At 70.2% G+C, this 55,646-nt stretch carries 52 protein-coding genes (2 of these 52 cut by a window edge); 28 read left to right on the plus strand and 24 right to left on the minus strand.

The annotated features are described in order from the left end of the window. On the minus strand, nucleotides 1-1,744 hold the 5' portion of the coding sequence (locus ABVN73_RS12385; protein ID WP_353858243.1) for an ATP-binding protein. 788 nt of this gene lie to the left of the window's left edge; only the first 1,744 of its 2,532 coding nucleotides appear in the window; the start codon lies at nucleotides 1,742-1,744; the stop codon falls past the left edge of the window. A 206-nt stretch (nucleotides 1,745-1,950) separates the two neighbouring features. Between ABVN73_RS12385 and murJ the strand changes: the two genes are divergently transcribed. From murJ to ABVN73_RS12400, 3 genes are all read left to right on the plus strand, one after another. Next, entirely contained in the window at nucleotides 1,951-3,525 is a 1,575-nt protein-coding gene (gene murJ / locus ABVN73_RS12390) for a murein biosynthesis integral membrane protein MurJ (RefSeq protein WP_353858244.1), read from the plus strand. Between the two features lie 61 nt (nucleotides 3,526-3,586). Then, on the plus strand, nucleotides 3,587-4,585 hold the full coding sequence (trpS, locus tag ABVN73_RS12395) for a tryptophan--tRNA ligase (protein WP_353858245.1): 999 nt from the start codon (nucleotides 3,587-3,589) through the stop codon (nucleotides 4,583-4,585). A 25-nt stretch (nucleotides 4,586-4,610) separates the two neighbouring features. Beyond that, nucleotides 4,611-5,228 (plus strand): pyrrolidone-carboxylate peptidase, encoded by a 618-nt coding sequence (locus ABVN73_RS12400; RefSeq protein ID WP_353858246.1) that lies wholly within the window; start codon nucleotides 4,611-4,613, stop codon nucleotides 5,226-5,228. Between the two features lie 137 nt (nucleotides 5,229-5,365). On the opposite strand, the gene ABVN73_RS12405 is transcribed toward ABVN73_RS12400, so the two are convergent. From ABVN73_RS12405 to ABVN73_RS12420, 4 genes are all read right to left on the minus strand, one after another. Further along, nucleotides 5,366-6,127 carry a YkgJ family cysteine cluster protein gene (locus tag ABVN73_RS12405; protein ID WP_353858247.1) on the minus strand — a complete coding sequence of 254 codons (762 nt, stop codon included), beginning with the start codon at nucleotides 6,125-6,127 and terminating at the stop codon, nucleotides 5,366-5,368. Between the two features lie 15 nt (nucleotides 6,128-6,142). Beyond that, complete coding sequence (locus ABVN73_RS12410) at nucleotides 6,143-6,622, minus strand: YchJ family metal-binding protein (protein ID WP_353858248.1); 480 nt, start codon at nucleotides 6,620-6,622, stop codon at nucleotides 6,143-6,145. A gap of 97 nt (nucleotides 6,623-6,719) precedes the next feature. Further along, nucleotides 6,720-7,121 carry a MarR family transcriptional regulator gene (locus tag ABVN73_RS12415; RefSeq protein WP_353858249.1) on the minus strand — a complete coding sequence of 134 codons (402 nt, stop codon included), beginning with the start codon at nucleotides 7,119-7,121 and terminating at the stop codon, nucleotides 6,720-6,722. A gap of 394 nt (nucleotides 7,122-7,515) precedes the next feature. Next, nucleotides 7,516-7,716, minus strand: a complete 201-nt coding sequence (locus ABVN73_RS12420; protein ID WP_137139539.1) for a hypothetical protein — start codon at nucleotides 7,714-7,716, stop codon at nucleotides 7,516-7,518. A 306-nt stretch (nucleotides 7,717-8,022) separates the two neighbouring features. On the opposite strand from ABVN73_RS12420, the gene catB reads away from it, so the two are divergent. Beyond that, nucleotides 8,023-8,658 carry a type B chloramphenicol O-acetyltransferase gene (gene catB / locus ABVN73_RS12425; protein WP_353858250.1) on the plus strand — a complete coding sequence of 212 codons (636 nt, stop codon included), beginning with the start codon at nucleotides 8,023-8,025 and terminating at the stop codon, nucleotides 8,656-8,658. Nucleotides 8,659-8,737: 79 nt separating this feature from the next. Here catB and ABVN73_RS12430 read toward each other — a convergent pair whose 3' ends face one another. Continuing rightward, a complete protein-coding gene (locus ABVN73_RS12430; protein ID WP_353858251.1) occupies nucleotides 8,738-9,415 on the minus strand; it encodes a TetR/AcrR family transcriptional regulator in 678 nt (225 codons plus the stop codon). Nucleotides 9,416-9,563: 148 nt separating this feature from the next. On the opposite strand from ABVN73_RS12430, the gene ABVN73_RS12435 reads away from it, so the two are divergent. The 3 genes from ABVN73_RS12435 (at nucleotide 9,564) to ABVN73_RS12445 (ending at nucleotide 13,425) form a co-directional block, all read left to right on the plus strand. Further along, nucleotides 9,564-10,316, plus strand: coding sequence for an SDR family oxidoreductase (locus ABVN73_RS12435; protein ID WP_353858252.1), 753 nt, complete (start codon nucleotides 9,564-9,566; stop codon nucleotides 10,314-10,316). 213 nt (nucleotides 10,317-10,529) lie between these two features. Next, complete coding sequence (gene opgC, locus ABVN73_RS12440; protein ID WP_353858253.1) at nucleotides 10,530-11,735, plus strand: OpgC domain-containing protein; 1,206 nt, start codon at nucleotides 10,530-10,532, stop codon at nucleotides 11,733-11,735. Between the two features lie 172 nt (nucleotides 11,736-11,907). Then, nucleotides 11,908-13,425 carry an alpha/beta hydrolase gene (locus ABVN73_RS12445; RefSeq protein WP_353858254.1) on the plus strand — a complete coding sequence of 506 codons (1,518 nt, stop codon included), beginning with the start codon at nucleotides 11,908-11,910 and terminating at the stop codon, nucleotides 13,423-13,425. Between the two features lie 168 nt (nucleotides 13,426-13,593). Here ABVN73_RS12445 and speE read toward each other — a convergent pair whose 3' ends face one another. After that, on the minus strand, nucleotides 13,594-14,454 hold the full coding sequence (speE, locus tag ABVN73_RS12450; protein ID WP_353858255.1) for a polyamine aminopropyltransferase: 861 nt from the start codon (nucleotides 14,452-14,454) through the stop codon (nucleotides 13,594-13,596). Beyond that, nucleotides 14,451-14,960, minus strand: a complete 510-nt coding sequence (gene speD, locus ABVN73_RS12455) for an adenosylmethionine decarboxylase (RefSeq protein ID WP_353858256.1) — start codon at nucleotides 14,958-14,960, stop codon at nucleotides 14,451-14,453. Before speD ends, speE begins: the two co-directional genes overlap by 4 nt. Nucleotides 14,961-15,171: 211 nt before the next feature. On the opposite strand from speD, the gene ABVN73_RS12460 reads away from it, so the two are divergent. Then, a complete protein-coding gene (locus ABVN73_RS12460; RefSeq protein WP_353858257.1) occupies nucleotides 15,172-15,933 on the plus strand; it encodes a gamma-glutamyl-gamma-aminobutyrate hydrolase family protein in 762 nt (253 codons plus the stop codon). An 88-nt stretch (nucleotides 15,934-16,021) separates the two neighbouring features. Here the strand turns inward: ABVN73_RS12460 and ABVN73_RS12465 are convergent, their stop codons facing one another. After that, on the minus strand, nucleotides 16,022-16,516 hold the full coding sequence (locus ABVN73_RS12465) for a MarR family transcriptional regulator (protein WP_014238979.1): 495 nt from the start codon (nucleotides 16,514-16,516) through the stop codon (nucleotides 16,022-16,024). Between the two features lie 397 nt (nucleotides 16,517-16,913). Between ABVN73_RS12465 and ABVN73_RS12470 the strand changes: the two genes are divergently transcribed. Together ABVN73_RS12470 and xth are read left to right on the plus strand one after the other, a co-directional pair. Then, the gene (locus ABVN73_RS12470) at nucleotides 16,914-17,597 is read left to right on the plus strand and encodes a fumarylacetoacetate hydrolase family protein (protein WP_137139546.1); all 684 of its coding nucleotides are present in this window, start codon (nucleotides 16,914-16,916) and stop codon (nucleotides 17,595-17,597) included. 25 nt (nucleotides 17,598-17,622) lie between these two features. Beyond that, a complete protein-coding gene (xth, locus tag ABVN73_RS12475; RefSeq protein WP_353858258.1) occupies nucleotides 17,623-18,417 on the plus strand; it encodes an exodeoxyribonuclease III in 795 nt (264 codons plus the stop codon). Between the two features lie 4 nt (nucleotides 18,418-18,421). Here xth and ABVN73_RS12480 read toward each other — a convergent pair whose 3' ends face one another. From ABVN73_RS12480 to ABVN73_RS12500, 5 genes are read right to left on the minus strand one after another with little or no spacing between them, the layout of a single operon-like run. Next, nucleotides 18,422-19,009, minus strand: a complete 588-nt coding sequence (locus ABVN73_RS12480; RefSeq protein WP_353858259.1) for a histidine phosphatase family protein — start codon at nucleotides 19,007-19,009, stop codon at nucleotides 18,422-18,424. Continuing rightward, complete coding sequence (locus ABVN73_RS12485; RefSeq protein WP_353858260.1) at nucleotides 19,006-20,226, minus strand: glycosyltransferase family 4 protein; 1,221 nt, start codon at nucleotides 20,224-20,226, stop codon at nucleotides 19,006-19,008. Before ABVN73_RS12485 ends, ABVN73_RS12480 begins: the two co-directional genes overlap by 4 nt. A gap of 31 nt (nucleotides 20,227-20,257) precedes the next feature. Next, nucleotides 20,258-21,238 (minus strand): sensor domain-containing diguanylate cyclase, encoded by a 981-nt coding sequence (locus ABVN73_RS12490; RefSeq protein WP_353858261.1) that lies wholly within the window; start codon nucleotides 21,236-21,238, stop codon nucleotides 20,258-20,260. 41 nt (nucleotides 21,239-21,279) lie between these two features. Next, entirely contained in the window at nucleotides 21,280-22,554 is a 1,275-nt protein-coding gene (locus tag ABVN73_RS12495) for a glycosyltransferase family 4 protein (RefSeq protein ID WP_353858262.1), read from the minus strand. Continuing rightward, nucleotides 22,551-23,783, minus strand: a complete 1,233-nt coding sequence (locus ABVN73_RS12500; protein ID WP_353858263.1) for a hypothetical protein — start codon at nucleotides 23,781-23,783, stop codon at nucleotides 22,551-22,553. Before ABVN73_RS12500 ends, ABVN73_RS12495 begins: the two co-directional genes overlap by 4 nt. Nucleotides 23,784-23,976: 193 nt before the next feature. On the opposite strand from ABVN73_RS12500, the gene ABVN73_RS12505 reads away from it, so the two are divergent. The 9 genes from ABVN73_RS12505 to ABVN73_RS12545 all read left to right on the plus strand — a co-directional run bounded on the left by ABVN73_RS12505 (nucleotide 23,977) and on the right by ABVN73_RS12545 (nucleotide 35,843). Next, the gene (locus tag ABVN73_RS12505; RefSeq protein WP_353858264.1) at nucleotides 23,977-26,616 is read left to right on the plus strand and encodes an ABC transporter ATP-binding protein; all 2,640 of its coding nucleotides are present in this window, start codon (nucleotides 23,977-23,979) and stop codon (nucleotides 26,614-26,616) included. Nucleotides 26,617-26,644: 28 nt separating this feature from the next. After that, on the plus strand, nucleotides 26,645-27,100 hold the full coding sequence (locus tag ABVN73_RS12510; RefSeq protein ID WP_353858265.1) for a cyclic nucleotide-binding domain-containing protein: 456 nt from the start codon (nucleotides 26,645-26,647) through the stop codon (nucleotides 27,098-27,100). Between the two features lie 20 nt (nucleotides 27,101-27,120). After that, nucleotides 27,121-28,290 (plus strand): glycosyltransferase, encoded by a 1,170-nt coding sequence (locus ABVN73_RS12515; RefSeq protein WP_353858266.1) that lies wholly within the window; start codon nucleotides 27,121-27,123, stop codon nucleotides 28,288-28,290. A gap of 202 nt (nucleotides 28,291-28,492) precedes the next feature. Further along, on the plus strand, nucleotides 28,493-29,299 hold the full coding sequence (locus ABVN73_RS12520; protein WP_353858267.1) for a polysaccharide deacetylase family protein: 807 nt from the start codon (nucleotides 28,493-28,495) through the stop codon (nucleotides 29,297-29,299). 3 nt (nucleotides 29,300-29,302) lie between these two features. After that, entirely contained in the window at nucleotides 29,303-29,860 is a 558-nt protein-coding gene (locus ABVN73_RS12525; RefSeq protein ID WP_353858268.1) for a hypothetical protein, read from the plus strand. Then, on the plus strand, nucleotides 29,857-31,767 hold the full coding sequence (locus tag ABVN73_RS12530; protein ID WP_353858269.1) for an ABC transporter ATP-binding protein: 1,911 nt from the start codon (nucleotides 29,857-29,859) through the stop codon (nucleotides 31,765-31,767). The genes ABVN73_RS12525 and ABVN73_RS12530 overlap by 4 nt, the downstream gene beginning before the upstream one ends. Continuing rightward, on the plus strand, nucleotides 31,767-33,659 hold the full coding sequence (locus tag ABVN73_RS12535; RefSeq protein WP_353858270.1) for an ABC transporter substrate-binding protein: 1,893 nt from the start codon (nucleotides 31,767-31,769) through the stop codon (nucleotides 33,657-33,659). The genes ABVN73_RS12530 and ABVN73_RS12535 overlap by 1 nt, the downstream gene beginning before the upstream one ends. A gap of 4 nt (nucleotides 33,660-33,663) precedes the next feature. Beyond that, entirely contained in the window at nucleotides 33,664-34,662 is a 999-nt protein-coding gene (locus ABVN73_RS12540; RefSeq protein ID WP_137139558.1) for an ABC transporter permease, read from the plus strand. Then, the gene (locus ABVN73_RS12545) at nucleotides 34,659-35,843 is read left to right on the plus strand and encodes an ABC transporter permease (RefSeq protein WP_353858271.1); all 1,185 of its coding nucleotides are present in this window, start codon (nucleotides 34,659-34,661) and stop codon (nucleotides 35,841-35,843) included. The genes ABVN73_RS12540 and ABVN73_RS12545 overlap by 4 nt, the downstream gene beginning before the upstream one ends. Nucleotides 35,844-35,846: 3 nt before the next feature. Here the strand turns inward: ABVN73_RS12545 and ABVN73_RS12550 are convergent, their stop codons facing one another. Together ABVN73_RS12550 and ABVN73_RS12555 are read right to left on the minus strand one after the other, a co-directional pair. Further along, entirely contained in the window at nucleotides 35,847-36,653 is an 807-nt protein-coding gene (locus tag ABVN73_RS12550) for a DUF882 domain-containing protein (protein ID WP_353858272.1), read from the minus strand. A gap of 160 nt (nucleotides 36,654-36,813) precedes the next feature. Next, nucleotides 36,814-37,689, minus strand: coding sequence for an MBL fold metallo-hydrolase (locus ABVN73_RS12555; protein WP_353858273.1), 876 nt, complete (start codon nucleotides 37,687-37,689; stop codon nucleotides 36,814-36,816). A 258-nt stretch (nucleotides 37,690-37,947) separates the two neighbouring features. Here ABVN73_RS12555 and ABVN73_RS12560 point away from each other — a divergent pair, with 258 nt between their 5' ends. After that, complete coding sequence (locus tag ABVN73_RS12560) at nucleotides 37,948-38,679, plus strand: hypothetical protein (protein ID WP_353858274.1); 732 nt, start codon at nucleotides 37,948-37,950, stop codon at nucleotides 38,677-38,679. A gap of 14 nt (nucleotides 38,680-38,693) precedes the next feature. Here ABVN73_RS12560 and ABVN73_RS12565 read toward each other — a convergent pair whose 3' ends face one another. From ABVN73_RS12565 to ABVN73_RS12580, 4 genes are all read right to left on the minus strand, one after another. Further along, nucleotides 38,694-40,055, minus strand: a complete 1,362-nt coding sequence (locus ABVN73_RS12565; protein WP_353858275.1) for a sorbosone dehydrogenase family protein — start codon at nucleotides 40,053-40,055, stop codon at nucleotides 38,694-38,696. Beyond that, on the minus strand, nucleotides 40,052-40,507 hold the full coding sequence (locus tag ABVN73_RS12570; RefSeq protein ID WP_353858276.1) for a DUF2231 domain-containing protein: 456 nt from the start codon (nucleotides 40,505-40,507) through the stop codon (nucleotides 40,052-40,054). Before ABVN73_RS12570 ends, ABVN73_RS12565 begins: the two co-directional genes overlap by 4 nt. Before the next feature lie 105 nt (nucleotides 40,508-40,612). Beyond that, on the minus strand, nucleotides 40,613-41,302 hold the full coding sequence (locus tag ABVN73_RS12575; protein WP_014238955.1) for a response regulator transcription factor: 690 nt from the start codon (nucleotides 41,300-41,302) through the stop codon (nucleotides 40,613-40,615). A 102-nt stretch (nucleotides 41,303-41,404) separates the two neighbouring features. Next, nucleotides 41,405-41,908, minus strand: a complete 504-nt coding sequence (locus ABVN73_RS12580) for a glycosyl transferase (protein ID WP_353858277.1) — start codon at nucleotides 41,906-41,908, stop codon at nucleotides 41,405-41,407. 228 nt (nucleotides 41,909-42,136) lie between these two features. On the opposite strand from ABVN73_RS12580, the gene ribA reads away from it, so the two are divergent. From ribA to ABVN73_RS12595, 3 genes are all read left to right on the plus strand, one after another. Further along, entirely contained in the window at nucleotides 42,137-43,309 is a 1,173-nt protein-coding gene (gene ribA, locus ABVN73_RS12585; protein ID WP_353858278.1) for a GTP cyclohydrolase II, read from the plus strand. Between the two features lie 164 nt (nucleotides 43,310-43,473). Then, the gene (locus ABVN73_RS12590) at nucleotides 43,474-44,448 is read left to right on the plus strand and encodes a hypothetical protein (protein ID WP_353858279.1); all 975 of its coding nucleotides are present in this window, start codon (nucleotides 43,474-43,476) and stop codon (nucleotides 44,446-44,448) included. Between the two features lie 36 nt (nucleotides 44,449-44,484). Then, nucleotides 44,485-45,006 (plus strand): L,D-transpeptidase family protein, encoded by a 522-nt coding sequence (locus ABVN73_RS12595; protein ID WP_353858280.1) that lies wholly within the window; start codon nucleotides 44,485-44,487, stop codon nucleotides 45,004-45,006. Nucleotides 45,007-45,012: 6 nt separating this feature from the next. On the opposite strand, the gene ABVN73_RS12600 is transcribed toward ABVN73_RS12595, so the two are convergent. Then, on the minus strand, nucleotides 45,013-45,720 hold the full coding sequence (locus ABVN73_RS12600; protein WP_353858281.1) for a YggS family pyridoxal phosphate-dependent enzyme: 708 nt from the start codon (nucleotides 45,718-45,720) through the stop codon (nucleotides 45,013-45,015). A gap of 113 nt (nucleotides 45,721-45,833) precedes the next feature. Here ABVN73_RS12600 and ABVN73_RS12605 point away from each other — a divergent pair, with 113 nt between their 5' ends. Further along, on the plus strand, nucleotides 45,834-46,382 hold the full coding sequence (locus ABVN73_RS12605; protein ID WP_353858282.1) for a hypothetical protein: 549 nt from the start codon (nucleotides 45,834-45,836) through the stop codon (nucleotides 46,380-46,382). 75 nt (nucleotides 46,383-46,457) lie between these two features. On the opposite strand, the gene ABVN73_RS12610 is transcribed toward ABVN73_RS12605, so the two are convergent. Continuing rightward, nucleotides 46,458-47,585, minus strand: coding sequence for a porin (locus tag ABVN73_RS12610; protein ID WP_353858283.1), 1,128 nt, complete (start codon nucleotides 47,583-47,585; stop codon nucleotides 46,458-46,460). Nucleotides 47,586-48,032: 447 nt separating this feature from the next. After that, complete coding sequence (locus tag ABVN73_RS12615) at nucleotides 48,033-49,205, minus strand: porin (protein ID WP_353858284.1); 1,173 nt, start codon at nucleotides 49,203-49,205, stop codon at nucleotides 48,033-48,035. Between the two features lie 344 nt (nucleotides 49,206-49,549). Between ABVN73_RS12615 and ABVN73_RS12620 the strand changes: the two genes are divergently transcribed. From ABVN73_RS12620 to holA, 4 genes are all read left to right on the plus strand, one after another. Continuing rightward, entirely contained in the window at nucleotides 49,550-50,089 is a 540-nt protein-coding gene (locus ABVN73_RS12620; RefSeq protein ID WP_014238944.1) for a DUF3576 domain-containing protein, read from the plus strand. Between the two features lie 124 nt (nucleotides 50,090-50,213). Continuing rightward, nucleotides 50,214-52,784, plus strand: a complete 2,571-nt coding sequence (leuS, locus tag ABVN73_RS12625; protein ID WP_353858285.1) for a leucine--tRNA ligase — start codon at nucleotides 50,214-50,216, stop codon at nucleotides 52,782-52,784. Further along, a complete protein-coding gene (lptE, locus tag ABVN73_RS12630; protein ID WP_353858286.1) occupies nucleotides 52,771-53,349 on the plus strand; it encodes an LPS assembly lipoprotein LptE in 579 nt (192 codons plus the stop codon). Before leuS ends, lptE begins: the two co-directional genes overlap by 14 nt. Nucleotides 53,350-53,397: 48 nt before the next feature. Further along, entirely contained in the window at nucleotides 53,398-54,420 is a 1,023-nt protein-coding gene (holA, locus tag ABVN73_RS12635; RefSeq protein ID WP_353858287.1) for a DNA polymerase III subunit delta, read from the plus strand. A gap of 24 nt (nucleotides 54,421-54,444) precedes the next feature. Here holA and ABVN73_RS12640 read toward each other — a convergent pair whose 3' ends face one another. Next, a protein-coding gene (locus ABVN73_RS12640) for an esterase-like activity of phytase family protein (RefSeq protein WP_353858288.1) crosses the window boundary here: on the minus strand, nucleotides 54,445-55,646 show its 3' portion. Its footprint extends 178 nt past the window's final position; the window shows 1,202 of its 1,380 coding nt (coding positions 179-1,380); the start codon falls outside the window, past its right edge; it ends in the stop codon at nucleotides 54,445-54,447.

The following is a 55,646-nucleotide window of genomic DNA, read 5'->3' on the forward strand; positions in this document are numbered from 1 at the left end:
CGAGCAGCATCGGGTCGCTGTCCACATGGGCGCTGCAGGGCATAATGTGCAGCAGCAGACCCTTGCGCACCGCCACCGGACGGCTGTTGGCGGCGACGCGGTCGAGCAGCTCGGCCACCGGGAAGACCGTGCGCTTCGGCTCCACCGCCCCGGCCTCCAGCCGCGACACGTCCAGCAGCCCGTCGAGCAGCATCTTCAGCGCGCCCAGCGCGCGGTCCATGGTGGTCAGGATCTTGCGCATGGCGGGATCGGTGGCGCGGGCGGACAGCGCCTCCATCAGCAGCATCAGCGACTGCACGGGCTGGCGCAGATCGTGGCTGGCCGCCGCCAGGAACTTCGACTTGCCGATGTTGGCGCGGTCGGCCTCCCGCCGCGCCTCGGCCAGAGCGGCCTGGGCGGTCTTGTGCTCGGTGATGTCGCGGACGGTGGCGATCACGCTGACCAGCCTCCCGCCGGGACCGCGCACCGGCGAGGCGCGCAGCTCCAGCCAGACCTCCGGCGCATCGCCCTCCGCACCGGCGCCCGAACCGGCGCCCGAACCGGCGCCCAAGCCGATCCCAGGGCGCCGGAACTCCACGCTGATGTCGCCGGCGTTCTCGGCCCCGTCGCACAGCGGGCACAGCCCCGTCTCGTCCTCCATCAGGCCGGCCAGCACCTCGCGCGCGGCGCGCCCGTCGGCGGCGCCCGGGCCGATCCCCATCAGCCGGGAGAAGGCGGGGTTGGTGTAGACCACCGGCACGCCGGGCCGGGTGGCGTCGGCGATCAGGATGCCGTCGCCGCTCCATTCCATGGCCCGGTTGCGGATGCGCAGCGCCCGGTCGCCATGGCGGCGCCGCTGAAGCTCGACCAGGAAAGCGGTGGTGAACAGCAGGATCACCGCGGTGGTGGCGGCGGCCCAGGCGATCGAGACGAAGCGGTTCTGCCGCCACGCGCCGAACACCGTCTCCACCGACTCCCCGACCACCGTCATCAGCGGGTAGTCGGCGGAGGCGCGGAAGGCGTAGATGCGCTCCACCCCGTCGACCGGGCTGACGACGCGATGGTGCTGGACGGTGCCGCTGCCGGCCTCCGGCCACAGGCCGGAGCCGCGGAAGCTGCGCCCGAACACTTGGTCCTGCAAGGCCTGGCGGGCCAGCAGGGGGCCGTCCGCGCGGGCGATGGCGACCGAGCTGCCCTGCGGCAGGTCCAACCGCCCGTAGAAGCGCGAGAAAACCTCCGCCGGGACGTCGATCACGGCAACGCCGCGGAACGTCCCGTCCGTCCCCTCCAGCCGGCGCGACACCGGGATGAACACGTCCGTCGTGCCGGGGCTGACGAAGGGCAGGCCGATGACGAAGCCCTTCTGGTTTCCTTTCCGGTGGGCGCCGGACTTGTGCCGGGCGAACTCCTCCCACTCCAGCACCGGGTCGCGGGTGGTGGTCCGCCCCAAGCCCATGGACAGCCAGCTGTTCGCGTCGTAAATCCGGATGGAGGCGGCCAGGCCTTCCTCGAACGACCGCCGGGTGGGAATCAGGAGCGGAATGTCCTTTTCGACATGGGAGGCGACGTCGATCAGCAGATCGTCCAGCCGACGGAAGGTGGCGATGGCCTGTTCCTCGACCAGCTGCGCCATCGCCGCCGTGTGCTGGCGGGTCGTCTGGTCGAGGAAGCGTTCCTCGCGGTCGATGCGGGTCAGCAGCGTTCCCCACAGCGCCGCGATGGCGACGGCGACCGCAACGGCGGGAAGAACGAGACGCGCCTCCATCCCCCGCGGAAAAGCGATCCATCGTTGCACTGCCGACCTCAAACACTGCCTGATGGGCATTATGCGCCAGCCGACTTCCCCCTTCAATGGACAAACCGGCGACCAATGATACAAAAAGTAGAGAATAATCAAACTTTTGCGGGTTCCTTTGCGGGATCCTTGGCGCCGCTGCCGCGGGGATCGGCGCCCAACGGGACGGTCGGCGGATGAGCTTCGCCCGCGCCATCGCCACCGTCGGCAGCCTGACCCTGCTGAGCCGGCTGGCCGGCTTCGCCCGCGACATTCTGACCGCGGCGGTGCTCGGCGCCGGGCCGGTGGCCGACGCCTTCTTCGTGGCGCTGAAGCTGCCGAACTTCTTCCGCCGCCTGTTCGCGGAGGGGGCTTTCAGCGTCGCCTTCGTCCCGCTGTTCGCGGCGGAATTGCAGCGCAACGGCCGCGCCGCCGCGGTCACCTTCGCCGAGCAGGCGCTGGCGATCCTGCTGACGGTTCTGCTGCCCTTCACCGCGCTCGCCATCCTGGGGATGCCCGCGCTGATGCACGTCCTGGCGCCGGGCTTCGTGGACGAGCCGGCGAAGTTCGCGCTGGCCGTGGACATGGCTCGGCTGACCTTCCCTTACCTGACGCTGATTTCGCTGGTGGCGCTGCTGGGCGGGATTCTGAACGCGCTGGACCGTTTCGGCCCCTTCGCCGCCGCCCCCATCGCCTTCAACCTGACGCTGATCGCCGCCTTGCTGACCGCGCCGCGGCTGGGGCTGGAGCCGGGCCGGGCGATGGCCGCGGCGGTGACCCTGTCGGGCGTGGTGCAGCTGGTCTGGATGGGCTGGGCCTGCCGGGTGGCGGGGGTGACGCTGCGCCTGAGCCTGCCGCGGATGACCGAGGGGATGCGGCGCCTGTTCCGGCTGGTCGGGCCGGGGGCCATCGGCGCCGGGGTCATGCAGATCAACCTGTTCCTGAACGTCGTCCTGGCCTCGCTGCTGCCGTCGGGCGCGGTGTCCTTCCTCTATTACGCCGACCGGCTGAACCAGATGCCGCTGGGCGTCATCGGCATCGCCATCGGCACCGCGCTGCTGCCCGTGCTGGCCCGTTACGCCGCGGCGGGGGACGAGCGGATGGTCCGCCACTATCTCAGCCGCGCCCTGGAGTTCAGCCTGCTGCTCGGCCTGCCGGCGGCGGTGGCGCTGGGGGTGGCCGGGGCGCCCATCGTCTCGGTGCTGTTCGAGCGCGGCGCCTTCGGCCCGGCGGAGGCGCAGGCGACGGCCTGGGCGCTGGCCGCCTACGCCATCGGCATCCCCGCCCATGTCATCGTCAAGGCGCTGAACGCCGCCTTCTTCGCCCGTCAGGACACGGCGACGCCGGTGCGCGTCGCCGTGGTGGTAACCGCCGCCAATCTGGCGCTGGGCGTCGCGCTGATGCCGGTGCTGGAGCATGTCGGGATCGCGCTGGCGACCGGGCTGACCGCCTGGCTGAACCTCGCCCTGCTGGCCGGCGCGCTGCGCCGCCGGGGATTCCTGCACCTGGACGAGCGCTTCCTCGGCCGCGCGCCGCGCATCGCCGCGGCGGCGCTGGGCATGGGGGCGGCGCTGCTGGCCGGCGCGTCGCTGTTGGCGCCCTGGCTGGAGGCGGCGTCAACCCTGGTCCGCTTCGGCGCGCTGGCCCTGCTGGTCGGCGGCGGCGTTGCGGTCTTCGGGACGCTGGCGCAGCTGACCGGGGCCACCGATCTGGCCGACCTGAAGGGCTTCCTGCGCAAGAGCACTCCGGAATTGGAGCCGCCCGTGTCTTGACCCCGCCCGGTTCCGGCGCGATAACAGCCGCCTTCCAGAAGTTTCGAGCGAGAGTCCTCCCGTGAACCGCATCTTCTCCGGCATGCAGCCGACCCGGCAGCTTCACCTCGGCAACTATCTGGGGGCGCTGCGCAACTGGGTCGAACTGCAGAACAGCTACGAGTGCGTCTTCTGCGTCGTCGACCTGCACGCGCTGACCATCGACCAGGACGCGGAAGTCCTGCGCAACAACATCCGCGAGGTCACCGCGGCCTACATCGCCGCCGGCATCGACCCGGAGAAGAACATCCTCTTCAACCAGTCCTTCGTCCCGGCCCATTCGGAGCTGGCCTGGATCCTCTCCTGCCACACGCCGCTCGGCTGGCTGAACCGCATGACGCAGTTCAAGGAGAAGGCCGGCAAGCAGAAGGACATGGCGAACCTCGGCCTCTACTCCTACCCGGTGCTGATGGCCGCCGACATCCTGCTCTACAAGGCAACCCACGTCCCGGTGGGCGAGGACCAGAAGCAGCATCTTGAGCTGGCCCGCGACATCGCCGGCGCCTTCAACCGCCGCTACGACACCGAGTATTTCCCGCTGCCCGAGCCGCAGATCCTGGGCGAGGCGACGCGCGTGATGTCCCTGCGCGACGGCACCAAGAAGATGAGCAAGTCGGACGAGTCCGAATATTCGCGCATCAACATGACCGACGACGCCGACACCATCGCGACGAAGATCCGCAAGGCCAAGACCGACCCGGAGCCGCTGCCGGACAATGTGGCCGACCTGGAGAAGCGTCCGGAGGCCGACAACCTCGTGACCATCTACGCCGCCCTGTCCAGCCAGACGCGCGAGCAGACGGTGCAGCAGTTCGCCGGCGCCCAGTTCTCCGGCTTCAAGGCGGCGCTGGTCGATCTGTCGGTCGCCAAGCTGGCCCCGATGACCACCCGCATGAAGGAGCTTCTGGACGACAAGGCGGAGATCGACCGCCTGCTGCGCCGGGGCGGCGAGCGCGCGGCGGCCATCGCCGAGGCGAACCTGAACGGCGTGAAGGACATCATCGGCCTTCTGCGTCCCTGACCATCCCGACCGAAAGGCGTCCGCCGTGACGGCTCCCATCCTGCTCACCGGGTTCCAGCCCTTCGGGGATCACGCCGTCAACCCGACGGCGCTCCTCATGGAGCGGCTGGCCGGCGAGCCGGGGATCGTCACCGCGGTCCTTCCCGTCGAATACGACGCCTGCGGCGCGGCCTTCGCCGCGCTGCTGGAGGAGCACCGGCCCGCCGCCGCCCTGTGCTTCGGGCTGGCCGCCGGGTCCGAATACATCAAGATCGAGCGGCTGGCCTGGAACCGCGACGAGAGCGAGCAGGCCGACAACGCCGGGGTGGTGCGCACCGACGACGCCATCGAGCCGGACGGGCCGACCGCCTACGGCTCCACCCTGCCCGTCCCCACTCTGGTCCGCGAGTTGGCCATCGCCGGCCTGCCGGTGACCTTCAGCGACCATGCTGGCGGCTTCGTCTGCAACCACCTGTTCTACCGCGCCCGCCACGCGATCGAGACGGCGGACCTCGACATTCCCATGGGCTTCGTCCACCTGCCGCCGCTGCCGGAGCAGGTCGCCGACCAGCCGGGCCGCTCCGGCCTGACGCTGGACCAGCAGGAACGGGCGGTGCGCGTGCTGGTCGGGCTGCTGCGCCAGGGGCTGGGGATCGCCGCCTGATTGAAAAGGTACTGATTTTTCACGGATTTCGCGGATTCAGGCACGGATGGGCCGGATAAAGGGATTTTGTGAAATCCGTGTTCAAATCCGCGAAATCCGTGAAGACCCTGTTGTCTGCCGACGGAGCGCACACCCCATCACCCCCGCTGCGCCAGCCGCTCCATCTCCTTCGCCCAGCCCGCGTAGTTCTTGTGGAAATCGGCCAGCGCCGGATCGGTCCGGGTGCGCTCGGCCATCGCCCGCATCAGCGGCGCCTGGGCCGCCGCCAGTTCCCGCGCGTCGGTCCGCCGCGTCGCCGTCAGGAAGGAGGACAGGCTGGTGACCAGCTTTCCCCCCGCCGGGGCCGCCGCCATCTTCGCCAGATCGTTGACGATCCAGGGCATGTATTTCAGCACATAGTCGGCGTAGGTTCGCATGACCGGCGCCTGCTCCAGCAGGTCGGCGCGCTCGCGGTCGAAGTCCTTGCGGTCGAGGATGGCGTGGTTGCGGTAGACGACCGGCGCCTCCGCCGAGACGTCGCACTCCCAGCCCTTGCGCGGGACCAGCAGGTCGGCCTGATCCTTCTCCTCGCGGTAGGGGTAGAAGGGCATGGTCCGGCAGCGCGACGGCTTGTCGGCGTGGATGCCGCAGAGGTTGTCGGGCTGGAGCGCCGGGCAGGGAAAGTGGTTCGGCAGGTAGGCGGTGGGCTGGATCAGCACCGCCACGGTCTTGCGGTTGGGCAGGCGCACGGTGGTGCCCAGCCGGGTGGCGAGGTCGTAGGATTTGGCGTTCGACCGCACCACCGTCCAGACCAGGGCCAGCGGGAAGCGGACGGCGTGGGCCACCGCGTCCGTGAGCGTCAGCGGCAGCAGCCCGTGGCAGCATTTTCCGCAGGCGGTGCAGGCGAAGCGCGGTTCCATGGTCCGGGTCCGCCCTCAGCGGCCGCAGCAGGCCTTGAACTTCTTCCCCGACCCGCAGGGGCAGGGCTCGTTGCGGCCCACCTTGACGACCCGGCGCGGCTCGCCCTTCGGGTTCACCTCGCCGGCGCTGTAGAGCCACTGGCCGTCCATACGGCGGAAGGACGCGCGCTCGTGGTGGCGCATGTCCTGGCCGTCGCGGCGGAACTGGATCAGGAACTCGACGGTGCCCTCGTCGCCCTCCTCCGTCGCGCGCAGCACGTCGAGCCGCTGCCAGTCGCACTCCTCGGCCACCCGCTCCGCCTCGGCGCGGTTGAAGTCCTCGCGGATCTCCGGCGCGTGGGTGCGCTCCACATGGTCGAGGTCGTGGCGCACGAAGGCGGTGTAGCGCGACCGCATCAGCGCCTCGGCCGTCGCGGCGGGCGCGCCGGCCAGGATCGGGCCGCAGCAGGTCTCGAAGGAAAGGCCCGAACAGCAGGGGCAGGCGGAGGAGGTCATGGCGCGCGGGTCCGTCGGTGGGTCCGGGGCTGGTGTGGCAGGATGGGCCACCCCGGTCAAGCGCTGCGGACCAAACTCAACGGACGGACAGGTGGACTCAGGCCGAACGGGCGCGGCGCGGTTCGGACGGGCTGTGGACGGTCGGCTTCACGATGGCGCGCAACTCCTCGAGGAAGGCGCGGCCGGAGTCGGTGAGCGTGACGATCTTGCGGCGGCGTTCGCGCGGGTCTTCCTGGGCCTGGACGAGGTCGAGCCCGGCCTTCCCGAAGCTGTGCCAGCGGCTGAGGGCCGCGACGTTGCGCGACGCGGAGGATTGGGCGATGCCCAGGCGTTCCGCAAGCTCGCCGATGGACATCCCTTCGTTCTGCGCGATCGTCATGAAGGACAGCGCGTACTGGATCGGCAGGTCGGGATCGAGCTTGCGAAACGCCTCGAGCACATGGACGACGGTGGTCACCTCGTCAGGGCGAACCACGTCAGGGCGAATATGGGCCGGCATCAGCGACCCTCCCCGAGCGAGGACCCCATCGGGCCGGTGTGTAGATGATGTTCAGGCGTCCAAGCCATATCACGAATTCCCCGTTATCCCGCCGGGCGTCGAAAAAACGATCCGGAGAGGCCCAGTGGGCGTGCTCAACGAAGACCGAACGACCGCAAAACCCCAAAAAGACACACATGGCTTCCTCTCGATATCCGGAATTCGCGTTCCAATGCGCTGGGTTGAAGAAGGGAGCCGTTAGCTCGCCGGGTGGTATGGGCGGACCAATCGCCCTGTCGGCGATTCGGGGTGGTGGGTACGATGGCTTTCATCGTGGTCTCCGTGGGTTGAAGGAAGGCAGGGGTTGAAGGAAGGCGCGGGCCCGAAGGGAAACCGCAGGATCGGGTATCGCCCGTCAGCGATACGCTTGCAACGTCAAAAATGACCGGGCATCCGAAAGGTTCCGCTCCCGGATGTGTTGGGCCGGAACATAGCCCGCTTCGGTTCCGTCCAGCCCGATGTCGCGCCGCAGATGGGCGCTCAGCGTCTCCACGCCGGCGTCGTCGCCGTCGCGGTCCAGCCACTGCCGCAGCAGGGCGTTCCACAAGGTCTGCATGACTCCTCTCCTTGGTGCAGAGGAGCAATTAATCCGCTATCGGATGATTTCCGTCAAGCCTGATTTCCCGCCCGCCGGGCCAAGCGGTTGGGCTGCTCCGCCTTCGCCCTTGGCGATCCGCTTTTTCCACGCTATGGAGTTCCGTCATGAAGGCGACCCCAAGTACCACCGGCATCGTGCTCTGACGCGTTCGACGCGCAGAGCCTGAACGCGCGCCCCCCGGAAGGGGAGCCCGCGGTGTCTGCCTGCGCCCGCGCGCAGGCCGGAAGCCGCCGCATCGGCGGCTCACAGGCCGAGAGTGGATTGATGGAAAACGTCTTCGAAAGCCCGTTCAAGGGCATTCCGCTGGAAAAGCAGGTCACCAACCCGAACATCGTCGTTGGCCGATACAGCTATTATTCCGGCTATTACCATGGCCACAGCTTCGACGACTGCGCCCGGTTTCTTCTTCCGGACGAGGGCGTCGACCGGTTGGTGATCGGCAGCTTCTGCTCGATCGGGTCCGGCGCAGCCTTCATCATGGCCGGCAACCAAGGCCACCGGAACGACTGGATCAGCACCTTTCCCTTCTTCTGGATGCCCGAGGTTCCGGAATTCGCCGGCGCCCGCAACGGCTATCGGCCGGCCGGCGACACGGTGATCGGCAACGACGTCTGGATCGGTTCGGAGGCCATCGTCATGCCCGGCGTCACCATCGGCGACGGCGCCGTGATCGGCACGAGGGCGCTGGTGACGCGGGACGTCGAGCCCTACGCGATCGTGGGCGGCAACCCCGCCCGGGTGATCCGGAAGCGCTTCGACGACGATCTCATCGCGTTGCTGCTCGCGATGAGGTGGTGGGATTGGTCCGATGACCAGTTGCGGGGCGCCATGCCGATCCTGACCAGCGGCGACGTCGCGCTTCTGCACCGTCACTGGCAGGACGTGATCAAAGCCACCTGACGGCAACCTTGTCGGCTTCGCCTGTTCATTGGCAGGCGAAGCCGCCCCCCGTGAGCGCCACCGGACGCGTCCGGAACGCTCAAGGGGATGGGCGGCCGCCGACGCGCGCGTCCCAGCCCTGCATCGCGACCTCGGCCACGGCCTCCAGTTCGGCGCGCTCCGCGCCGTCGCGGGCGAGGATCGACATGCCGGCCTGCACCGTCTGCACAAAACGGGCGAGCGCGTGGAGATCGACCGAAGCCGGGATCTCGCCTTCGGCCACGGCCCGCCTCAGACGCTCCGTCAGGATGTCGACCGCCGAGGCGCGCGCCGACCGCACCACCTCGCCCAGCTCGGCGTGCCCCTCGCTGCCGACCGCGGAGAGCGTCACCATGCAGCCGCGCGGGATGTCGCCACGGCAGCCGGTGAGCGCCGAAGCCGAGTCCATCAGCAGCGCCATGACCGCCTCGCGGGCGGTCCCGGCGGCGAAGAAGCGCCCCCAGACCAGCCCCTCGTAGCTTTTGCGGTAGTGGTTCACCGCCTCGACGTAGAGCGCCTCCTTCGAGCCGAAGGCGGCGTAGAGGCTGGGCGAGCCGATCCCCATGGCCTCCGTCAGGTCGGCGATGGAGGTCGCCTCGTAGCCCTTGCTCCAGAACAGGCGGGTCGCCTGGGCCAGGGCGGCCTCGCGGTCGAACGCGCGCGGCCGTCCGCGCCCGCGGGCGGGCGGCGGTGCCGATGTCCTGTCGTCGGCCGGCGGGGTTGGTCGTGATTTCTGCATCGATCACTATTTAATCCCGCCGCCGCGTGGGGGCAATGGCCTCGGGCGGCCACCTGCCATTTCTGTGTCGATCAATACAAAAAATGTTGACCGACGCGCCGAACGGCTCTAGCTATTTTTGTATCGAACGACACAGAAAGGACGGATCATGGGTGAGCCGATTGGTGAGTTGGTTGGCAAGCGCGCCCTGGTGACGGGCGGTTCGCGGGGCATCGGCGCCGCCATCGCCTTGGCGCTCGCCGACAAGGGCGCGGATGTGGCGATCTCCTACGAGCGGTCGGCCGGGCGCGCCGCCGAGGTGGTCCGGGCGGTCGAGGCAAAGGGCCGGCGCGCCGTCGCCATCCAGGCCGACAGCGCCGATCCGGCGGCCATGGCGGCCCTGGTCGGCCGGACGGTGGAGGCGCTCGGCGGCCTCGACATCCTGGTCAACAACGCCGGCATCGCCCGCCAGGGCACGGTCGCGGAGATGAGCCTCGCCGACATCGACGCGCTTCTGGACGTCAACGTGCGCGCCGCGGTCCTCGTGGCGCAGGCGGCCATCCCTCATCTGAAGAAGGGTGGGCGCATCGTGTTCATCGGGTCGTGCCTCGCCGACCGCATCACCGCCCCGGGCGTCACCGTCTATTCTATGACCAAGTCGGCGCAGATCGCCCTGACGCACGGCCTCGCCCGCGAACTCGGCCCGCGCGACATCACGGTCAATCTGGTCCAGCCGGGGGCGACCGACACCGACATGAATCCCGCGAACGGCGATCATGCCGAAATCCTGCGCTCGCAGACGCCGCTCGGCCGCTACGGCAAGCCGGAGGACGTGGCGGCGGCCGTGGCCTTCCTGGCCAGCCCGGCGGCGCGGCAGATCTCCGGGGCCACCCTGACGGTGGACGGCGGCCTGAACGCCTGAATCCGGAACCGGTTCGGGGAAGCCTTTGTTCGGAAAGGCTCCCCGAACGGCATCGGCCAAGGATTAACGATCCGTTAACGACGAATATGGGGCGACCCGAGGAGCGCCGACACCAACACCGACGCCAGCGATGGAGACGCCACAGATGCGGCACGCACCGATGACAACGGCCGATTCGCCCGCAACCCGGCCGCTGCCGCGGAGCGCCGCCCGATGAGCCGCTCCGCGACTCTCGACGGGCTGCGGGGTTATTTCCTCGTCTTCATGATGGTGAACCACGTGGTGCTGGCCGGCGGCGTGCTGCTCGCCAAGGTCAACCACGCCGAACTGGGCTATGTGCAGGACGCCCAGGGCTTCGTGCTGCTGTCGGGCATCGTCGCCGGGATGTACTACACCCGCGTCTGGACCCAGCGCTCGCCCGAGGCGGCCCGGCGGCGCCTGTTCGCCCGCGCCCGCGAGCTGTACGTCTCGACCATGCTGGTGATCGCGCTGGTCACCGCCCTGGTGGTGCTGATTCCCGGAGCGCGCGAACCGCTGGGCGGCTTCCTCGGCCATCTGGCCGGACTGGAGCCCGGCACGCTGCTGGCGAGCGCCCTCCTGCTGCATTCGCCGACCTTCACGGATCTGCTGATCCAATACATCCTCTACCTCGCGGCGACGCCGCTGCTGCTCCGCCTGATCCTCGACGGCCACGCCCGCAAGGTCGCGCTGGGCAGCGCCGCCCTGTGGGCCGCCGTGCAGATGGGCCTGCATGTGCCGGTGCTGAGCGCGCTCGACGCCGGGCTGGGGCGGCTCAGCGACGGGCTGGCGGTGCGCGGACCGTTCAACCCGCTCGCCTGGCAGGTGCTCTACGTCGCCGGTCTGCTGATCGGCAGCGCGGTGCAGCGGGGCCGCTTCGACACCGACCGCTGGTTCCCGGTCGAGCGGCCGCCCTGGCTGGTCCCGGCGCTGGCGACCGTGGTGGTCTGCGCGGCTTGGCACCTGTCCTTCGTCCATGATCTGGTCAGCCCGATCGTCGGCGAGCGTTTCCTGCGCTACGTCGACCGCACCGAGTTCAGCCTCGTCTACCTCGCGAATTTCGCGGCGCTGGCCTATGCGGTGTCCTGGCTGCTCATCGCCGGGCCTCGGTCGTCCCACCCGGTGGCCGCCGGCACCGCCCGGCTGCTCACCGCGCTGTTCAACCTGCCCTTCCTCCGGCTGCTGGGGCGGCACTCGCTGCAGGTCTACCTGTTCCACGTGCTGGTCGCCTACGCGATCCTGCTGATCGACCTGTTCGGCGGCCCCTTCAACCAGCTCACCAAGGCGCTCCTGCTGCTCGCCAGCGTCGCCAGCCTCGCCGTCCCCGCCCTGTGGCGGGAGCGGAGCCGCGCCAAGCCGGCGGAGCGGGGCGCCGTCCGGATGGGCCCGTCCCGGGGCTGAACGCGCCCAGGCCTGCACGGACAGGGGCCCGGACGGGCGGAACCCGTCTTGTCCTGGACAAGCCCGCCCCGCTGGGTCAAAGAGAAAGCATCAAAAGGGGTGGGACCGGTGGAATGGCCGTCGGCCGGCCGATCCCCGCCCGCCCTTTCGCTGCTGAGGACGATCGACCCGCGTGACGAGACGCGCCCATCATCGGTGGTTCGGAACCCTGGCCGCCGCCCTGCTGACGGTGGCGCTGGCGCCCTCGCTGGCCCCGGCGCCGGCCCAGGCCGATCCCCGATTCGTGCCCGGCCCCTGCTGGTTCTCCGTGCCGGAGGGCGAGGCCGCGCTGTGCGGAATCGTCGGCGTGCCCGACCGGCGGGACCGGCCGGCGGCGCGGGCCTTCCGCCTGCCCGTCGTCGTCCTGCTCTCCACCGCCAAGCAGCCCTCCCCCGACCCCGTCCTGTTCCTGGAGGGCGGCCCCGGCGCCTCTCCCTTCGGCAGCGGCGAGGCGGTGGAGGAGCGGATGGAGGTGTGGTGGTCGCTGACCGCCGGCTTCCGCCGGTCGCGCCACGTCGTGCTGTTCGACCCGCGCGGCGCCGGACGGGCCGAGCCGGACACCGACTGCCCGGAGTTGGACGTGCTGGGCGCCTCGCCGCGCCTGCGCCCGGTGTCGCGGGACCGCCGCGCCGCGCTGGAGCGCACGGCCATCGCCGCCTGCCGCGACCGCTTCACCGCCGCCGGGCTGGACGGCGCCATGTTCACCACCCCCATCGCCGCCGACGACGCCATGGACGTCGCCGCGGCGCTGGGCGCGCAGCGGGTCAACCTGTTCGCCGTGTCCTACGGCACGCGGGTGGCGCTGGAGATCCTGCGGCGCCACGGCGGGCGGGTGCGCACGGCGGTGCTCGATTCCATCTACCCGCCCGACGTCAACGCGACGGAGGAGGCGCCCTGGCTGGTGCACCGGGCCTTCCGGCGGCTGTTCGACGACTGCGCGGCCAACCGCGTGTGCCGCGCCGCCTATCCGGACCTGGAGCGCCATCTTCTGGAGCTGGTGGAGCGGCTGCGCCGGGCTCCGGTGGACGTGCCGGTGGGCGATCCGGAGATCCCGCGCTGGGCGCGGCTGGACAGCGCCGCCGCCCTCTCGGCCCTGCTGGAAGCCATGGCCGAGGGCGAGAGCGTGCCCCGCCTGCCCGCCCTGATCGAACGGGCGTGGCGCGGGCGGTACGACCGCCTGTCCGACTGGGTGCCCGCCCCCTGGCTGGGCGACCCCGACTCGGCGGAGGGCATGGCCTTTTCCATCGAATGCCGGGAGACGGTGAACCCCGCCGACCCGCTGCGGCTGGCCGACGCCGCGCGCCGCTTCGCCCCCTACGGCGCCGTCACCGCCGACGACCCCGGCCGACGCGTCTGCGCCCAATGGCCCGCCGCCGCGCAGGAGGCGTCGGAACGGCTGCCGGTGGCCAGCCCGGTGCCGGTGCTTCTGCTGTCCGGCGCCTACGACCCGCTGACCCCGCCGGAATGGGCGGAGCGCGCCGCGACGACCCTGCCGAAAAGCCGGCATCTGGTCTTCCGCAGCGCCGGCCATCTGGTCACGGCGTCGGACGACTGCGCCGTCGCCGTCGCCGCCCAGTTCGTGGATTCGGAAACCCTGCCCGCCAACGCCTGCCCGGCGGCGGCCAAGCCGCCGGGGTTCCAGCCGCCGTAATACCGTGTCCCGATGAGACCAACCCATCGGGACATGGTATCGGCGGCGACTGCCGCCGCGCGGGCACATGCCCGCGGAGCCAAGCTGGCGGCCCATCCAAAGCAAGGGGGCGGCGCCGGCGATTGAGGCCCGATGATCGGTTACGATCAGCGGGATTTGGTATAAGCCCTACGTCAGCGCGTCCAGCATGAAGGCCGGCAGGGCGAAGCTGGCGACGTGGATGTCGGGCGTGTAGTAGCGTGTGGCCAGCCCCGCCGCCGCGAAGCGCGGGCGGATCGCCTCCGCCGTCTGGCGGCGCAGCGCCGCGTCGTCGGTGGCCCAGCCGAAGGCCATGAAGCCGCCGTAGTAGCTCGGCACCGGCGCCACGAAGAAGCTCGCGTCCGCGAACAGCCGGCCGAGCCGCCGGTGGCTGTCCGTCAGCTCGCCCGGCTGGAGGAAGGGCACGCCGTTCTGGGTGACCAGCACGCCGCCGGGGGTCAGCCGGGCCTTGCAATCGGCGTAGAACGCCTCGGTGAAGAGGACGGCGCCCGGCCCGTGGGGATCGGTGGAATCGACGATGATGACGTCGAACCGCTCCGCCGTCTCCTTTACGAAGGCGCAGCCGTCGGCGATCACCAGATCCGTGCGCGGGTCGTCGAAGGCGCCGGCGCTGATCGACGGCAGATGGGCGATGGACAGGTCGACCACCGAGCGGTCGATCTCCACCATCGTCACCCGCTCCACCGCCTTGTGCTCCAGGCAGCGGCGCAGCATGCCGCCGTCGCCGCCGCCGACGATCAGCACGCGGCGGACACGCCCATGCGCCAGGATCGGCACATGGGTGAGCATCTCGTGATAGACGAACTCGTCGCCCTCGGTGGTCTGGACGACGCCGTCGAGCGCCATCACGCGGCCCAGCGCCGGGTTCTCGAAGATCACCAGGTCCTGGAGGCCGGTGCGGTCGCGGTGCAGGACGCGGCCCATGCGCAGGCGCTGGGCCACGTCCTTATGCAACGTCTCATCGTACCAGCCGGAGCCGGAGCCGCTCATGACCCGGTTTCGCCGCGCAGCAGCTCGTCGCACTTCACGCCCGTGGGCTTGAAGGCGCGCTCCAGCACCGGGATGGCCTTCATGGGCTGGGCGTCGCCGCACATGAAGATGTCGAGCGCGGCGTAGCCACGCTCCGGCCAGGTGTGGATGCTGATGTGCGACTCGGCGAGCACCGCCACGCCGGAAATGCCGCCGTTCGGCGTGAAATGGTGCAGGTGGATGTGCAGGAGCGTCGCCCCCGCCACCTCGACGGACTCGATCAGCGTGGAACGGACATGGTCCAGCTCGTCCAGACGTTCGGCACCCCACAGATCGACGATCAGGTGCGTGCCGGCGCAGACCTTGCCATCGCGGACGATGAAATGGTCCTTGCGGTCGTCTTGAGATTCCTTCCAGGGACCAGAAGTGACGTTGGTCCGGCTGGAGATTTGACCTTCCGTTTGGGCTTTCCTTGGATCGCTTCCCAAGTCCATCCCCAATTGGAAGAGAGAAGCGGTCTTCGCCATCGTTCTCCCCCATCAGCAGATGTTCCGCGCAAGTGGCGCGGAGGAGGGGGGCATATGGGACAAATTCGCATGCGAATCAACACAATTCTGTCCCGGCATCCCCTTTGTGTTTGATCGCGGCGCTCTGGCGCGTCTTGCGGCGGCGGCGCATAATCGCCCGTCCGCCGCCTTCCGGAGCGGTCCGAAATCCTGTCTGGAGGTCCTCCCCACCATGAACCGCAAGCCGCTGATCGGCGTTCCCGCCTGCGCCCGCATGATGGGCGAGCATCCCTTCCACGTCGTCGGCGACAAGTATGTGCGCGCGGTGTCGGACGGGGCCGGCGGCATGCCGCTGCTGATCCCGGCGCTGGGAACGGCGCTGGACATGGACGACGTGGCCGGCCGGCTCGACGGACTGCTGGTCACCGGAAGCCCGTCGAACGTCGAGCCGCACCGCTACGGCGGCTCGCCCAGCGAGCCGGGCACCCTGCACGACCCCGAGCGCGACGACACCACCCTGCCGCTGATCCGCGCCGCGCTGGAGATGGGCGTGCCGCTGCTGGGCATCTGCCGCGGCTTCCAGGAACTGAACGTGGCGCTGGGCGGCACGCTGCACCAGCGGGTGCACGAGGTGCCGGGCTATTCCAACCACCGGGAGGACAAGGAGGCGCCGCTGGCCGTGCAGTACGGGCCGTCGCACCGCGTGCGGCTGACCCCCGGCGGCGTGCTGGAAAGGCTGGCCGGCGGCGAGGCCGCGGCGACCGTCAACTCCCTGCACGGGCAGGGGATCGACCGGCTGGCCGACGGGCTGATCGTGGAGGCGATGGCCGAGGACGGGCTGGTCGAGGCGGTGCGGGTGGCGGGGGCGCCGGCCTTCGCGCTGGCGGTGCAGTGGCACCCGGAATGGCGGTTCTGGGAGAACCCGCTGTCGGCGGCGATCCTGCGCGCCTTCGGAAGCGCCGCCGCCGACCGGGCGCGGCGGCGCCTTTCCTGAAAGATGGTTTCAGGACAATAGATTACGTCAACAATTGGCGGGTGCCGCGTGCCCAGGAATTGGGCACGCCGCCCTCAGCCCAACGGCGTCAGCCGGCCCGCGAGATGCGGCGGAGGAAGTCGATGAGCTGCGCCTGCTCCTCGGCCGAGAGATCCTTCACCATGGCCTTGTCATGGGCCTGGATGCGCGGAATCAACTCGTCCAGCAGCTTCTCGCCTTCCGGGGACAGGCGGAGCGCGTAGGAGCGGCGGTCGTTGGGCGAGGGCGCCCGGATAACCAGGCCGCGCGACTCGAGCCGGTCGATGACCGCGACCATGGTCGAACGGTCGATGCCCACCGCCGAGCCCAGGTCGGACTGCGACAAGCCCTCGTTCTCCTTGATCATGATCAGGACGCCGAATTGCCCCGGCGTCATGTCGTGGGGCGCCACGGCGTTCTGGAAGCTCTGGAACACAGCCACCTGCGCCTTGCGCAGATTGTAGCCGACGAGCTCCGGCAGAGGGCCGAGGGCCATCTTTCCGGTCTTGCTCGGACGCTGGCGGGTGCGCCGGTCCGAGGGGGTGGGGCGGTCGATGTCGGTCAACGTGAAAGCCGTCGTTTATTGACTAGTCTATTGGTCGTGTAAAATGCAGGCAGGTGCCGATTTTGTCAGCAAGAACCACACAATCCGCATCATATGCATAGCACCCATTCCTGCTACGCATTGGTTCCGCCCGGAAGCGGCTCCACCTCTAGCCCTATGAAGTGATCGCGCTCCTGACCCCGGACCCCCCGGAAACAGGCATGCCGGCGCGGTTGCCCGCCAACGGTTCATTCCCCTGCCGCAGACGGGTTCCGAACACGGAGCTTCCGACGCCCGGTCCCCCCCAGACCGGGCGTCTTCGCGCCAAAGCCCCGGCCCAACGGCTGGGGCTTTTTTCTGGTGCTCTTTCCGGTAGGGTGGTTGCCCGAACCGCACCCCCCCGAAAGAAAGGCGCGCCATGGCCTACGCCATTCCCCTGTGGCCCCAGCCCACCGTTCCGGTCGCCGGCGGCGATCCGTTCCCGGTCCGCCGCATCTACTGCGTCGGCCGCAACTACGCCGCCCACGCGCGCGAGATGGGCGCCGATCCGGACCGCGAGCCGCCGTTCTTCTTCATGAAGCCGGCCGACGCCATCGTCGCCGACGGCACCGCCATCCCCTACCCGCCCCGGACCGCCAACCTGCACCATGAGATCGAGCTGGTCGTGGCCATCGGCACCGGCGGGCGCGACATCCCGGTGGAGCGCGCGCTGGACCATGTCTACGGCTATGGCGTGGGGCTGGACATGACCCGCCGCGACCTGCAGAACGCGGCGAAGAAGGAAGGCAAGCCCTGGGACATGGGCAAGGGCTTCGACCAGTCCGCCCCCTGCGGCACGCTGCGCCGCGCCGCCGACATCGGCCACCCGGACAAGGGCTCGGTGACGCTGTCGGTCAACGGCGAGCTGCGCCAGAAGGGCGATCTGGCCGACCTGATCTGGTCGGTGTCCGAAACGATTTCCTACCTGTCGGGTCTGGTCGAGCTTCAGCCGGGCGACCTGATCTACACCGGCACGCCGGAGGGCGTCGGCCCGGTGGTCGCCGGCGACCGGCTGGAAGGCGCGGTCGAGGGCGTCGGCAGCATCGCCGTCACCATCGCCTGACCTCGGCAATACGGATCACTGGACGATGCGCATCGCCACCTGGAACATCAACTCCGTCCGCATGCGGATGGACCTGCTGCTGCGCCTCATCGACGAGGCGCAGCCGGACGTCATCTGCCTGCAGGAGACCAAGGTCGTCGACCCCGACTTCCCGATGGCTCCGCTGGCCGAGAAGGGCTATGTCCACGCCCACATCCACGGGATGAAGAGCTACAACGGCGTCGCCATCCTGTCGAAGCTGCCCTTCGCGTCGCGCGACGTGCAGCACTGGTGCGGCAAGCAGGACTGCCGCCACGTCTTCGCCGAACTGCCCGGCGGGATCGAGCTGCACAGCGTCTACATCCCGGCGGGCGGGGACATTCCGGACCCGGAACAGAACGACAAGTTCGCCCACAAGCTTCAGTTCGTGGATGAAATGACCGAGTGGTGGACGACCCGGCGCAGCCCGGAACGCCGCATGGTCATGGTCGGCGACCTGAACATCGCGCCGCTGGAGAACGACGTCTGGAGCCACAAGGAGCTTCTGAAGATCGTCTCCCACACCCCGGTGGAGGTGGCGAAGCTGACGGCGATGCAGGCGTCCATCGGCTGGGTGGACGCGCTGCGCCATTTCGTTCCGCCCACGGAAAAGCTCTACACCTGGTGGAGCTACCGCGCGAAGGACTGGGCGGCCTCCGACCGCGGCCGGCGCCTGGACCACATCTGGGTCACGCCGCCGCTGAAGGACGCGCTCACCGGCCACCGCGTCCTGCGCGAAGCCCGCGGCTGGGAGCCGAAGCCGTCCGATCATGTTCCGGTGATGGTCGATCTCGCCGTGTGAGGGCCTAACCCTCCGCGACCAGCGGCACGTTCATCGCCACGACCGACGGCGTCCCGTCCTCCGCGATCCGGAAGCGGTGGGCGCAGCCGTCGGCCAGGCGGTGGGCGGGCTTGCCCACCATGTCCCAGCCGGTGGCCAGCGCGTACAGCGCCCGCATCACCCCGTTGTGGGCCACCGCCCCGGTCGGCACGCCCCCGGAACCGACCTCGGCCAGCCAGGGGATCAGCCGCGTCTGCACGTCGCGCGGGCTTTCCCCGTCCGGCGCCCGGAAGTCGAGCCCCATCCGCTCGCGGTCGGCGGTGAGGGCGCCGCTCGACCGCAACTCCTCCAGCAGGCGGCCTTCCCACTCGCCCCAGCCCATCTCCACCAGACGCGGTTCCGGCGCCGGGTCGAGGCCGAGCAGCCGCGCCGTCTCCCACGCCCGCCGCTTCGGGCTGGCGACCCAGCGGTAGCCCAGAACGTCCGGCGGCAGTTTCCAGGTCGCGACTCGGGCGCGGCCCTCGTCGGACAGCGGCTCGTCGATGCCGCCCTGGAGACGGTGCGCGGCGTTCCAGGCGGTCGGCCCGTGGCGCAGGATGATCAGGTCGGTCATAAGCTCCCTTTCCGCGCGGCGCGCCGGACCACCCCGTCCAGAACCTCGACCGCGTTGCTCAGATCATGCTCCGCCGCGGCGATGCGGCGCGCGGCCTCGCCGAAGCGGCGGCGTTTCCCCGGGTCGTCGAGCAGCGCCCGAACGGCGGTGCCGAAGGCTTCCGCGTCGCCCACCGGCGGCAGCAGCCCGGTCACCCCGTCGCGCACGACGTCCGGAACGCCCCCGGTCCGCCCCGCCACGACCGGCAGCCCGGCGGCCTGGGCCTCCAGCAAGGCCATGCCGTAGGCCTCGTTCACCGCCGGCCAGACCATCAGGTCGGCGGCGGCGTAGAGGGCGGCGAGGTCGGAAGAGCCTTGCTGACCAAGGATCAACACTCCCTCCCCCGCCCAGCGGGGGAGGGTCGGGGTGGGGGCAGGTGCGCCACCCCTGAACAGCGCCTCGATCCGGGGACGGGCGGGGCCGTCGCCGGCGATCAGCAGATGCGGACCGCTTGCCCCCACCCTGGCCCTCCCCCGCTCCGCAGGGGAAGGAGAAAGGGCTTCGCAGGGAAAGAGAGCTTCGGCCAGGATTTCGTAGGAACGTTCCTTGTCGCCGCCGCGCATCATGCCGACCGCCAGCAGCCAGGGAACATCCGGGTTCAGGCCGTAACGCTCCGCCAGCGCCGCCCGGTGCCGGGTGCGCTCCGCGGCGGCGTCCGCAAAGGGGCGCGTGTCGAGGAAGGGCCGCAGCCGCACCAGCCGGTCCGGCGACCGCAGCAGCGGCAGCACCCCTTCGGCGTCGTGGCCGGCGAGGTTGACGACGGCCGCCGCCTGCCGGATCGCCGCCTCGGCGGCGCGGTGGCCGGCGGCGAAGGGGCCGGTGGCCCGCTTCCCCGCGAAGGACGCCTCCGCCACCACATAGGGGATGTCGAAACGGCGGCAGACCGCCGGGCCGATCCAGTCCGGCGCCTTGTGGTACAGGTGGTAGGTGAACCAGAGGTCCGGCGGGTCGTCCCGCCAGCGCGCCGTCAGGCGGTCGGCGCAGCGCGCCCCCAGCGCCGCCAGGCGCTCCGCCCGGCCCGGACGGCGCCCGTCGTCCCAGCTGCGCAAGGTGCAGGCCAGGGTCACCGCGTGCCCGGCCCCCTCCAGGGCGGCCATCAAAAGCCGGGCCATGCGCCGGTCGCCCGAGGGCACCGGATGGGTCGGGGATTTCAGCGGGGCGTAGAAGGCGATGCGCATCGCGGCCCCGGCATGGTGAGGACAGGAGGGCTCAGAACGGGGTCGGTTCCAGCGCGCAGACGACCCGGTTCCGTCCGGCGGCCTTGGCGCGGTACAGCGCCTCGTCCGCGCTGGACAGCATGGCATCCACGCCGCGCGTTCCCGCCGCGCAGCAGGCGACGCCGATCGACACGGTGAAGCGCACCGCTTCGTCCCCCGACGGCACCGCCAGCTCCGCCGTGCGGCGCCGGATGCGCTCCGCCACCATGCGCGCCCCGGCGACGTCGGTCTCCGGCAGCAGGATGGCGAACTCCTCGCCGCCGGTGCGGCCGAGCAGGTCGTTCTCCCGCAACAGGGCGCGGCAGGCGGCGGTGAAGGCGCGCAGCGCCTCGTCCCCGACGGCGTGGCCGTGGGTGTCGTTGATGCTCTTGAAATGGTCGAGGTCGAGCATCAGCAGCGTGACCGGCCGGCCATGGCGGCGGGCGCGGGCCAGCTCCTGCTCCGCCGCCTCGACGAAGTGGCGGCGGTTGGACACGCCGGTCAGCGGGTCGGTGATCGAAAGCCGGCGCAGCCGCTCCTCCGACTCCTTCAGCGCCGTCACGTCGTTGATCAGGACGTAGATGACCGGCAGCCCGTCCCACGGCAGGGGCGACATGCTGACCTGGACGCAGGTCCGCTCCCCGTCGGTGGACACCATCACCCCGTCCTGCGACCGCACCAGCTCGCGCTTGCGCAGGCAGCGCAGGAAGGCGTCCCGCTGGTCGTCGATGCCCGATTCCTCGACGAAGTCCAGGAAATGGCGCCCGACCAGGGCGTCGCCGCTCTGGCCCAGGATGCGCGCGGCCTCCTGGTTGGCGAAGACGATGCCCATTTCCTGATGGATCAGCAGACCGGCGGGCAGCAGGTCGAGCATGTCGCCCAGCTTGCTGCGCGTCAGCGACAACTCGTGGCTGGTCGCCACGGCGTCCCTGTCGTCGTCGAAGTCGATAAAGGAAAGGGTGTCCGGTTCGGAAGAGGCGTACAGACTCGACATGACGTCGCAAGGGTGGAGCAAAGCCGCACTCTATCCCGTTGTCAGCCGCCGTGCAATGCACAGCATCCTCCGAAGGGTGGAAGAGCGGAACTGCTATTTTTGATTGTGAAACGATCGTGCAGCCGGTCGATGCCCGCGTCGCTGCCGAAGTCGCCGCGCACCCGCGCGGCTCCCGCCACGGCCAGCGCCGAGCGGCGGGCCGGATCACGGAGCAGCGACTCGAGCGCGCCGGCCAGCGCCCCCGGGTCCTCCGGTTCGACCAGCGTGCCGGTGACCCCATCCTCGATCAGTTCGGCGACCGCGGCGGCGCGGGTGGACAGGCAGGACAGCCCCTGGCTCTGCGCCTCCATCAGCACGTTGGGCAGGCCGTCGCGGTCGCCGTCGCGCGCGGTGCGGCAGGGCAGGACAAACAGGTCGGCGCGGCGGTACTGGGCGATCACCGCGTCCTGGGCCTTCGCCCCCAGCCACTCGATCCGCCCGTCCAGACCCAGCGCCGCCGCCTGCGCCTTCAGCGCGGGCAGCCGGTCGCCGCCGCCGATGTGGGTCCAGCGCCAGTGCAGCCCGGCGGGCAGGCGGGCCAGCGCGTCGAGCAGCAGGTCGAAGCCCTTCTTCTCCACCGCCCGTCCGACCGACAGCAGCCGCACCGGGTCGGCCGGGTCGGCGCCGTCGCGCGCCGGGCGCGCGTCCGGCGGAGCGGGAAAGCGGCTGAAGTCCAGCCCGTGGTAGAGCAGCTCCACCCGCTCCGGCCGCGGCGCCAGTTCGCGCAGGCGGGCGAGGCCGAGCGCGGTGCAGGTCACCCCCCAGCGCGCCTCGGCCAGCTTGTCCCGCAGCTCCCAGTCGGGCGAGGTCCAGATGTCCTTGGCGTGGGCGGAAAAGCTCCAGGGCAGGCCGGTCAGCAGCGCTGTGTAGCGGGCGACGCTGGCCGGGGTGTGCAGGAAATGGGTGTGCAGCCAGGTGACGTCCGCCGGCAGCTCCGCCGCCAGCACGCAGGCCTGGCCGAAGCGGCGCACGCGGTTGCGGCCGGGGTCGCGCCGCAGGTCGGCCAGCCAGGCGGCCCGCGCCGCCGCCCAGCCGGGGCGGCGCCGCGCCGCGGCGAGCGCGCGCAGCACGCGGCCGGGAGCGTCGTGCAGATATTCGGGCAGGTAGGTCACCGGGGCGGCGACGCGGCGGTTCAGCTCGTGCACCGCCTTGTCGGTCGGTTGACGCAGGCTGACGATCAGTTGACGCAACCCCCGCCGCTCCAGCCCCAGGATCTCCTGCGCGATGAAGGTCTCCGACAGGCGGGGCCAGCCCTTGACGATGACGGCGACGGTCACGCGGCGTCCCCGGCGGCCATCTTGTGCTCCGGAGCGCAGGGTGCGGAGGAAAGCGCCGGAAGGTAGCGGGCCGACAGGCGGTTGACGCTCTCCAGCCCGCCGAGCAGTCCCGGCACCACGACCGAGGAGGGCGGCGCCTGCCAGGGCAGCCGGCGCAGCGCCGCCGCCATCGCCGCGGCGTCGCGCACCCCGTCGTCCATCAGGACCGAGACCAGCCCCAGCTCCTGCGCGCGGGCGGCGCGGATGGTCTGCTCGCGCCGCGGCACCTCGCGCGGGACGATCAGCGTCTTCTTGTCGAAGGACAGGATCTCGCAGAAGGTGTTGTAGCCGCCCATGGCGACCACCCCGACCGCCCCCTGCATCAGCCGCTCGATCCGCGCCTCGAAGGCGGTAGCCTCGACGTTGGGCAGGGCGTCCGCCCGGGCCAGGAACTCCGCCTGGAGGTCCGGCTGCATGAAGGGGCCGAACACCAGCACCGCGCGGTAGGGGATGCCGGGATCGCTCTCGTAGGCGCGCAGCACCCAGTCGACCAGCGCCTCGCCGTCGCCGCCGCCGCCGGGGGTGACCAGGATGTAGGGCTCGTCCGGCAGGCCGGGGCCGTGCGGCAGCGCCGGGGGCACGGTGCGGTGCAGATAGCCGGTGTAGACCATCTTGTCGCGCACCGACTGCGGGACCTCGATCCCCTCCAGCGGGTCGCAGATCTGCGGCAGGCCGTAGGCCCAGATTTCGTCGTAGAGGTTTTCCAGCGCCGGCAGGACCTTCTTGCGCTCCCACTCCGGGGCGAGCAGGGCCGGCTCGTCCATCACGTCGCGCAGGCCGAGCACCAGCGGCACGCCGCGGCCCTTCAGAAGCTCCAGCGTCTCCCGCACCTCGCCGCGCAGGCCGAGCGGCTCCTTGTCCACGATGAACAGGTCGGGCTGGTAGACCTCCGCGGTGTGGCGGATCAGCGAGGCCCGCATGGACAGGATCTCGTCGATGTCCAGATGCAGGTTCAGCGCCGTGTATTCGCCGTTGCGCAGCTTGATGACGCCGGGGATGCGCACGAAGTCCACCCGCGTGCGGAAGTCGAAGCTGCCGACGATCGGCGAGCCGGACAGGATCAGCACGGACAGGTTGCTGTAGCGCTCCACCAGCGCATGCGCGATGGCCCGGCAGCGGCGGAGATGGCCGAGGCCGAACGTGTCATGGCTGTAGATGAGCACGCGGCCCGAGGTCGGACGTTCGCTCATAGACTTCCTACCTCTCCCGATTGGCCTCTTGTGTCCGGCCGCGGCTTGGCCGATGAACGGGGGTGCGTCGTGCCGCCGCCGGGAAGGCGGCGGGCCGCTCGCGGGCTCACCATATCCTCAGCGGCCAAGCGGCAGAGGGGGTAAGGTGTCTGCCTGCTCCCGGCACCGGCGTCCCCTTGCGTAGAATGGCGCTATGGAATCCAGCATTTTCCGATTCATCCTTCGGCACAGCGTCCGTCAGCAGATCGTGCTGACCCTGATGACTCTGGCGTCCTTCCCCTTCCTCTACGCCTCGCTCGACCTTCCGAAGCGGATCGTCAACGAGGCGATTGCCGGAAAGAAGCTGCCTGAGTCCTTCCTCGGATTCCATCTCGATCAGGTGACTTACCTGTTCGTCCTATGCGGACTGTTCCTGACTTTGGTGCTGGTCAACGGCGCATTCAAGTATGTCATAAACACCTACAAGGGCCGGCTGGGCGAGCGGATGCTGCGCCGCCTGCGGTACGAGCTGTATGTCCGCGTCCTGCGCTTCCCCCTGCCCCGCTTCCGCAAGATGTCGTCCGGGGAGATCATCCCCATGATCACGGCGGAGGTGGAACCTCTGGGTGGCTTCATCGGGGACGCCATCGCCATCCCGGTCTTCCAGGGCGGCACCCTGCTGGTCTACATCGCCTTCATCTTCGTCCAGGACCCGGTGCTGGGGGCAGCGGCGGTGTCGCTGTACCCGTTTCAAGGCTGGCTCATTCCACGGCTTCAGCGCAAGGTCAATCAACTCGGCAAACAGCGCGTACGTGCCATGCGCCAGATTGCCGACCGCATCGGCGAGACGGTGTCCGGCATCCAGGAGGTCCACACCCACAACACGGCGTCCTGGCACCTCGCCGACCTCAGCCACCGCCTGGGCGACGTGTACCGAATCCGTTTCGAGATTTACCAAAGGAAGTTTTTTGTCAAATTCCTGAACAATTTCATAAACCAGCTCACCCCCTTCTTCTTCTACTCGATCGGCGGTTACCTGGTGATCCACGGCCAGCTGTCCTTCGGCGCGCTGGTCGCGGTTCTGGCCGCCTACAAGGACCTGGCCGCCCCTTGGAAGGAACTCCTCGACTGGTACCAGCAGAAGGAGGACAACCGGATCAAGTACGAGCAGGTGGTGGAGCAGTTCCACGTCCCCGACCTGCTGGCCGAACGCCTGCTGCGCGAGGAGGAGGACGTCCCGTTCAAGGGCAGCCTGTCCTTCCACAACGTCGGGTTCGGCGAGGATGGCGGCACGCCCATCCTGGAAGGGGTGACCTGCGACATCCCGCTGGACTCCCACACCGCGCTGATCGGCGTCGGCTCCGGGCGGGACGAGCTGGCGCAGCTCGCCGCGCGCGTGCTGCTGCCCTCGTCGGGGCAGATCCGGCTGGGCGAGCATGATTATGCGGAACTGCCGGAGAGCGTGACCGGGCGCCGCGCCGCCTATGTCGGAGCCACCCCCTACCTGTTCTCGGCCTCGCTCTACGACAACCTCGTCTACGGGCTGCGCCACCGGCCGCTGCGCGAGAACGGCGAAAGCGAGGAGGCGGCGGAGCGGCGCAAGAGCCGGATGACCGAGTCGGTGCTGTCCGGCAACGCCACCGAGGACGTGCACGCCGACTGGATCGACTACGCCGCCGCCGGCTGCGACGGGCCGGAGGACCTGAAGGCCCGCATCCTGCGCGTGGTGACGATGGTGTCGCTCCAGGACGACGTGTACGGCATGGGCCTCAACCGCACCGTCGATCCGGAGCAGCGCCCCGAGGTGGCCGCCCGCGTGATGGAGGCGCGGGAAGCCATGCGCGCCATGATGCTGAACAACCCGGAGCTGGGGCGGCTGGTCGAGCGCTTCGACCCCGACCGCTACGCCGCGAACGCCACGCTGGCGGAAAATCTGCTGTTCGGAACGCCGGTCGGGCCGATTTTCCAGACTGACGCGCTGGCTTCCAATCCCTATATGCTGCGTGTGCTGGACAAGGTGGGGCTGACGGACACCATCCTGGAGACCGGCCACAAGGTGGCGGAGACCATGGTCGAGCTGTTCGCCGGCCTGCCGCCCGGCCACGAGTTCTTCGAACGCTTTTCCTTCATCGGCTTCGCCGAGCTGCCGGAGTACCAGGCCATCCTGGCGCGCACCGCGAAGGAGGGGCTGGGGGCGTTGCGGCCCGAGGAGCGGACGCGGCTGATGACCCTGCCCTTCAAGCTGATCGGCGCCCGCCATCGTCTGGGCCTGATGACCCCGGACCTGGAGAGGAAGCTGCTGGAGGCGCGCCACCTCTTCGCCAGCGACCTGCCGGCCGACCTGAAGCACGCCGTCGCCTTCTTCGACCCGGAGGCCTACAACGCGGCGGCCAGCATCCAGGACAACATCCTGTTCGGGAAGATGGTCTACGGGCAGGCGCAGGTGCAATCCAAGGTGGGCCGCATCGTGGCGGAACTGGTCGACCAGCTTCACCTGCGCGACACCATCGTGGAGGTCGGGCTGGACCACCCGGTGGGGGTGGCGGGGTCGCGCCTGTCCGCCGCGCAGCGCCAGAAGGCGGCGCTGGCCCGCGCCCTGCTGAAGCGCCCCGACCTGCTGGTGCTGAGCGAGGCGACCAGCGGCCTGGACACCAGCAGCCAGAGCAAGGTGCATTCCGCGATCCTCGGGGAACGCAAGGGATGTGGTCTTGTGTGGGTTCTGCAGCGTGCCGGCTTGGCACGGGCGTTCGAGCGAGTCATTGTGATGAAGGACGGTCGAATCGCCGAGCATGGCCGCTTCGACGAGTTGAACAGGCCCGGCACGTTGTTGCATGAATTGATAGCCGCCGAATAAAGCCGGCGGCGTTGAGGAGGCGGACGGCATGAGCATCGCCGAAGAAGTCAATTGCCTGCGCAGGATTCCCCTGTTCGCCAACATCGACACTTCCAAGCTCAAGCTTCTCGCCTTCACCAGCGAGCGGTTGAGCTTCCGGTCGGGGGACATCCTGTTCGAGCAGGACGAGATGGGAACCTGCGCCTACATCCTGCTGCGCGGGGAGGCCGAGGTGATCATCACCGGTCCCGGCGGGCCGCTGGCCGTCGCGACGCTGGGGTCCAACGAGATCGTCGGCGAGATCGCCATCCTGTGCGACGTGCCGCGCACCGCCACCGTGCGCGCCAGCACCGACCTGGAGGCGCTGTGCGTGCCGAAGGACCATTTCCTTCAGATGATCGCCGACTTCCCGCAGATGGGGCTGGAGATCATGCGCTCGCTCGCCCACCGCCTGGAGCAGACGACCGTGCGCCTGCGCGAGGTCCTGGCCGCCCAGGCGACCTGACGCGCCGCGATCGACAGCCCATGCGTGTCCTCTTCCACGTCCAGCATCTGCTGGGCATCGGCCACGACCGGCGGGCCGCGCTGATCGCCCGCGGGCTGGCCGAGGCCGGCGTGGCGGTGACGGTGCTGCGCGGCGGGCATCCGGTGCCGGGGATCGATTACGGCCCGGCGGCGGAGATCGTCCAGCTTCCCCCCGCCCGCGCCGCCGACAGCAGCTTCAAGACCCTGCTGGACGAGCAGGGCCGGCCCATCGACGACGCGTGGCGCGCCCGGCGCCGCGCCGCGGTTCTGGAGATCCACGACCGGTTGCGGCCCGACGCGCTGCTGGTCGAATCCTTCCCCTTCGGGCGCCGCGCCTTCCGGTTCGAGCTTCTGCCGCTTCTGGAGGCCGCCAAGGCCGGCGGGGCGGTCACCGCCGCGTCGGTGCGCGACATCCTGGTGACCAAGGCCAAGCCGGAGCGGCTGGAGGAAACCGTTTCGACGGTGGAACGGCTGTTCGACCATGTGCTGGTCCATGGCGACCCGGACCTGATCCCCTTCGCGGCGACCTTCCCCGCCGCGGCGCGGATCGCCGACCGCATCCGCTACACCGGTTATGTCGCGGCCCCGCAAGGCGATGACGGCAAGGGCGCCGACGGCGCCGGCGAGGTGATCGTGTCGGTGGGCGGCGGAGCGGTCGGCCTGCCGCTGCTGCGGGCGGCGCTGGCGGTGCGTGTGTCAACTCCCGTCGGACTTGACGCACCCTGGCGCCTGCTGGCCGGGCCGGACGTGCCGGAGGCGGAGGTCCGCGCGCTGGCCGCCGCGGCCCCGCCGGGCACCGTCGTGGAGCGGGCCCGCCCGGACTTCCCGGCCCTGCTCCGGCGCTGCCGCCTCTCGATCAGCCAGGCCGGCTACAACACCGTGCTCGACGTGCTGCAGGCCGGCTGCCGGGCGGTGGTCGTTCCCTTCGCCGCTGGCAGCGAGACGGAGCAGGCCACCCGCGCCCGCCTGCTGGAGAAGCGGGGCCGGCTGGCCGTGGTCGACGAAGCCACCCTGACCCCGGACACCCTGGCCGCGGGCGTGGCCAAGGCGCTCGCCCTGCCCCCGCCGCCCGCCATCCCGCTGCGTCTGGACGGCGCCGCCGCCACCGCCCGGCTGCTGCGGGAGGCGGTGGCCGACCGCCGGGGCGATCATCCGGACCACCGGCGCTAAGCCAATCAAGACGCTTGGATTTTTCCGGTGCGGGGGCCATGCTGATGACGGCCATTGCGCATGCTTTCTCAACCCTCTCCCACCTGGGGAGAGGGTGGCCCGGAGGGCCGGTGAGGGGGTTGTGCGTGTGCCGGACATAACGACACGCGCAACCCCCTCACCCTAACCCTCTCCCCGGAGGGGAGAGGGAACAGAACCGACGATGACCGTGACCGCCACCGCCCCTTCCGACAGCCCGCCGCGCGCCGGTTGGGACGCGCTGACCGCCGAGCTGGACGCCTGGGCCGCCGCCGGGCGCACCGCCGGCTTCTGGTGGCGCGACGACGACGCCGTGGCGCCGACGCCCGACCTCGACCGGATGATCGCCCTGTCGGTCGAGACCGGGGCGCCGCTGGCCCTGGCGGTCATTCCGGCGGGCGTCACGAACGCCCTCGCCCCCGTTGTCGACGCGGCCCCCGGCGTGACGGTGCTTCAGCACGGCTGGTCGCACACCGACCACGCTGCTCCCCCCGCGAAGAAGGCGGAGCTTGGCGCGGACCGGCCCGCCGCCGCCGTTCTGGCCGAGCTGGCCGAGGGGCGGAGCCGGCTGGAGCGCCTCTTCGGGCCGCGCGCCCTGCCCGTCCTGGTGCCGCCCTGGAACCGCATCGCGCCCGGCGTGGTGACCGGTTTGCCCGGCGCGGGCTTCGCCGGCCTGTCGGTGTTCGGGCCGCGACGTGTGTCAACCGTCAACATGATGTGTGTCAACACACACATCGACCCGGTGGCCTGGAAGGACGGCAAGCGCTTCCTCGGCGACGCGGAGTCGCTGGGCATGGCGGTCGCCCATCTGCGCGCCCGGCGGCTGGGCACGGTGGATGCGGCGGAGGCGACCGGCCTGCTGACCCATCATTTGGCGATGGACGGCGAAACCTGGGCCTTCACCGCGCGTTTCCTGACCGTGACCCGCCGCCATCCGGCGGCCCGCTGGCTATCCGCCGGCGACCTGTTCGCCGCAGAAGGACATCGCTGAGACATGGCCGAGCTGCCCATGGCCCGACCCTCGACCGGGGAGACGCCGACCGTCGCGGAGATGCGCTACCCCGCCGGGGCGCTGGCCGGCGACTACGCGCGGGCCGGGGCGGGGCTGGCGCTGACGGTGCTGCCGCTGGCCTTCCTGCCCGTCATCCCCTGGATCGCCGTGCCGCTGGCGGCCTGCGCGCTGCTGTTCGCCGTCTTCGCGGCGCGCACCCTGCAGCGCCAATTGACCCGCATGACCATGGACGGCGAGGGGCTGCGGGCCGACGGGCCGCTGGGCGGCGCCATCCGCTGGGACGCGCTGTCCGGGTTGAGGCTGCGCTACTACGCGACCAGGCGGGGGCGCGACGACGGCTGGATGCAGGCGGCGCTGTCCGGCGGCGGCACGACCCTCCGCTTCGACAGCAACCTGGAGGGCTTCGACGCGGTGATCGAACAGGCCGCCCTCGCCGCCGGGCGCAACGGCGTGGCGCTGAGCCCGGTGACGGTGGACAACCTGATCGCCCTGGGCATCGAGCCGCCGGAGGACCCCAACGAAAAGAGGCCGGCGCCATGAGCCGCACGCTGCTCCGGGTGGAGGACCTGAAGGTCGATTTCCAGGTGCCGGGCGGCGTGGTCCACGCGGTGCGCGGCGTGTCCTTCCGGGTGCGGGCGGGGTCCACCGTCGCCCTGGTCGGCGAATCCGGGTCGGGCAAGTCGGTGGCGGCGCAGTCGATCCTGCGCATCCTGCCCCGCAACGCCGTCATCGCGGACGGAAGAATCCTGTTCGACGACGGGCTGGTCAACGACGGCGCCGGCCCCGTCGACATCGCCGGGCTGAAGGCCGACGGCACGGCGATGCGGGCGCTGCGCGGCGGCCGCATCTCGATCATCTTCCAGGAGCCGATGACCTCGCTGTCGCCTCTGCACACGGTGGGCGACCAGGTGGGCGAGGCGGTGCGGCTGCACCAGCGGGTGACCGCCCGGCAGGCCCGCGCCCAGGCCGAGGACATGCTGCGCCGGGTGCGCTTCCCCGACCCGAAGCGGGCGCTGGACACCTACCCGTTCGAGCTGTCGGGCGGCCTGCGCCAGCGCGCGATGATCGCCATGGCGCTGGTCTGCCGCCCCGCCCTGCTGATCGCCGACGAGCCGACGACCGCGCTGGACGTCACCATCCAGGCGCAGATCCTGAAGCTGATCAAGGACCTCCAGGCCGATCTCGGGATGGCCGTCCTGCTCATCACCCACGACCTGGGGGTGGTCGCCAACCTCGCCGACGAGGTGGTGGTGATGCACCGCGGGCGGATCATGGAATCCGGCACGCGCGAGGACATCTTCGCCGACCCCCGCCACCCCTATCTGAAGGCGCTGCTGCGCGCCGTTCCGCGCTTCCACATGGCGCCGGGGGAACGGCTGGTGCCGATCCGCTCCATCGCGATCGGGGGCACCTCGCAGGGCGGCAGCCTGCTGGAGAAGGACCACCAGCCCTGGCCGCCCGGCGCCGACGCGGCGGGGCCGCTGCTGGCGGTGGAGGGGGTGCGCAAGCGCTACGGCGCGCGCAAGGCCGGCTGGTTCGGCGCCAAGGCCGGGGCCGGCACGCTGGCGGTGGACGATGTCAGCTTCGCCATCGCGCGCGGCGAATGCGTCGGGCTGGTCGGCGAGTCGGGCTGCGGCAAGACCACCCTGTCGAAGATCCTGATGCGCGCCCTGACCCCGGACCAGGGCAGTGTGCGCTTCAACGACCATGGCCGGATCGTCGACGTGCTGGGGCTGGAGGGCGCCGCGCTCATCGCCTTCCGCCGCAAGGTGCAGTTCGTCTTCCAGGACCCCTTCGGTTCCCTGAACCCGCGGATGACCGTCTTCGACATCATTGAAGAACCGCTGGTCATCCACGGCATCGGCGACGAGGCGGAGCGTGCCGCGCGGGTGAAGGAGCTGATGGGGCTGGTCGGGCTGGACGCGCGGCATCTGCGCCGCTACCCGCACAGCTTCTCCGGCGGCCAGCGCCAGCGCATCGGCATCGCCCGCGCGCTGGCCCTGCAGCCCGAGCTTCTGCTGCTCGACGAGCCGGTGTCGGCCCTCGACGTGTCGATCCAGGCGCAGGTGCTGAACCTTCTGAAGGATTTGAAGGAACGGTTTGGCCTGACCTACCTGTTCGTCAGCCACAATCTGGCGGTGGTGGATTACATGGCCGACCGCATCCTGGTGATGTGCCGCGGCCGGATCGTCGAATCCGCCCCGCGCGAGGCGCTGTTCCGCAACCCGGTCCACCCCTACACCCGCGCCCTGCTGGCCGCCGTGCCGGAGCCGGACCCCAGCCGCCCGCTGTCCCTGACCGACCTGGAGGAGGGCCGCGCCTCCGACCCCGCGCGCTGGCCCGCCCCCTTCACCATCGACGACGACCACCAGCCCCATCTGGTCGATCTCGGCGGCGGCCATTGCGTGCGCGCCGACGCCGCCGTCCGCGTGCGGGAGGTGGCGTGATGAGGCTGGCCCGCCCCGCCCTGCTCCTTCTCGCCTTCCTGGGGCTCAGCGCCTTCGACGCCGTCGAGACGCCGATGCTGGCGAACGCGGTCGACGCCGGGTCGCTGCCGCCGGTGGAGAAGCGGCTGCCGCTCACCCCGCTGGTCGAGCCGATGGACCGGCCGTGGCAATCACCGGGGCGCCATGGCGGCGACCTGCGCCTGCTGATGGCGCGGACCAAGGACACGCGGCTGATCTACGTCTACAGCTACGCCCGGCTGGTCGCGCTGACCCCGGACCTGCGCATCGTGCCCGACATCCTGGAGCGGGTGGACGTCGAGCAAGGGCGGATCTTCACCTTCACGCTGCGCCGCGGCCACCGCTGGTCGGACGGCCATCCCTTCACGGCCGAGGACTTCCGCTACTGGTGGGAGGACATGGCCAACAACCCCAAGCGCTCCCCCGGCGGGCCGCCGCCGGAGATGATGGTGGCCGGGGAGGCGCCCAAGTTCGAGGTGCTGGACGCCGCCGCGGTGCGCTACACCTGGACCCGCCCCAACCCCTTCTTCCTGCCGATGCTGGCCGGGGCCAAGCCGGTGGAGATCTACGCCCCCGCCCATTACCTGCGGCGCTTCCACCCCCGCTTCACCGAGCCGCTGGAGCTGAAGCAGCGCGTGGAGGCGGAGCGGCAGAAAAGCTGGCAGCAGCTCCACAACCGCAAGGACAATCTGACCGAGTTCGACAACCCGGACCTGCCGACCCTGCAGCCCTGGGTGCCGACGACCGCTCCGCCCGCGGAACGATTCATCTTCGTAAGGAACCCCTATTTCCATCGGGTGGACCCGGCGGGGCGGCAGCTGCCCTACATCGACCGGATCATCATGACGGTGGCCGACGCCAAGATCATCCCCGCCAAGACGGGGGCGGGCGAGAGCGACCTCCAGGCGCGCTACCTGCGGTTCGACAACTACACCTTCCTGAAGCAGGGGGCGAAGCGCAACGACCAACGGGTGACGCTGTGGCGCACCGGCATCGGGGCGCAGATGGCGCTGTTCCCCAACCTGAACTGCAACGACCCGGTGTGGCGCGCGCTGAACCGCGACGTGCGCTACCGCCGCGCCCTGTCGCTGGCCATCGACCGCGAGGAGATGAACCAGGTCATCTATTACGGCCTCGCCATCCCGACCAACAACACGGTGTTGGAGGTCTCGCCGCTCTGGACGCCGGCCTACCGAGACCGCTGGGCGCAGTTCGACGTGAAGCAGGCCAACCGGCTGCTCGACGAGATCGGCCTGACCGAACGCGACGTCAACGGCGTCCGCCTGCTGCCCGACGGCCGCCCGCTGGAGATCGTGGTGGAGACCGCCGGGGAGAGCACGGAGGAGACCGACGCGCTGGAGCTGATCGCCGATGGCTGGCGGCGCGTCGGGGCGCGGCTCTACATCCGCTCCTCGCAGCTCGACGTGTTCCGCAACCGCATCTTCGCCGGCGACACCTGCATGTCCATCGCGCGCGGGCTGGACAACGCCATCGCCACCGCCGACATGAGCCCGGCCGAGCTGGTGCCGGTCGACCAGGCCAAGTACCAGTGGCCCAAATGGGGCCAGTTCTTCCAGACCATGGGCAAGGACGGCGAGCGCCCCGACATGCCCGAGGCGCGCGACCTGCTGGAGGCCTTCCGCGCCTGGCGCGACGCGCCGGACGAGGCGGGGCGGGCGGCGGCCTGGACGCGCATCCTGACGCTCAACGCCGAGCAGGTCTTCACCATCGGAACGGTGGCCGGGGTGCCGCAGCCGGTGGTGGCGCGCCGCACCCTGCGCAACGTGCCTGAGGAGGGTCTGTTCAACTACGACCCCGGGGCGCATTTCGGGCTGTACCGGCCCGACGGCTTCTGGTTCGACGGAAAGGGGTGAGGCCATGCTGGGCTACGTGATCCGCCGCATCCTCATCATGATCCCGACGCTGCTGGCGATCAGCGTCATCACCTTCGTCATCATCCAGCTTCCCCCCGGCGACTATCTGACCACGCTGGTCAACGAGATGCAGAGCCGGGGCGAGAGCATGGACCAGGGCCGGCTGGCCATGCTGCGCGAGACCTACGGGCTCGACCGGCCGATGCACGAGCAGTACGCGCTGTGGCTGGCCGGCATGCTGCGCGGCGACTTCGGCTATTCCTTCGAATACAACCTGCCGGTATCGGACGTGGTGGGCGACCGGCTGTCGCTGACCGCCATCGTGTCCTTCGCCACCATCCTGTTCATCTGGGTGGTGTCCTTCCCCATCGGCATCTATTCGGCGACGCGGCAGTACAGCCTGGGCGACTACGTCCTGACCTTCCTCGGCTTCCTGGGGCTGGCGACGCCCAGCTTCCTGCTGGCGCTGGTCATGCTGTATTTCGCCAACGTGTGGTTCGGCACCTCGATCGGCGGGCTGATGGACCCGCGCTACATCGGCCAGCCCTGGAGCTGGGCCAAGGCGATGAGCGTGTTCGAGCACATGTGGATTCCGGTGATCGTCATCGGCACCGCCGGCACCGCCGCGATGATCCGCCGCCTGCGCGCCAACCTGCTGGACGAGCTGCACAAGCCCTACGTCGTCACCGCGCGGGCCAAGGGCCTGCCGCCGGGCCGGGCGCTGGTGAAATACCCGCTGCGGGTGGCGCTGAACCCCTTCGTGTCGGACATCGGCAATCTGCTGCCGCAGGTCGTCTCCGGCGCCGCCATCGTGTCGGTGGTGATGTCGCTGCCGACGACGGGGCCGATGCTGCTCCAGGCGCTGCGCAGCCAGGACATGTATCTGGCCGGCTCCTTCCTGATGTTCCTGGCGGTGCTGACGGTGATCGGCGTCTTCCTGTCCGATCTGGCTCTGGCCGCGCTCGACCCGCGCATCCGCCTGAGCGGGGGAGCCAGCCGATGAGCGCCACCCTGCCCCACACTCCCTTGGCCAACACCCCCCTGCCCCACACCGTCGACACCGCCCCCTGGGACCCCGACGAGGTCGAGCGGCTGTCGCCGGAGCAAGAGCGCTTCACCACCGCCTCGCAATGGCGGATGGTCTGGTGGAAGCTGCGGCGGCACAAGCTGGCGGTGGCCTCGGGGATCGTGCTGCTGCTGCTCTACGCCTCGACCCTGGTCAGCGAGGTCCTGGCCCCCTACGCGGTGGACAGCCGCAACTCCCACTTCATCCACGCCCCGCCGCAGTCCGTGCACCTGTTCCACGAGGGGCAGTTCGTCGGCCCCTTCGTCTACGGCTACCGCTACCACCTGGACATGGAAATCCTGAAGCGGGAGTACACGCCGGACCCCACGAAGGTGGAGCCGATCCGCTTCTTCTGCCGTGGCGATCGCTACGAGTTCTGGGGGCTGGTGGAGAGCGACTGGCACCTCGCCTGCCCGGCCGAGGGCGGGACGCTGTTCCTGATGGGCACCGACCGGCTGGGGCGGGACCTGCTGTCGCGGATGATCTACGGGACGCGCATCTCGCTGACCATCGGGCTGATCGGCGTCGCGGTCAGCTTCGTGCTGGGGATCGTCATCGGCGGCGTCGCCGGCTATTACGGCGGCTGGGTGGACAACCTGATCCAGCGGCTGATCGAGATCATCCGCTCCTTCCCCGAGCTGCCGCTGTGGATGGCCCTGTCCGCAGCATTGCCCGTCACCTGGAACCCGATCTTCATCTATTTCGGGATCACGGTGATCCTGGGCCTTCTGGAATGGACGGGACTCGCCCGCGCCGTGCGGTCAAAGCTGCTGGCCCTGCGCGAGGAGGACTTCACCACCGCCGCCCAGCTGATGGGCGCCAGCCCGGCGCGCATCATCGGCCGCCACCTGCTGCCCAGCTTCATGAGCCACCTGATCGCCTCGGCGACGCTGGCCATCCCCGGCATGATCCTGGGCGAGACGGCGCTGAGCTTCCTCGGCCTCGGCCTGCGCCCGCCGATCACCAGCTGGGGGGTGCTGCTGACCGAGGCGCAGAACATCAACGTGGTGGCGCTGTACCCCTGGCTGATGCTGCCGGTGCTGCCGGTGATCGTGACCGTGCTGAGCTTCAACTTCCTCGGCGACGGCCTGCGCGACGCGGCGGACCCGTATCGGTAAGCCTCAGGGCTTCTTCTTCGCCGCGGGCTCCGGCTGCTCCTTGAGGGAGGCCAGCACCATGCGGACGCGGGCGAGGTCGCCGTCGCCGCCCTTCGCCGGGGCGGAAGCGGGCGCGGCCTTGGCCGGAGGGCGCTTCGGCGGGACGGGCTCCGCCGCCGCGACCTGGGTCCGGGGAGCGGGCTTCGCGGCGACCGCCTTGCCTGACGCGGCCTTGGCGGGGGTCGCCCTGGCCTCCAGGATGCGGGGGTCGCCGCCCTTCGGGCTCCAGGTGCGGACCGGGCCGGTGTCGACATGGACATGGCCGGTGTGGGGGTAGAGCGCGTAGCCGCCGCGCTGCAGGGCCGCGGCCTCTTCGGCGAGGCGGCGGGGCGGGACGCCGGGGATGGCGATGTCGGCGGCCTGCCCGCGCAGATGATAGCTGTTTTCCGCCACGTTCGGGTTGCTGCGCGCCAGCGCCACGTTGGTCAGCGGCGAGCGGTAGCCCGAGGTGATGTGGACCGGCGTGTCGGGGCCGGCGCCGCAGCGGTCCCTCAGGTCAGCCAGAAGCTCCACCAAGGTGGGATCGACGGGCACCGTCTCGCCGGTGCGGCGGTCGCGGAACAGTGTGGCGATGCGGTCCAGGGCCTGCGGGTCATAGCCGTCGGCGCGGCGGTAGGTGACGCTGACCGTCTCGCCGCTGGCGGGGTGGTGCAGGACGATCGAGCGGGGGCCGCCGTCCAGCGAGGCCTGGGGACCCGGAGTGGAAGCGCAGCCGGCGAGCGTTCCGCCGGCGAGCAGGCCCAGCAACGATAAGCGCAGAAGATGCCGCATGCGTCTCCCCAGAGTTCTCTCTGCGGTTGCAGGCGGTTTTCATACCATAATTGTCACACGATCCGGCAGTGACAACGGGCCACGGGGCGCGAACGGAGGCTTGGCCGTGTCCTCGGCGCATCACTGTCCAACGGGATAGTTGCCAATAAGAGGGGCCAAGTCAGAGAGGAAGCGCCATGCCTTCGCGGGCGACCAGCGTGCCGGGGCGCCGGGCCTCGGCGGCGGTGGCGATGACGTCCAGCTCGGCGTCGCTGCGCCGGGGATCGTGATGGAAGATGACCGCGCGCTTCACATCGGCCTCGTCGGCGATGCGCAGGCATTCCTCCCAGGTCGAATGGCCCCAGCCGACGCGGGCGGCGTATTCGGCGTCGGTGTAGGTGCAGTCGTAGATCAGCAGGTCGCTGCCGCGCACCAGCTCCATCACGGCGGGGTCGCGCCCGGCGGCGGGGTGCTCGGTGTCGGTGACGTAGCACAGGCTGCGCCCGGCGAACTCCACGCGATAGCCCGTCGCCCCGTCCGGATGGTTCAGCGCGGCGGTGCGCACGGTGACGCCCGGCTTGACCGCCAGCGTCTGGCCGCTGACGAAATCGTGGAAGGTGCAATCGGCCCGGAAGATCTCCACCGGGACCGGGAACAGCGGCGCCGACATCATGCATTCCAGGACGGAGCGCATCGTCCGCTCCCGCTCCAGATGACCGGCCCTGATCCGCACGCGGCTGGCCGCGTCGAAGGCCGGCGCGAAGAAGGGCAGGCCGCAGATGTGGTCAAGATGGCTGTGGGTCAGCAGCAGGTCGACGTCCACCGGCTCGCCCCGGCGCATCAGCGCCTCGCCCAGCGGGCGCAGGCCGGTGCCGGCGTCGAGGACCAAGAGGGCGTCCCCGCAGCGCAGCTCGACGCAGGGGGTGTTGCCGCCGTAGCGGACCGTGTCCGGTCCCGGGGAGGCGATGCTGCCACGCACGCCCCAGAAGCGGACGGTGAAGTCCGGCGGTGTGTCGGGCGCACCGGAACAGGCGTCGGAAACGGTTCGTGCCGTCATGGTACCGACAATTTGGCGGTAGGACCCTCGCGAGTCGAGTGAAAAGGTTGATTCACGAAACGCCCCTCCGGCCCGTCCAATGGACGACCTGGGGAGCCGATCGGCCTCGATGGAAGGGGGGATGGCGCGGGACGGGGGTAGGAGGAAAAGGCGTGCCGCACCGCCGAGATGCGGAGATGCCCAAGCCAATAAGATGTGGTAGTTTGCGCCCGTTCGCCCATCGACGCGAAAAATCGCCTCCGGACCCCGACCCCTCGGATGGACCCAGACAAACTCGCCAAAGTCCTCGCCATGGCCGAGTCGGAGCATCAGGGCGAGGCCCAGTCCGCTCTGCGCGCCGCGCGCATCATGCTGTCGAGGGCCGGCCTGTCGTTCCGCGATCTCGCCCGTGGCGCCCGTCCGGTCTCGCCCACCCCGGAACCGCCGCCCGCCGCCGGCGCCCCGCCGCCCGACCGTCCGCCGCCGCCCGACCAGCTCGTCCAGGGGCTGCGCCGTCAGGTGCGCGACCTGGAGCTGGAGGTCGCCGGGCTGAAGCGGCAGCTGGAAAAGAGCAACGGCGACATGGAGCGCCAGCGCGAGGAGGCCGACCGCTGGCGCGGCCTCGCCCGCGAAACGGCGGAAAAGCTCTGGGACCTCGGCAAGGCGCTGGAGCGCAAGCACAGCCGCCACACCAGCCTGGACAAGCGCCGCGCCATCCTCGACCTGCTGCAGGACCCCGGCAGCGCCCTGCTGGCCGATCACGAGATCGCGCGGCGGGTCGGCACCTCGCCGAAGCTGGTCGCCCATTGGCGCCGCCGGCTGGCCATCGTCGGGCGGAAGATCCGCCTGCTGCCCGTCGTGCCGCGCGGCCGCGGCCTGTGGGGCGGCGGCCGGCCGGCCGGCCCGGCCCGCGGCGGGGCGGCGCTGGAGGGCAAGCGCCAGCGCTGGATGGGCTATCCGGTCGCCGTCATCATCGCCGACCGGTCAGGGCCGCCCGGCAAGCGGCCCTGACCGGTTCCCCTGCGTCAGTTTGACGATCCGTTTCCATCGGTCGCCGCGCTGCCCATGTCCGCCGGTCCCGCCGCGGTTGGCGAACGATCGGACGCCGCGACGCGCCAGACCGTGTTCGACAGGTCGTCGGCGACGATCAGGGCGCCCTTCGGGTCCACCGTGACGCCGACCGGCCGGCCGTAGGTGTTGCCGTCCTCGCCCATGAAGCCGGTCACGACCTCGACCGGATCGCCGGCGGGGGCGCCGTCGCGGAAGGGAACGAAGATCACCTTGTAGCCGCTGGGAACGCTGCGGTTCCAGCTGCCGTGCTCGCCGACAAACACCCCGTCGGCGAAGCGCTCGCCCATCGCCGGCGAGGAGAAGGCCACGCCGAGCGCCGCGACGTGCGATCCCAGCGCGTAGTCCGGCTTGATCGCCGCGGCGACCATCTCGGGCTTCTGCGGCTGGGCGCGCGGGTCGACGTTCTGGCCCCAGTAGCTGTAGGGCCAGCCGTAGAAGGCGCCCTCACGGACCGAGGTCAGGTAATCGGGGACGAGGTTGGGGCCAAGCTCGTCGCGCTCGTTGACCACCGCCCACAGCGTGCCGGTCCCCGGCTGGATGGCCAGCGCGGTGGGGTTGCGCAGGCCGGTGGCGTATGGCCGGTGCGCGCCGGTCTGCGCATCGATCTCCCAGACCATCGCGCGGTCGGCCTCGGCGGGCATCCCGCGTTCGGTGATGTTGCTGTTGGAGCCGATGCCGACATAGAGGAAGCGCCCGTCCGGGCTGGCGGCCAGCGACTTGGTCCAGTGGTGGTTGATGTAGGAGGGCAGGTCGGTGACCTTCTCCGGCGGCCCCTCGGCGCGGGTCTGGCCCTCGTGGTAGGGGAAGCGCACCAGCGCGTCCTGGTTCGCGACGTAGATCTGGCCGTTGACGAAGGCCAGCCCGTAGGGGGCGTTCAGCTGGTCGGCGAAGACCGTGCGCTCCTCGTACTGCCCGTCGCCGTCGGCGTCGCGCAGCAGGGTGATGCGGTTGCCGCTGGGAACCGAGGTCGTGCCCTTGGCCTTGATGATGCCCGCGATGAAATCCTTGGGCCGCAGCGGCGGGGCCGAGCCGCCCCGGCCTTCGGCGACCAGGATGTCGCCGTTGGGAAGGACCAGCGTCTGGCGCGGGATGCCGAGGTCGGTGGCGATCGCCGTGACGGTGAAGCCCTCCGGCACGGTCGGTTTCCGGTCGCCCCAGTTGGCGGGCTTGGCGATCTTCATGCTGGGCAGCAGACCGTGCTGCTGCTCGGGCAGCGGCGGGTTGGCGCCGTAGACGGGCTGCGACGGGTTGTTGTCGTCGCAGGCGGTCAGCAGGGCGGCGAGCGCGGCGGCGGCCAGCAGGCTGGAGCGTTTCATCGCGCGTCCCCCGTGTGATGGCCCATGCGCAGGCCCATGCGGAAGCTGGAGAAGCCGAACCAGGTGGCCAGGAGGGCGGTCACGGTGACCGCCGCCGACAAGATCAGGCCCTCCGGCATGGTTCCCCAGGCGTCCCGCGCGTGCACGAAGGCGTTGACGAGGCCAAGCGCGAACGTGATGACCAGCAGGACGAAGTAGGGAAGCCCGCGGCCGCGGCGCCGGCCGGCGCGGAACAGGTCGATGAAGGCCCAGAGGAGCGAGAAACCGGCGAAGACCATGCCGCCGGCGATCAGCCAGGCGGCGAAGTTGCTCCACTGGATCTCGAAGCTCCTGGAATAGGCGATGTCGCAGAGCAGGCCCCCCAGGAACAGCGGGAGGGAGGCGGCGAGCAGCACCGCGTGCAAGGGATGGATGGCCCTTGCCGGTCTGCCGTGATCGACGATGGCTACCAAGACGTCATCTCCTTGCCCGACGGGGGTCCGCGCCGGAGCGGCGCGGAAATCAATCTTTTCAATGGGCAGGCAGGAAGATGGTTCCGCGCGGCGGCCGGCCGGCGATCAGGGCACCAGCCGGTAGCCGCCGGGCTCCGTCACCAGGATCTCGGCGTTGGACGGATCGCGCTCGATCTTCTGGCGCAGGCGGTAGACGTGGGTTTCCAGCGTGTGGGTGGTGACCCCGGCGTTGTAGCCCCACACCTCGCCCAGCAGCGTCTCGCGCCCGATGACCGCGCCGCCGGCCCGGTACAGGTATTTCAGGATCGCCGTTTCCTTCTCGGTCAGGCGGATCTTGCGGGCGCCGCCGTCGGCCAGCAGCAGCTTGCCCGCCGGGCGGAAGCTGTAGGGGCCGATGGCGAAGACGGCGTCCTCGCTCTGCTCGTGGACGCGCAGCTGGGCGCGCAGCCGAGCCAGCAGGACCCCCATGCGGAAGGGCTTGGTGACATAGTCGCTGGCCCCGGAATCGAGCCCGAGGATGGTGTCGGCGTCGGACGCCGCCGCGGTCAGCATGATGATCGGGCAGCGCACCCCCTCGCGCCGCAGCAGGCGGCAGAGGTCGCGTCCGTCCATGTCCGGCAGCCCGACGTCGAGCAGGATGGCGGCGAAACCGCCCTCCCGCGCCACGGCCAGGGCCGAGGCGCCGTCACCGGCCTCCACCGTCTCGAATTCCTCCAGAAGCTGGAGCTGCTCGGCGAGGGACTGCCGGAGGGCGGTGTCGTCGTCGATCAGAAGGATGCGTTTCGCAAGCGTCATTCGGGTGCGTTCACCGGTGGCTCCGGGCGCGGAACTTATCATGGCCCGCGCGGGATTGCCCTAGCCTTATCGGACGGTTCGAAGACAAGCGGGGGACCGGCGTCAGGCGCCCCACAATCCGCCCAGCCGGACGGCCCCGGCGGTGTCCGGGGAAAGGACGATCGCCGTCTCCGGGGCGAGGCCGAGGTCCGCCACCGCCCGCGCCGTCGCGGCGTCCGGCACGGCGACGGCGCGCATCAGCGCCAGCGCGCCCTGCTCCAGATGGCGGCGGGCGGCGGCGGCCTCCTCGGTCAGGCCGGGCTCCGGCCAGAGCAGCCGTTCCACCAGCGCGACGAGCCTCAGGCGCCGGCTGTCCATCGCCAGGGCGGCGGCGAGGCCGGGCAGGGCGCCGCCGTCCACCAGCACGCGCGCGCCGTCCGGCAGGCGCGACAGCGCGATGTCCGCCGCCAGCACCGCCGAGGGATCGAGCCGCGGGTAATCGCCCGGCAGGGCCTGCCGCAGGACGGGCTGTCCCTGCGCCTCCAGCGCCAGCGCCATGCGCTCCGCGTAGCCGTCCGGCGCCCGGTTGGCGGGGAGGAGGAGATGCAGGGCCGGCTGGTCCGCCATGACGATGGGTCTCGCGTGAAGGAGAGGGAGGGAGAGGGGACGGCGAGCATAGCGCAAGCCGGTTTCGCCCGCACCGGCGCCGCTTTGCGCCATCGTTGCGCCGCCGGCAACGGTGTGGCGCGCGGGATTTGCTGGACAGGGGTGCGCCACCTGCGCTTTGCTTCCGGCGCTCTCCGACCCATGTCGGGATCTTTCGCCCTTCGGGGCGCAGCACGCGAAGCCTCCGTTATGTACGCCGACGCCCCTTCCGACTCCGCCCCGCCCGAAGCCGTCCTGCCCATGGACGAAGCCGCCATGCGCGCGGTGGACCGGGCCACGGCCGCCCTGCGCCGGGGCGAGGCCGTCGCCATCGAGACCGCCGACGGCAGCGTCGGCGCCGCGGTGTCGGTGGAATCCGTGGCGATCGACGCCGTGCAGCGGCTGGTGCAGCTGACCGGCGCCGCGCCGGTTCTGGCCGTCACCCGCCGCCGCGCCACGGTGCTGAAGCTGATGGGCGAGGGGACGGGCGTCGTCGCCCTGTCGCTTCCCCGCTGCCTGACCGCGGACGAGGCCCACGCGCTGGCCGACCCCGAGCACCGCCCGGACGGAGCGATGCCGGAGGGCCTGACCGCCACCGCCATGGACCCCGGTTCGCGGGAGACCGCGGCGGTGGACCTCGCCCGGCTGGCGCGGCTGCTGCCGGCGGCCATCGTCGCCCCCGCTACGGGACACACGACTGCCGGCCACAGCGGCAGCGCCGCGGAGTGGGCGGCGAAGCACGACCTGCTGCTGGTCCGCGCCCGCGACATCGCCGACTACCGCGTCCATGTGGTGCGCACGCTGCGCCGTGTGGCCGAGGCGCGCGTCCCGCTGTCCGGCGCCGAGAACACCAGCATCGCCGCCTTCCGCCCCATCGACGGCGGGCCGGAGCATCTGGCGATCATCGTCGGCAACCCGGTGGCGGGCGAGCCGGTGCTGGCCCGCCTGCATTCGGAATGCTTCACCGGCGACCTGCTGGGCAGCTTGCGCTGCGACTGCGGCCAGCAGCTGCGCGGCGCCATCGCCGAGATCGCCCGGCAGGGCAGCGGCGTCCTGCTTTATCTGGCGCAGGAGGGGCGCGGGATCGGCCTCGTCAACAAGCTGCGCGCCTACCGCATCCAGGACCGCGGCTTCGACACGGTGGACGCCAACGAGATCCTCGGCTTCGAGGCGGACGAGCGGGTCTATCTGCCGGCGGCGGAGATGCTGCGGCAGCTGGGCTTCACCGCCGTGCGGCTGATGACCAACAACCCGGAGAAGCTGCGCCAGCTCGCCCGCTGCGGGATCGAGGTGGTCGAACGCGTTCCCCACATCTTCCCGGCCAACGGCCACAACGAAGGCTATCTGCGCACCAAGGCGGAGCGCAGCGGGCACATGTTCTGAGAGTCGACTTTTCAGGGGGCAGGAAACGCCCCTTGCCCGGCAGCTCTTGCCGGGTCGCGGCCCGGACCCGGGCCGAAAGCGCCCGGCGGGAGCGGATTCCAGCCCTCACAATTGGCACGCCGGTTGCTTAGGGAAGGGCTGGACACCGCGACGGGAGACCGCCCATGGCCATCGACGCCACCACCATCGACGCCTCAGCCGCTTCGCGGCCGGTGCAGCGCGGGCAGTCGCCGTCGCCGGCCCTGACGGTCGCGGAAAGCCGGGACAGCCCCGACCGGTACGAGGCCGAGGCCGAGATGTCCTTCGGCGACTTCCTCGACATCATCAACCCGCTTCAGCACATCCCCCTCGTCAACACCGTCTACCGCGAGATCACCGGCGACACGATCAAGCCGTCGTCGAAGGTCATCGGCGGCATCCTGTTCGGCGGCCCGCTGGGCGGCATGGCCTCCATCGCCAACGCGGTGGTGGAGCAGGCGCAGGGCAAGGACATCGGCGGGCAGATCATGGCGTCGCTCGGCTTCGACGGGGACGCCGCCACCGGCCACACCCCCGCCGGCACCGCCGGAGCCACATCCGGAGCCACTGCGGTCGCGGCCCTTCCGGACTCCGCCGCGGGCACGTCGGCGCCGGCCGTGGCCGCGGCGGCAGATGCCCGGCCGGCCCGCACCGTCACGGCGGAGTTGCCGGACGCCAAGCGGTCCACGGCCCCCTCGCATGGGGTGGAGGCGGCGGTGACCGGTTCGGGGCGCGACGGCCTGGCGGACACGCCGCACCCCTCGCGCATGCCGGCGCGCGACACACCGCTGGCGAACAGCCTGATGGCCAAATACGCCGCCAAGCCGCACCCCTCCACCGTCGGCTTCGCCGCCGCCGCGGCCCCCTCCGGCGCCCGCAAGGCCGCGGAGGCCCCGGCGCCCGCGCCCCAGCCGGACGCCGCCGCCGGAACTGGAGCCGCGGCAGCGCCGACCAACGCAGCCGCGCAGGCGAGCGCGCCCCCGACGGCCGCCAACAGCAACGCCTTCGCGCCCGTGACACCGGACATGCTGTCTGAGACGATGATGCGCAATCTGGCCAAATACGAGCAGGGCCGGCGGGCCGCGCAGACCCAGGCGCCCAGCCTGCGGGTGTCGGGCTGAGCGTCATGACCCCCGGCTGCGGGTGAAGGAAGGGTGATGGAGATCACGGTTCGTCTTGAGGACCCGCCGTCCGCAGGCCGCCTCGACTGGCCCGGCGGGTCGTTCCGCTGCGTGCTGGGCCGCGGCGGCATCCGCGCCGACAAGCGGGAGGGCGACGGCGCCACCCCGGTCGGCCGTTTCACGCTGCGCCGCGTGCTGTGGCGCCCCGACCGGCTGGAGCGGCCCGAGACGGGCCTGCCGGCCTCGCCCATCGCACCCGACGACGGCTGGTGCGACGATCCCGCGGACCCCGCCTACAACCGTCCGGTCAAGCGCCCCTACGCCGCCAGCCATGAAGAGCTGTGGCGCGAGGACCATGTCTACGACGTCATCGTGGTGATGGGGCACAACGACGACCCGGTGGTGCCGGGCCTGGGCAGCGCCGTGTTCATGCATGTGGCGCGGCCCGACCGGGCGCCCACGGCGGGCTGCGTCGCGCTGCCCCTGCCGGACCTGCTGCGTCTTCTCAAGGATTGCGCGCCGGGCACCGCGCTGACCGTGTCGGACCCGTCGGGGTAGGCGGCGCTATCCGGCGGCGGGGGTGGGGCGGGCGCCGAAGATCGCCGTGCCGACCCGCACATGGGTGGCGCCGAAGCGGATCGCCGTCTCGTAATCGCCGCTCATCCCCATGCTGACCTCGGGCAGGCCGGCGCGGCGGGCCATCTCGGCGAGCAGGGCGAAATGCATCGCCGGCTCCTCGTCCACCGGGGGAATGCACATCAGGCCGCTCACCGGCAGCTTCCAGCTGTCCCGGCAGGCGGCCAGGAAGGCGTCCAGCTCCGCCGGGGCAATGCCGGCCTTCTGCGGCTCCTCGCCGGTGTTGACCTCGATCAGGCACCGCGGGCGGCGCCCGCTGCGCGCCATCTCCTCGGCGAGCGCCTCGGCCAGCTTGGGCCGGTCCACCGTCTGGATCACGTCGAACAGGGCCACCGCGTCCTTGACCTTGTTGGTCTGCAGCGGGCCGATCAGGTGCAGCTCCAGATCCGGGAAGCGGTCGCGCAGCGCGGGGAACTTCGCCTTGGCCTCCTGCACGCGGTTCTCGCCGAAGACGCGCTGGCCGGCGGCCAGGGCCTCCTCCACCGCCTCGACCGGATGGGTCTTGGAGACGGCGACCAGGGTCACCGCGCCGGCATCGCGCCCGCCGGCGGCGCAGCCTTCCCGGATGGACCGGCGGACGGCCTCCAGCCGGGCCGTGACGGTGCCGTCTGATGGATCGGTGTGCGACGCGGACATGCCCGTCCTCCCCCCTTTGTGCTGCCCCGGCTGCGGCGCCTGCCTGTACAGGGACCGGAGGGCGTGGTAACGGACGGGCCGACGAAACGCAAGCACCCCGAGGAGAACACGGCATGCGTGGTTGGATGCGTCCCCTGATCCTGTCGGCGCTGATTCTGGGGGCCGCGCCGTTCACGGCCGGCAGCGCCTTTGCCCAAAGCCCCGGTGGCCAGGACGCCGGGAGCCAGAATGGCGGAAAGCCCGCCGCCGGCAAGGAAGCGCCGAAGGAGGCCCCCAAGACGGCGGCGGGATCGGCCATCGCCCAGGCGCCCTTCGCCGTGCAGCCGTTCCCGCTGCAGGACGACGGCACCTACAAGGAGTTCCTGGGCGCGGCCGCCGCCGACCTCAACCGCCGCTGCGTCAAGCAGGAGAATTACGGTTGGGAGTTCAAGAAGGACGACGCCGCCCGCCGCGACCAAATTCTTGAGTCCACCCTGGGCAGCTTCCGCAAGGCCGGATGGAAGATGGGCGAGGTGAAGGTCCGGACGATCCGCGATCCGGGAACCACCGCCTACACGGCGGAAAAGGCCAAGCAGCGCCTGCTGGCCGTCTGGACCCCGATGGAGGACGCGGCAATCCTGCTGCTCTGCGAGACCGAAGCGGCTCCGGCGACCAAGAAGTAAGGGCCGACGCCCAAAAGGAAAACGGCGGCGGATGGGTATCCGCCGCCGTTTCCATTTCACCGGACGCCGGGCCGATCAGAAGGCCAGGCGGGTGTCGATCATGATGATGTGCGCGCGGTCGTCGAGGCCGACGGCATCGGTCTTCAGATCGAGGTAGCTGTACTCCAGACCCGTCGTCAGGCCCGGCGCGACGGTGTAGGTCACGCCGCCCTGGTAGAGGTCCGCCTTGGCCGGAGTCGTCGCGGTCTCGACGTCGTTGCCACGCGAATGCGAGTAGTTGGCGGCGAGGATGAACGGGCCGGCGGTGTACTGGGCACCGACGATCCAGATGTCCTGCTTCTCCTTCGTGGTCAGCGACTTGTCGTAACCGCTGTCGCCGCTGTAGGCGTAGCTGCCGCCGATCTTGAAGTTGCCGTAGCCGACGTTCAGGCCGGCATGGACCGAGCTGAGCTTCTCGAAGCGGGTGGCGCCGGCGCCGGTGCCGTCGTTGACGGCATCGCCGAACTGGTAGAAGGCGCTGGCCGCCACGCTGAAGCCGCCGAACTCGTTGGCGTAGGTGCCGCCGACCTCGACGACGTCCTGGAAGCCGCCGTTGTCCTGGCGGCGGTTGATCGAGGTGTGCGAGTCGCCGGTGCGCGGCGTGTAGGAGACGCCGCCCTGGAAGCCGGCGATGGTCGGAGTGAGGTAGATGATCTTGGTGCCGACGTCGCCCGAGGCGAGGGCACGGAAGTTGTTGGTGGTGGTCGGCAGCAGGCCGTAGGTCGACGAGCCGTTGAGGAATTCCACCGTGTTGTTGTCCGGACCGCCGGCAATGCCTTCGACGTTCGGGCCGATGATGCCGAATTCGTCCGACAGGCCGTTGATCGTGCCGGCTTGCAGGGTGCCGAAGCCGCTGTTCACGAAGATGAAGGCACGGTCGGCGTCCATGGTGCGGACGTTGCTGGCGCCGTTGGCGGCGCGCATACGGACGCGGCCACCATACTCCAGCCCGTTGTCGGCCGTGGCGACCGGCGTGACGATCACGCGGAAACGGTTGGCGAACTCCGTCGAGCGGGTGTCCTGGTCACGATCCTGGTTGACGTAGGCGCCCTGGAAGAACGCGTCGCCGCCGATCTTGACCTCGAACTTGGTCTGGGCGGAAGCCACGCCGCTGCAGGCGATGATCGCGACGGCTGCGCAGCCCGTAACAAGAGAACGCTTCATTGATGGTCCATCCTTCTAGCAGGCCCCCAAGGAGACTGGAGCCGTGCGGTTGTGCTTCCCATCAACTACTAAGCCACTCGTTCCCTTACCCGGCAAGGGTGATTCAACGGGGAAATCGGTTCAACTGTAACACAGTTGCCATTCCGACACAGTCATAAGTAACTGAAAGCTATCGGTTTTTCCCGCATGCCGTAAATATAGCACATTGCGTGGCGAGATTTTGGGCGCGGTGAACAAACTTTGCGCACGCGAACGCGCCCTGTCGAATGCCTTGGGCACCAGGGCGGACATCAGATCGGGCCGTGGGGCGAGCATCGGAAGACGCAGGGAAAGGCGCGACGCCGCGATGCCGGCGGCCGGGGCGATGCACCGGGAAAAAGGCCAAGGCACAAAGAAAAAGGGCGGTGGCCGAAGCCACCGCCCCCTTCATCCACGGTAAACCGCAGATTAGAACGCCAGGACCGTACGGAGCAGGACGACGTGACCGTCGTTGTCCAGGTCGTTGGCGGCCGTGCTCAGATCGCTGTCGGCCTTGAAGTAGTCGTACTGAGCCTGCAGGGTCAGGCCCGGAGCGACGGTGTAGCCGGCGCCGAACTCGTAGACTTCGATCTTGCGGCTGCCCGGGGTGTACAGGCTGCCGGCGTCCTTGCCGTTCTTGTAGTTGGCACCGACGACGATCGGGCCGGCGGTGTACTGAGCGCCGACAACCCAGAGGCGGCTCTTCTCGTTGTCCGAGGTCGCGGTCTGGATCTGGCCCGACTCACCGAAGTCGGTGTACGAACCGCCGAGCGAGAAGCCGGCGTAGCCAACCTGGGCGCCAACCTGCCAGGCGTTCAGGTCCTCGACGCTGGCGCCGACCGTGGTCGTGCCGGCGGCGTTGCCCCAGTAGTAGCCAGCGCTGGCCTTCAGCGAAACGCCGCCGAAGGTGTTGCTGTAGTTGGCACCGACTTCGACCAGATCCTCGAAGGTGGTCGAGAAGCCGCGGCCGGTGGCGGCGACCGGGGTCAGGTCGGCGCGGTTGACCGAGGCGTGCGAGTCGTCGTTGCGCGGGGTGTAGCTGGCGCCCACCTGCAGGCCGGCGAAGCGCGGCGAGAAGTACACGATCTTCGTCGCGTTGTTCTCGACGACCAGCGACTGGTTCAGGATCGAGCCGTTCAGGCCGCCCAGGCCGCCGGCGATGTCGGTGGTCTGGCCGATCCAGGCGGTGACGCCGTCATAGATGCCGAGCTGCAGGTAATCCTGCGGAGCGGTGATGTAGGTGGCGTCGTTGAAGGAGTTGGTCACGCCCATCTGGACCTGACCGAACGCGCCCTGCGCGAAGATGTAGCCGCGGTCGGCGTCCATCGTGCGGGCGTTGTTGGCGCCCGAGTTGGCGCGCATACGGATGCGGCCGCCGTACTCCAGGCCGTTGTCGGCCTTGGCGGTCGGGGTCACGATGACGCGGAAGCGGTTGCGGAAGTCAACCGAACGGGCGCCCTGGTCGCGGTCTTCGTTGACGTAGCCGCCTTCGAAGTAGGCGTCGCCGCCGACCTTGACTTCAAACTTGGCCTGAGCGTTGGCAGCGCCGGCACCCAGAGCCAGAGCGGCAGCGGCGCAGCCCGCGAGCAGATAACGGTTCATGATTGTTGCCTCCATCCTGGCAGCAGAATTTTCAGCCCGGTTAACGTCCTGGCTGGCTCTGTGGTACGCAGATGCGGGGACGCCAGCAAGCCGGAAATCGCAAAGTTGCAGCAATGAAGGAACAGTGTGTCCGACGGAACACACCTTCATTGTGCGCCGCCGTCGGGATTCCGCGGCGCGCGCGGAGCCGCGCAGGGGGGTCCGGTTCCGGCCCCGGACACAGCAAAGGCACAGGCGGAGCCCCGCATCGGCTGTTGCCGCGGGCGGGCTTTTATGGTCTTTTCACCCGCATCCGCCGCGGTATCGTGCGCGGTACCCCGAATTTATTGATCCAGGTTCCGACCATGCGCCGTTCCCGTGTCCTTCGCCTTGCCCCCGTCGTGCTCGCGGCGTCGCTCGCCGTGGCCGGTTGCTCCAGCTGGGGCGGCCAGACGGAAACCGTCGACGAGCAGATCAAGAAGGAATACAAGTTCGGCAGCCTCCTCGGCACCGACGGCGGCTTCAGCCTGTTCGGCAAGAACAAGCGCAACGGCGCCGAGCAGGGCGACCCCAACGGCATCGGCGTCAACAGCTTCCTGTGGCGCGCCTCGCTGGACACGCTGTCCTTCATGCCGATCGTCTCCGCCGATCCGTTCGGCGGCGTCATCCTGACCGACTGGTACACGCCGCCGGACACCCCGAACGAGCGCTTCAAGGTCAACCTGTACATCATGGACCGCCAGCTCCGCGCCGACGGCGTGCGGGTGTCGGTGTTCAAGCAGCAGCGCGCCGGTTCGGACTGGCGCGACAGCGCGGTCGGGCCGGAGACGGCGACGACGCTGGAGGACGCGGTGCTGACCCGCGCCCGCCAGATCCGCGTCGCCCAGCAGGCGGCGGCGCGCTGAGCGGACGCGCCGGTTCGGCGGGAAGCAGGGCAGGGCAGGGCGCGGACAGCGCGCCGCCTGTCATCCCGCCGCCGGCGTCTTACTTATCAAGACCTACGAAACTCACGGAACGGCGTCTGCGGTCATGTCGCGTTACAATGTCAAGGAAACCGAAGCGAAGTGGCAGGGCGAGTGGGAGCGGCAGGGCTGCTTCACCGCGCGCGAGGACGCTTCCCGTGAGAAGTACTATGTGCTGGAGATGTTCCCCTACCCGTCGGGGCGCATCCATATGGGGCACGTCCGCAACTACACCATCGGCGACGTGATCGCGCGCTACAAGCGCGCCCGCGGCTTCAACGTGCTGCACCCCATGGGCTGGGACGCCTTCGGCCTGCCGGCGGAGAACGCCGCGCTGGAGAAGAAGACCCACCCGGCCAAATGGACCCGCGAGAACATCGCGGCCATGCGCGCCCAGCTGAAGACGATGGGCCTGTCCATCGACTGGGACCGCGAGGTCGCCACCTGCGACGTGGAGTATTACCGCCACGAGCAGAAGATGTTCCTGGATTTCCTCAAGGAAGGCCTGGCCTACCGCAAGGAGTCCTGGGTCAACTGGGACCCGGTCGACAACACGGTTCTCGCCAACGAGCAGGTGATCGACGGCCGCGGCTGGCGCACCGGCGCTCTGGTCGAGAAGCGCAAGCTGTCGCAGTGGTTCCTCAAGATCACCGCCTACGCCGACGAGCTGTTGAAGGGGCTGGACACGCTGGACCGCTGGCCGGAGCGCGTGCGCCTGATGCAGGAGAACTGGATCGGCAAGTCCACCGGCGTGCGCTTCCGCTTCGACCTCGTCGGGCGGACGGACAAGCTGGAGGTCTTCACGACCCGGCCCGACACGCTGTTCGGCGCGTCCTTCGCGGCGATCTCCGCCAACCATCCGCTGGCCGCCGAGCTGGCCGCCGGCAACCCGGCGCTGGCCGAGTTCATCGCCGAGTGCAACCGCATGGGCACCAGCGAGGAGGCCATCGAGACCGCCGAGAAGCGCGGCTTCGACACCGGCCTGCGGGTGACGCATCCCTTCGACCCGTCCTGGGAGCTGCCGGTCTACGTCGCCAACTTCGTGCTGATGGAATACGGCACGGGCGCCATCTTCGGCTGCCCGGCCCATGACCAGCGCGACCTGGACTTCGCCCGCAAGTACGGCCTGCCGGTCACGCCGGTGGTCGTTCCGGCGGACGCCGATCCCGCCACCTTCACCGTCGGCGACGAGGCCTACACCGGCCCCGGCCTGCTGCGCAATTCGCGCTTCCTCGACGGGATGGAGGTCGAACCGGCCAAGCAGGAGGTCGGCAGGCGTCTGGAGGAGCAGGGGCAGGGCGAGCGCACCACCCAGTACCGCCTGCGCGACTGGGGCGTCTCCCGCCAGCGTTACTGGGGCTGCCCCATCCCGGTCATCCACTGCGGCAGCTGCGGCATCGTCCCGGTCCCCGAGCAGGATCTGCCGGTCGTGCTGCCGGAGGACGTGACCTTCGACAAGCCCGGCAATCCGCTGGACCACCACCCGACCTGGAAGCACACGACCTGCCCGAGCTGCGGCAAGCCGGCGGTGCGCGAGACGGACACCTTCGACACCTTCATCGAGTCGAGCTGGTATTTCGCCCGCTTCTGCTCGCCCAAGGCCGAGGACGTCGCCTTCACGCGCGAGGCGGTGGATTACTGGCTGTCCGTGGACCAGTACATCGGCGGCATCGAGCACGCCGTGCTGCACCTGCTCTACTCCCGCTTCTGGACGCGGGCGATGAAGCAGTGCGGCTACCTGAACGTGGAGGAGCCCTTCGCCGGCCTCTTCACCCAGGGCATGGTCAACCACGAGACCTACAAGGACGCCGGCACCGGCGCCTGGCTGGCCCCGACCGACATCCGCAGGAACGATCTCGGCGACTACATCCGCAACGACAACGACGGCCCGGTGACGGTCGGCCGCGTCGAGAAGATGTCGAAGTCGAAGAAGAACGTGGTGGACCCGGCGCACATCATCGGCACCTACGGCGCCGACGCGGCCCGCCTGTTCATGCTGTCCGACAGCCCGCCGGAACGCGACCTGGAATGGACCGAAGCCGGCATCGACGGCGCCTGGCGCTACATCAACCGCCTGTGGCGGATGGTGACGGAATCGCCGGTCGCGCTGCCGCCCGCCGACGCCGCGAAGCCGGACGCCTTCAGCGCCAAGGCCGAGGCCACCCGCCGTCTGGTCCACAAGGCCATCGCCGGCATCTCGGAGGACCTGGAGAAGTTCCGCTTCAACAAGGCGGTGGCCCGCGTGCGCGAGCTGTCCAACGCGCTCGCGGAGCTGGACGGGACGGGCGAGGGCGAGGCCTGGGTGCTGCGCGAAGGCTTCGAGGCCACCGTGCGGCTGATCGCCCCGATGATGCCCCATTTGGCGGAAGAGCTGTGGGCGCAGCTCGGTCACGACACGCTGCTCGTCAACCAGCCCTGGCCGCAGGCCGACGCGGCCCTGGTGGTCGAGGACTCGGTCACCATGGCCGTCCAGGTCAACGGCAAGCTGCGCGCCACGCTGGCGCTGCCGCGAGACATGGCCAAGGACGCCGCGGAGCAGGTGGCCCTGGCCGATCCCAACGTCCAGCGCGCCCTGGAGGGCAAGCCGGTGCGCAAGGTCATCGTCGTCCCGAACCGGGTGATCAATGTCGTCGTCTGACCTCAACACCGGCAACGGCTGTGGCGGCAACGGCCGTGGCGGGAAGGCCGGAGTCCGGCGGCGGGGGCTTCTCGCCCTCGCCCTGCTGGCACCGGCGGTCCTCGCCACCGCGGCCTGCGGTTTCCAGCCGATGTACGGGACTCTCGGGTCGAACAGCATCGGCGCCGCCGAGCTTCAGCAGGTCGACATCGGGGTGATCCGCGACCGGAACGGCCAGAAGCTGCGCAATCTCCTGATCGACCGCTTCTATGCCGACGGCCGCCCGGCCAGCCCGCGCTACCGGCTGGAGACGACGCTGACCGCGTCGGAGCAGAAGCTGTCCCTCCAGAAGGACGCGACGGCCACCCGCGCCCAGCTCGTCGTGAACGCCCCCTATCTGCTCATCGACGCGGCGACGGGAAAGATCCTGTTCCAGGCCAACGCGCGCTCCTACATCAGCTACAACGTGCTGGAGCAGCAGTACGGCGCTTTGGTCACGGTCGAGAACGCCTACGACCGCGCTCTTCTGGAAATCTCCAACGAGATCACCACCCGCGTGGCCGCCGAACTCGGCCGCAAGTCCTGATCCGCACTGGACAACGGGGGCTGGTCCTCCGCCACCGACGGTGACTTCGTGAAGCTGCAAGCCCGGGCGATCGACGGCTTCCTGCGCAGCCCCGATCCCAAGATCCGCGCGGTCCTGCTCTACGGTCCCGACACCGGCCTGGTGCGCGACCGCGCCATGGGGCTGGGCCGCACCGTGGTCGCCGACCTGTCCGATCCCTTCCGGGTGACCGAGATGCTGGGCCGCGCCGTCGCCGACGATCCGGCGCGGCTGGCCGACGAGGCGGCCGCCCTGTCCTTCACCGGCGGACGCCGCCTGATCCGCGTGCGCGAGGCGGAGGACAACGTCACCGCCGCCTTCACCGCTTTCCTGGGCAACCTGCCGCCCGGCGACAGCCTCGTCCTCGTCGAGGCCGGCGACCTCGGCAACCGGTCGAAGCTGCGCACCCTGTTCGAAGGGGCGGACGGCGCCGTCGCCATTCCCTGCTATGTGGAGGAGGAGGCCGCGCTCGGCCGGGTCATCGCCGACATCCTGCATGGCCATGGCCTGACCGCCGATCCCGACGCGCTGACCTTCCTCGCCGGCAATCTGGTCGGCGACCGCATGGTGGCGCGCGGCGAGGTGGAGAAGCTGGCGCTCTACATGGGCGCGGAGACGCGTGTCCGGCTGGAGGATGCCCAGGCCTGCGTCGGCGACAGCGCGGCCCTGTCGCTCGACGAACCGATCTGGGCGGCGGCGGAGGGCGATTTCGCGACTCTCGACCGCTCGCTGGCCCGCCTGTTCGCCGAGGGCATGTCCCCCGTGCCGATCCTGCGCGCCGCCCAGCGCCATTTCCAGCGCCTGCAGCTGGTCGCCGGGCAGGTGGCGGCCGGCAAGTCGGCGGACGCCGCGGTGGAGGCGCTGCGCCCGCCGGTGTTCTTCAAGATGAAACCGCGGCTGACCGGTCAGGCCCGCCGCTGGCCGGCGCCGCTGGTCCGTCAGGCGCTGGAGCGTCTGGTCGAGGCCGAGGCGGACTGCAAGCGCACCAACATGCCCGACCAGACGCTCTGCGCCCGCGTCCTCTTCCAGCTCGCCTCGCTGGCGCGGCGCTGAGGTTCCTCCTTACGTCACCGGCCCTTACTTCGCGGCCAGGAACTGCGGCACGCGCAGCAGGATCAACTCGTTGTGGTCCTGCTTGCCCAGCGCGCGGCCGGACGAGTAGGGGAGGTTGTTGTCGTTGCCGACGACGATGTGCTCGGCGTCCACAACGTCGACATTCTCGATGGTGACGAAGGGGAAGGTGAATTTGCCCTTCGCGCCGCCGAGCCGGGCGACGCCCTTCGGATCGTCGATGTCCATCAGATCGACGTAGCCGACCTTCTTCACGAAGCCCTCGGCGTCCGCCTGGGCGAAGTCGATCTTGTAGACGCGCTTGAACCGGGCCGGGACGTTGAAGCAGTCCGGGGTGGGCTGGCCGGTGCAGCCTTGGGCCGGGTCGCCCTCGCCGTTGTCGCGCTCGATGATCAGGCCGCTGGTGGCGTCGATCATGTTGAAGTCGCCGATGTTGTTGCCGTTGGCCTCCAGCAGGTACTTGAAGCTGCGGCCGGTGAAGTCGCCCTTGGCCACGTCGAATTCGGCGATGCGCAGATACTCCCGCCCGTCCTTGGTCTCCCAGGCGCCGCCCGTCCCAAGCTGGGCGTTGAACAGCGGTCCTTCGAAGAGCGGGTAGAGGAACTTTCCGTCCTTGGACGCGGCCATCCCCTCGAAGCCGCGCGAGCGGCGCACCTCGAAGCCGACGGCGCCGGGCACCGCCGGGGTGGACACCGCGTAATGGTCGGGCGAGCGCACCGGCTTGCCGTCCACCTTGCTCTCATGCAGGGCCAGCAGCTTGCCGGTCCGATCGGTCACCAGGATGTAGGGGCCGAACTCGTCGCCGAAATACATCCGGTCGCCGATGATCTGGACGCTCTCGACGTCGAAGTCGGCGCCGGTCAGGTAGCGTTCCGCGGTCGCCTCGGTGACGATGGGGAAGGGCACCTTGCGGTCGGGATCGCGCAGGAACAGCGTCTCGGCCACCGCCGCCTTGCCGGTCTTCCAGTCGATGGTCAGCCTGTGCACCGTCAACATGGCGTCGGCGGAGTTGCCCTTGCTGCCGAAGCCGTTGTCGGTCAGCACCAGAAAGCCGCCGTCGCCCAGCGCCTTGATGCCGGAGAAGCCCTGAACCGGCTGGCCTTCGAAGGGCAGCGCCATGCCGGTGCCGCGCGGCGCGCCCGGCGCCGACAGGAAGGACGTGCCGTCGATGCTCCGGGGCTGGTCGACGCGCTTGCGGTCGGCGGCGG

Source organism: Azospirillum formosense, from assembly GCF_040500525.1.
In the GTDB taxonomy this organism is placed as follows: Bacteria; Pseudomonadota; Alphaproteobacteria; order Azospirillales; family Azospirillaceae; genus Azospirillum; species Azospirillum formosense_A.

Bases quoted from the DNA above. Each gene is read 5' to 3' on its own strand.
- ABVN73_RS12580 (WP_353858277.1), bottom strand. From the start codon at position 41,908: ATGGCGGACCAGCCGGCCCTGCATCTCCTCCTCCCCGCCAACCGGGCG.
- ABVN73_RS12430 (WP_353858251.1), bottom strand. From the start codon at position 9,415: ATGCAGAAATCACGACCAACCCCGCCGGCCGACGACAGGACATCGGCA.
- ABVN73_RS12545 (WP_353858271.1), top strand. From the start codon at position 34,659: ATGAGCGCCACCCTGCCCCACACTCCCTTGGCCAACACCCCCCTGCCC.
- ABVN73_RS12600 (WP_353858281.1), bottom strand. From the start codon at position 45,720: ATGTCCGCGTCGCACACCGATCCATCAGACGGCACCGTCACGGCCCGG.
- ABVN73_RS12415 (WP_353858249.1), bottom strand. From the start codon at position 7,121: ATGCCGGCCCATATTCGCCCTGACGTGGTTCGCCCTGACGAGGTGACC.
- ABVN73_RS12525 (WP_353858268.1), top strand. From the start codon at position 29,303: ATGGCCGAGCTGCCCATGGCCCGACCCTCGACCGGGGAGACGCCGACC.
- ABVN73_RS12515 (WP_353858266.1), top strand. From the start codon at position 27,121: ATGCGTGTCCTCTTCCACGTCCAGCATCTGCTGGGCATCGGCCACGAC.
- ABVN73_RS12435 (WP_353858252.1), top strand. From the start codon at position 9,564: ATGGGTGAGCCGATTGGTGAGTTGGTTGGCAAGCGCGCCCTGGTGACG.
- ABVN73_RS12530 (WP_353858269.1), top strand. From the start codon at position 29,857: ATGAGCCGCACGCTGCTCCGGGTGGAGGACCTGAAGGTCGATTTCCAG.
- ABVN73_RS12550 (WP_353858272.1), bottom strand. From the start codon at position 36,653: ATGCGGCATCTTCTGCGCTTATCGTTGCTGGGCCTGCTCGCCGGCGGA.
- ABVN73_RS12485 (WP_353858260.1), bottom strand. From the start codon at position 20,226: ATGCGCATCGCCTTCTACGCCCCGCTGAAATCCCCGACCCATCCGGTG.
- ABVN73_RS12595 (WP_353858280.1), top strand. From the start codon at position 44,485: ATGGAGATCACGGTTCGTCTTGAGGACCCGCCGTCCGCAGGCCGCCTC.
- xth (WP_353858258.1), top strand. From the start codon at position 17,623: ATGCGCATCGCCACCTGGAACATCAACTCCGTCCGCATGCGGATGGAC.
- ABVN73_RS12615 (WP_353858284.1), bottom strand. From the start codon at position 49,205: ATGAACCGTTATCTGCTCGCGGGCTGCGCCGCTGCCGCTCTGGCTCTG.
- ABVN73_RS12620 (WP_014238944.1), top strand. From the start codon at position 49,550: ATGCGCCGTTCCCGTGTCCTTCGCCTTGCCCCCGTCGTGCTCGCGGCG.
- ABVN73_RS12540 (WP_137139558.1), top strand. From the start codon at position 33,664: ATGCTGGGCTACGTGATCCGCCGCATCCTCATCATGATCCCGACGCTG.
- speD (WP_353858256.1), bottom strand. From the start codon at position 14,960: ATGGCGAAGACCGCTTCTCTCTTCCAATTGGGGATGGACTTGGGAAGC.
- ABVN73_RS12555 (WP_353858273.1), bottom strand. From the start codon at position 37,689: ATGACGGCACGAACCGTTTCCGACGCCTGTTCCGGTGCGCCCGACACA.
- lptE (WP_353858286.1), top strand. From the start codon at position 52,771: ATGTCGTCGTCTGACCTCAACACCGGCAACGGCTGTGGCGGCAACGGC.
- ABVN73_RS12460 (WP_353858257.1), top strand. From the start codon at position 15,172: ATGAACCGCAAGCCGCTGATCGGCGTTCCCGCCTGCGCCCGCATGATG.
- ABVN73_RS12470 (WP_137139546.1), top strand. From the start codon at position 16,914: ATGGCCTACGCCATTCCCCTGTGGCCCCAGCCCACCGTTCCGGTCGCC.
- ABVN73_RS12410 (WP_353858248.1), bottom strand. From the start codon at position 6,622: ATGACCTCCTCCGCCTGCCCCTGCTGTTCGGGCCTTTCCTTCGAGACC.
- ABVN73_RS12605 (WP_353858282.1), top strand. From the start codon at position 45,834: ATGCGTGGTTGGATGCGTCCCCTGATCCTGTCGGCGCTGATTCTGGGG.
- ABVN73_RS12590 (WP_353858279.1), top strand. From the start codon at position 43,474: ATGGCCATCGACGCCACCACCATCGACGCCTCAGCCGCTTCGCGGCCG.
- ribA (WP_353858278.1), top strand. From the start codon at position 42,137: ATGTACGCCGACGCCCCTTCCGACTCCGCCCCGCCCGAAGCCGTCCTG.
- ABVN73_RS12405 (WP_353858247.1), bottom strand. From the start codon at position 6,127: ATGGAACCGCGCTTCGCCTGCACCGCCTGCGGAAAATGCTGCCACGGG.
- ABVN73_RS12480 (WP_353858259.1), bottom strand. From the start codon at position 19,009: ATGACCGACCTGATCATCCTGCGCCACGGGCCGACCGCCTGGAACGCC.
- opgC (WP_353858253.1), top strand. From the start codon at position 10,530: ATGAGCCGCTCCGCGACTCTCGACGGGCTGCGGGGTTATTTCCTCGTC.
- ABVN73_RS12560 (WP_353858274.1), top strand. From the start codon at position 37,948: ATGGACCCAGACAAACTCGCCAAAGTCCTCGCCATGGCCGAGTCGGAG.
- ABVN73_RS12565 (WP_353858275.1), bottom strand. From the start codon at position 40,055: ATGAAACGCTCCAGCCTGCTGGCCGCCGCCGCGCTCGCCGCCCTGCTG.
- ABVN73_RS12500 (WP_353858263.1), bottom strand. From the start codon at position 23,783: ATGAGCGAACGTCCGACCTCGGGCCGCGTGCTCATCTACAGCCATGAC.
- speE (WP_353858255.1), bottom strand. From the start codon at position 14,454: ATGAGCGGCTCCGGCTCCGGCTGGTACGATGAGACGTTGCATAAGGAC.
- ABVN73_RS12510 (WP_353858265.1), top strand. From the start codon at position 26,645: ATGAGCATCGCCGAAGAAGTCAATTGCCTGCGCAGGATTCCCCTGTTC.
- ABVN73_RS12490 (WP_353858261.1), bottom strand. From the start codon at position 21,238: ATGTCGAGTCTGTACGCCTCTTCCGAACCGGACACCCTTTCCTTTATC.
- ABVN73_RS12505 (WP_353858264.1), top strand. From the start codon at position 23,977: ATGGAATCCAGCATTTTCCGATTCATCCTTCGGCACAGCGTCCGTCAG.
- ABVN73_RS12535 (WP_353858270.1), top strand. From the start codon at position 31,767: ATGAGGCTGGCCCGCCCCGCCCTGCTCCTTCTCGCCTTCCTGGGGCTC.
- ABVN73_RS12610 (WP_353858283.1), bottom strand. From the start codon at position 47,585: ATGAAGCGTTCTCTTGTTACGGGCTGCGCAGCCGTCGCGATCATCGCC.
- murJ (WP_353858244.1), top strand. From the start codon at position 1,951: ATGAGCTTCGCCCGCGCCATCGCCACCGTCGGCAGCCTGACCCTGCTG.
- leuS (WP_353858285.1), top strand. From the start codon at position 50,214: ATGTCGCGTTACAATGTCAAGGAAACCGAAGCGAAGTGGCAGGGCGAG.
- ABVN73_RS12420 (WP_137139539.1), bottom strand. From the start codon at position 7,716: ATGCAGACCTTGTGGAACGCCCTGCTGCGGCAGTGGCTGGACCGCGAC.
- ABVN73_RS12520 (WP_353858267.1), top strand. From the start codon at position 28,493: ATGACCGTGACCGCCACCGCCCCTTCCGACAGCCCGCCGCGCGCCGGT.
- catB (WP_353858250.1), top strand. From the start codon at position 8,023: ATGGAAAACGTCTTCGAAAGCCCGTTCAAGGGCATTCCGCTGGAAAAG.
- ABVN73_RS12575 (WP_014238955.1), bottom strand. From the start codon at position 41,302: ATGACGCTTGCGAAACGCATCCTTCTGATCGACGACGACACCGCCCTC.